At 67.8% G+C, this 54,597-nt stretch carries 55 protein-coding genes (2 of these 55 only partly in view); 20 read left to right on the top strand and 35 right to left on the bottom strand.

Annotated elements, in window-relative coordinates:
• Positions 1–554, top strand: partial view of a dATP pyrophosphohydrolase gene (locus ACSQ2B_RS04010; protein ID WP_436047548.1) — the 3' portion only. It extends 604 nt beyond the left edge of the window; 554 of the gene's 1,158 nt are visible here — the last part of the coding sequence; its start codon lies beyond the left edge, outside the window; it ends in the stop codon at positions 552–554.
• Positions 551–1,297, top strand: coding sequence for a nucleotidyltransferase family protein (locus ACSQ2B_RS04005; protein WP_436047546.1), 747 nt, complete (start codon positions 551–553; stop codon positions 1,295–1,297). The genes ACSQ2B_RS04010 and ACSQ2B_RS04005 overlap by 4 nt, the downstream gene beginning before the upstream one ends.
• Here the strand turns inward: ACSQ2B_RS04005 and ACSQ2B_RS04000 are convergent.
• Both ACSQ2B_RS04000 and lptC read right to left on the bottom strand, forming a co-directional pair.
• Positions 1,294–2,043, bottom strand: coding sequence for an NTP transferase domain-containing protein (locus ACSQ2B_RS04000; RefSeq protein ID WP_436047544.1), 750 nt, complete (start codon positions 2,041–2,043; stop codon positions 1,294–1,296). The two genes, ACSQ2B_RS04005 and ACSQ2B_RS04000, sit on opposite strands and share 4 nt — an antisense overlap.
• Positions 2,044–2,059: 16 nt before the next feature.
• On the bottom strand, positions 2,060–2,644 hold the full coding sequence (gene lptC / locus ACSQ2B_RS03995) for an LPS export ABC transporter periplasmic protein LptC (protein ID WP_436047542.1): 585 nt from the start codon (positions 2,642–2,644) through the stop codon (positions 2,060–2,062).
• Between the two features lie 199 nt (positions 2,645–2,843).
• Between lptC and ACSQ2B_RS03990 the strand changes: the two genes are divergently transcribed.
• Positions 2,844–3,128 (top strand): DUF2218 domain-containing protein, encoded by a 285-nt coding sequence (locus ACSQ2B_RS03990; protein WP_436047540.1) that lies wholly within the window; start codon positions 2,844–2,846, stop codon positions 3,126–3,128.
• A gap of 12 nt (positions 3,129–3,140) precedes the next feature.
• On the opposite strand, the gene ACSQ2B_RS03985 is transcribed toward ACSQ2B_RS03990, so the two are convergent.
• Positions 3,141–3,494, bottom strand: a complete 354-nt coding sequence (locus ACSQ2B_RS03985; protein ID WP_436047539.1) for a hypothetical protein — start codon at positions 3,492–3,494, stop codon at positions 3,141–3,143.
• A 304-nt stretch (positions 3,495–3,798) separates the two neighbouring features.
• Positions 3,799–4,440 (bottom strand): carboxymuconolactone decarboxylase family protein, encoded by a 642-nt coding sequence (locus tag ACSQ2B_RS03980; protein WP_436047538.1) that lies wholly within the window; start codon positions 4,438–4,440, stop codon positions 3,799–3,801.
• Between the two features lie 379 nt (positions 4,441–4,819).
• Here ACSQ2B_RS03980 and ACSQ2B_RS03975 point away from each other — a divergent pair, with 379 nt between their 5' ends.
• On the top strand, positions 4,820–5,554 hold the full coding sequence (locus ACSQ2B_RS03975; protein ID WP_436047537.1) for a helix-turn-helix transcriptional regulator: 735 nt from the start codon (positions 4,820–4,822) through the stop codon (positions 5,552–5,554).
• Between the two features lie 4 nt (positions 5,555–5,558).
• On the opposite strand, the gene ACSQ2B_RS03970 is transcribed toward ACSQ2B_RS03975, so the two are convergent.
• On the bottom strand, positions 5,559–6,998 hold the full coding sequence (locus ACSQ2B_RS03970) for an MFS transporter (RefSeq protein ID WP_436047535.1): 1,440 nt from the start codon (positions 6,996–6,998) through the stop codon (positions 5,559–5,561).
• 43 nt (positions 6,999–7,041) lie between these two features.
• Positions 7,042–8,478, bottom strand: a complete 1,437-nt coding sequence (locus tag ACSQ2B_RS03965) for an amidase (protein ID WP_436047533.1) — start codon at positions 8,476–8,478, stop codon at positions 7,042–7,044.
• A gap of 88 nt (positions 8,479–8,566) precedes the next feature.
• Between ACSQ2B_RS03965 and ACSQ2B_RS03960 the strand changes: the two genes are divergently transcribed.
• A complete protein-coding gene (locus tag ACSQ2B_RS03960) occupies positions 8,567–9,388 on the top strand; it encodes a helix-turn-helix transcriptional regulator (protein WP_436047531.1) in 822 nt (273 codons plus the stop codon).
• Positions 9,389–9,472: 84 nt separating this feature from the next.
• On the opposite strand, the gene ACSQ2B_RS03955 is transcribed toward ACSQ2B_RS03960, so the two are convergent.
• From ACSQ2B_RS03955 to ACSQ2B_RS03935, 5 genes are all read right to left on the bottom strand, one after another.
• Positions 9,473–11,719: a TonB-dependent receptor gene (locus ACSQ2B_RS03955; RefSeq protein ID WP_436047529.1), complete on the bottom strand. Its 2,247-nt coding sequence runs from the start codon at positions 11,717–11,719 to the stop codon at positions 9,473–9,475.
• Positions 11,720–11,945: 226 nt separating this feature from the next.
• On the bottom strand, positions 11,946–13,424 hold the full coding sequence (locus ACSQ2B_RS03950) for an amidase (RefSeq protein ID WP_436047527.1): 1,479 nt from the start codon (positions 13,422–13,424) through the stop codon (positions 11,946–11,948).
• Between the two features lie 450 nt (positions 13,425–13,874).
• On the bottom strand, positions 13,875–15,461 hold the full coding sequence (locus ACSQ2B_RS03945; protein WP_436047525.1) for a HAMP domain-containing sensor histidine kinase: 1,587 nt from the start codon (positions 15,459–15,461) through the stop codon (positions 13,875–13,877).
• On the bottom strand, positions 15,461–16,162 hold the full coding sequence (locus ACSQ2B_RS03940) for a response regulator transcription factor (RefSeq protein ID WP_436047523.1): 702 nt from the start codon (positions 16,160–16,162) through the stop codon (positions 15,461–15,463). The genes ACSQ2B_RS03945 and ACSQ2B_RS03940 overlap by 1 nt, the downstream gene beginning before the upstream one ends.
• Before the next feature lie 4 nt (positions 16,163–16,166).
• Positions 16,167–17,690, bottom strand: coding sequence for a DUF4153 domain-containing protein (locus tag ACSQ2B_RS03935; protein ID WP_436047521.1), 1,524 nt, complete (start codon positions 17,688–17,690; stop codon positions 16,167–16,169).
• A gap of 757 nt (positions 17,691–18,447) precedes the next feature.
• Here ACSQ2B_RS03935 and ACSQ2B_RS03930 point away from each other — a divergent pair.
• Positions 18,448–18,714 (top strand): hypothetical protein, encoded by a 267-nt coding sequence (locus ACSQ2B_RS03930; protein WP_436047519.1) that lies wholly within the window; start codon positions 18,448–18,450, stop codon positions 18,712–18,714.
• Between the two features lie 52 nt (positions 18,715–18,766).
• On the opposite strand, the gene ACSQ2B_RS03925 is transcribed toward ACSQ2B_RS03930, so the two are convergent.
• Both ACSQ2B_RS03925 and ACSQ2B_RS03920 read right to left on the bottom strand, forming a co-directional pair.
• The gene (locus ACSQ2B_RS03925; protein ID WP_436047517.1) at positions 18,767–20,089 is read right to left on the bottom strand and encodes a dicarboxylate/amino acid:cation symporter; all 1,323 of its coding nucleotides are present in this window, start codon (positions 20,087–20,089) and stop codon (positions 18,767–18,769) included.
• 800 nt (positions 20,090–20,889) lie between these two features.
• Complete coding sequence (locus ACSQ2B_RS03920; protein WP_436047515.1) at positions 20,890–22,107, bottom strand: RtcB family protein; 1,218 nt, start codon at positions 22,105–22,107, stop codon at positions 20,890–20,892.
• 581 nt (positions 22,108–22,688) lie between these two features.
• Between ACSQ2B_RS03920 and ACSQ2B_RS03915 the strand changes: the two genes are divergently transcribed.
• From ACSQ2B_RS03915 to ACSQ2B_RS03905, 3 genes are all read left to right on the top strand, one after another.
• Entirely contained in the window at positions 22,689–23,705 is a 1,017-nt protein-coding gene (locus tag ACSQ2B_RS03915; RefSeq protein WP_436047513.1) for an HWE histidine kinase domain-containing protein, read from the top strand.
• Between the two features lie 182 nt (positions 23,706–23,887).
• Positions 23,888–24,436 (top strand): inorganic diphosphatase, encoded by a 549-nt coding sequence (gene ppa / locus ACSQ2B_RS03910; protein WP_436047511.1) that lies wholly within the window; start codon positions 23,888–23,890, stop codon positions 24,434–24,436.
• Between the two features lie 213 nt (positions 24,437–24,649).
• Entirely contained in the window at positions 24,650–25,429 is a 780-nt protein-coding gene (locus ACSQ2B_RS03905; protein WP_436047509.1) for an alpha/beta hydrolase, read from the top strand.
• Here the strand turns inward: ACSQ2B_RS03905 and ACSQ2B_RS03900 are convergent.
• Positions 25,426–25,785 carry an STAS/SEC14 domain-containing protein gene (locus ACSQ2B_RS03900; RefSeq protein WP_436047507.1) on the bottom strand — a complete coding sequence of 120 codons (360 nt, stop codon included), beginning with the start codon at positions 25,783–25,785 and terminating at the stop codon, positions 25,426–25,428. The two genes, ACSQ2B_RS03905 and ACSQ2B_RS03900, sit on opposite strands and share 4 nt — an antisense overlap.
• 192 nt (positions 25,786–25,977) lie before the next feature.
• Here ACSQ2B_RS03900 and ACSQ2B_RS03895 point away from each other — a divergent pair, with 192 nt between their 5' ends.
• Entirely contained in the window at positions 25,978–26,256 is a 279-nt protein-coding gene (locus ACSQ2B_RS03895) for a DUF6429 family protein (protein ID WP_436047505.1), read from the top strand.
• Here the strand turns inward: ACSQ2B_RS03895 and tnpC are convergent.
• The 3 genes from tnpC to tnpA all read right to left on the bottom strand — a co-directional run bounded on the left by tnpC (position 26,211) and on the right by tnpA (position 28,721).
• Positions 26,211–27,803, bottom strand: coding sequence for an IS66 family transposase (gene tnpC / locus ACSQ2B_RS03890; protein WP_436047503.1), 1,593 nt, complete (start codon positions 27,801–27,803; stop codon positions 26,211–26,213). The two genes, ACSQ2B_RS03895 and tnpC, sit on opposite strands and share 46 nt — an antisense overlap.
• Positions 27,804–27,894: 91 nt before the next feature.
• The gene (gene tnpB / locus ACSQ2B_RS03885) at positions 27,895–28,260 is read right to left on the bottom strand and encodes an IS66 family insertion sequence element accessory protein TnpB (RefSeq protein ID WP_436047501.1); all 366 of its coding nucleotides are present in this window, start codon (positions 28,258–28,260) and stop codon (positions 27,895–27,897) included.
• Positions 28,257–28,721 (bottom strand): IS66-like element accessory protein TnpA, encoded by a 465-nt coding sequence (tnpA, locus tag ACSQ2B_RS03880; protein WP_436047500.1) that lies wholly within the window; start codon positions 28,719–28,721, stop codon positions 28,257–28,259. The genes tnpB and tnpA overlap by 4 nt, the downstream gene beginning before the upstream one ends.
• Positions 28,722–28,910: 189 nt before the next feature.
• Here tnpA and ACSQ2B_RS03875 point away from each other — a divergent pair, with 189 nt between their 5' ends.
• The gene (locus tag ACSQ2B_RS03875) at positions 28,911–29,111 is read left to right on the top strand and encodes a putative quinol monooxygenase (RefSeq protein WP_436047498.1); all 201 of its coding nucleotides are present in this window, start codon (positions 28,911–28,913) and stop codon (positions 29,109–29,111) included.
• A gap of 196 nt (positions 29,112–29,307) precedes the next feature.
• Here the strand turns inward: ACSQ2B_RS03875 and ACSQ2B_RS03870 are convergent, their stop codons facing one another.
• From ACSQ2B_RS03870 to ACSQ2B_RS03850, 5 genes are all read right to left on the bottom strand, one after another.
• Positions 29,308–30,282 (bottom strand): hypothetical protein, encoded by a 975-nt coding sequence (locus tag ACSQ2B_RS03870; protein ID WP_436047496.1) that lies wholly within the window; start codon positions 30,280–30,282, stop codon positions 29,308–29,310.
• Positions 30,275–30,853: a sigma-70 family RNA polymerase sigma factor gene (locus ACSQ2B_RS03865; RefSeq protein WP_436047494.1), complete on the bottom strand. Its 579-nt coding sequence runs from the start codon at positions 30,851–30,853 to the stop codon at positions 30,275–30,277. The genes ACSQ2B_RS03870 and ACSQ2B_RS03865 overlap by 8 nt, the downstream gene beginning before the upstream one ends.
• A gap of 41 nt (positions 30,854–30,894) precedes the next feature.
• Positions 30,895–31,854, bottom strand: coding sequence for a hypothetical protein (locus ACSQ2B_RS03860; RefSeq protein WP_436047492.1), 960 nt, complete (start codon positions 31,852–31,854; stop codon positions 30,895–30,897).
• Positions 31,855–32,077: 223 nt separating this feature from the next.
• Complete coding sequence (locus tag ACSQ2B_RS03855; protein WP_436047490.1) at positions 32,078–32,713, bottom strand: response regulator transcription factor; 636 nt, start codon at positions 32,711–32,713, stop codon at positions 32,078–32,080.
• Positions 32,706–35,810 carry a two-component regulator propeller domain-containing protein gene (locus ACSQ2B_RS03850; RefSeq protein ID WP_436047488.1) on the bottom strand — a complete coding sequence of 1,035 codons (3,105 nt, stop codon included), beginning with the start codon at positions 35,808–35,810 and terminating at the stop codon, positions 32,706–32,708. The genes ACSQ2B_RS03855 and ACSQ2B_RS03850 overlap by 8 nt, the downstream gene beginning before the upstream one ends.
• A gap of 164 nt (positions 35,811–35,974) precedes the next feature.
• On the opposite strand from ACSQ2B_RS03850, the gene ACSQ2B_RS03845 reads away from it, so the two are divergent.
• The 3 genes from ACSQ2B_RS03845 to ACSQ2B_RS03835 all read left to right on the top strand — a co-directional run bounded on the left by ACSQ2B_RS03845 (position 35,975) and on the right by ACSQ2B_RS03835 (position 38,429).
• Entirely contained in the window at positions 35,975–36,721 is a 747-nt protein-coding gene (locus ACSQ2B_RS03845; RefSeq protein WP_436047487.1) for a response regulator transcription factor, read from the top strand.
• Between the two features lie 97 nt (positions 36,722–36,818).
• Positions 36,819–37,169: a response regulator transcription factor gene (locus ACSQ2B_RS03840; protein WP_436049578.1), complete on the top strand. Its 351-nt coding sequence runs from the start codon at positions 36,819–36,821 to the stop codon at positions 37,167–37,169.
• A gap of 12 nt (positions 37,170–37,181) precedes the next feature.
• Entirely contained in the window at positions 37,182–38,429 is a 1,248-nt protein-coding gene (locus tag ACSQ2B_RS03835) for a sensor histidine kinase (protein ID WP_436047486.1), read from the top strand.
• Positions 38,430–38,527: 98 nt separating this feature from the next.
• On the opposite strand, the gene ACSQ2B_RS03830 is transcribed toward ACSQ2B_RS03835, so the two are convergent.
• Both ACSQ2B_RS03830 and ACSQ2B_RS03825 read right to left on the bottom strand, forming a co-directional pair.
• Positions 38,528–38,974, bottom strand: coding sequence for a cupin domain-containing protein (locus tag ACSQ2B_RS03830; RefSeq protein WP_436047485.1), 447 nt, complete (start codon positions 38,972–38,974; stop codon positions 38,528–38,530).
• Between the two features lie 90 nt (positions 38,975–39,064).
• A complete protein-coding gene (locus tag ACSQ2B_RS03825; protein WP_436047483.1) occupies positions 39,065–39,901 on the bottom strand; it encodes an alpha/beta fold hydrolase in 837 nt (278 codons plus the stop codon).
• Positions 39,902–40,159: 258 nt separating this feature from the next.
• Between ACSQ2B_RS03825 and ACSQ2B_RS03820 the strand changes: the two genes are divergently transcribed.
• The 5 genes from ACSQ2B_RS03820 to ACSQ2B_RS03800 all read left to right on the top strand — a co-directional run bounded on the left by ACSQ2B_RS03820 (position 40,160) and on the right by ACSQ2B_RS03800 (position 43,327).
• Positions 40,160–40,939 (top strand): SDR family oxidoreductase, encoded by a 780-nt coding sequence (locus ACSQ2B_RS03820; protein ID WP_436047481.1) that lies wholly within the window; start codon positions 40,160–40,162, stop codon positions 40,937–40,939.
• Between the two features lie 5 nt (positions 40,940–40,944).
• Complete coding sequence (locus tag ACSQ2B_RS03815; RefSeq protein WP_436047479.1) at positions 40,945–41,739, top strand: SDR family oxidoreductase; 795 nt, start codon at positions 40,945–40,947, stop codon at positions 41,737–41,739.
• A 16-nt stretch (positions 41,740–41,755) separates the two neighbouring features.
• The gene (locus ACSQ2B_RS03810; protein ID WP_436047477.1) at positions 41,756–42,361 is read left to right on the top strand and encodes a glutathione binding-like protein; all 606 of its coding nucleotides are present in this window, start codon (positions 41,756–41,758) and stop codon (positions 42,359–42,361) included.
• A gap of 143 nt (positions 42,362–42,504) precedes the next feature.
• Positions 42,505–42,867, top strand: coding sequence for an ArsR/SmtB family transcription factor (locus tag ACSQ2B_RS03805; protein WP_436049576.1), 363 nt, complete (start codon positions 42,505–42,507; stop codon positions 42,865–42,867).
• Complete coding sequence (locus tag ACSQ2B_RS03800) at positions 42,857–43,327, top strand: SRPBCC family protein (RefSeq protein ID WP_436047475.1); 471 nt, start codon at positions 42,857–42,859, stop codon at positions 43,325–43,327. Before ACSQ2B_RS03805 ends, ACSQ2B_RS03800 begins: the two co-directional genes overlap by 11 nt.
• Positions 43,328–43,360: 33 nt before the next feature.
• Here ACSQ2B_RS03800 and ACSQ2B_RS03795 read toward each other — a convergent pair whose 3' ends face one another.
• The 8 genes from ACSQ2B_RS03795 to ACSQ2B_RS03760 form a co-directional block, all read right to left on the bottom strand.
• The gene (locus ACSQ2B_RS03795; protein WP_436049574.1) at positions 43,361–45,010 is read right to left on the bottom strand and encodes an electron transfer flavoprotein-ubiquinone oxidoreductase; all 1,650 of its coding nucleotides are present in this window, start codon (positions 45,008–45,010) and stop codon (positions 43,361–43,363) included.
• A 96-nt stretch (positions 45,011–45,106) separates the two neighbouring features.
• A complete protein-coding gene (locus tag ACSQ2B_RS03790; RefSeq protein WP_436047473.1) occupies positions 45,107–45,862 on the bottom strand; it encodes a sensor histidine kinase in 756 nt (251 codons plus the stop codon).
• A gap of 201 nt (positions 45,863–46,063) precedes the next feature.
• Complete coding sequence (locus tag ACSQ2B_RS03785; protein ID WP_436047471.1) at positions 46,064–47,599, bottom strand: DHA2 family efflux MFS transporter permease subunit; 1,536 nt, start codon at positions 47,597–47,599, stop codon at positions 46,064–46,066.
• Positions 47,589–48,752 (bottom strand): HlyD family efflux transporter periplasmic adaptor subunit, encoded by a 1,164-nt coding sequence (locus ACSQ2B_RS03780; RefSeq protein WP_436047469.1) that lies wholly within the window; start codon positions 48,750–48,752, stop codon positions 47,589–47,591. Before ACSQ2B_RS03780 ends, ACSQ2B_RS03785 begins: the two co-directional genes overlap by 11 nt.
• The gene (locus ACSQ2B_RS03775) at positions 48,749–50,215 is read right to left on the bottom strand and encodes an efflux transporter outer membrane subunit (protein ID WP_436047467.1); all 1,467 of its coding nucleotides are present in this window, start codon (positions 50,213–50,215) and stop codon (positions 48,749–48,751) included. The genes ACSQ2B_RS03780 and ACSQ2B_RS03775 overlap by 4 nt, the downstream gene beginning before the upstream one ends.
• Entirely contained in the window at positions 50,109–51,191 is a 1,083-nt protein-coding gene (locus ACSQ2B_RS03770; RefSeq protein WP_436047465.1) for a TetR/AcrR family transcriptional regulator C-terminal domain-containing protein, read from the bottom strand. Before ACSQ2B_RS03770 ends, ACSQ2B_RS03775 begins: the two co-directional genes overlap by 107 nt.
• On the bottom strand, positions 51,188–51,589 hold the full coding sequence (locus ACSQ2B_RS03765) for a hypothetical protein (protein WP_436047463.1): 402 nt from the start codon (positions 51,587–51,589) through the stop codon (positions 51,188–51,190). Before ACSQ2B_RS03765 ends, ACSQ2B_RS03770 begins: the two co-directional genes overlap by 4 nt.
• Positions 51,590–51,750: 161 nt before the next feature.
• Positions 51,751–52,215 (bottom strand): carboxymuconolactone decarboxylase family protein, encoded by a 465-nt coding sequence (locus ACSQ2B_RS03760; RefSeq protein ID WP_436047462.1) that lies wholly within the window; start codon positions 52,213–52,215, stop codon positions 51,751–51,753.
• 209 nt (positions 52,216–52,424) lie between these two features.
• Here ACSQ2B_RS03760 and ACSQ2B_RS03755 point away from each other — a divergent pair, with 209 nt between their 5' ends.
• A complete protein-coding gene (locus ACSQ2B_RS03755; protein ID WP_436047460.1) occupies positions 52,425–53,180 on the top strand; it encodes an SDR family oxidoreductase in 756 nt (251 codons plus the stop codon).
• A gap of 309 nt (positions 53,181–53,489) precedes the next feature.
• Here ACSQ2B_RS03755 and ACSQ2B_RS03750 read toward each other — a convergent pair whose 3' ends face one another.
• The 3 genes from ACSQ2B_RS03750 to ACSQ2B_RS03740 all read right to left on the bottom strand — a co-directional run.
• Positions 53,490–53,918, bottom strand: coding sequence for a hypothetical protein (locus tag ACSQ2B_RS03750; protein ID WP_436047458.1), 429 nt, complete (start codon positions 53,916–53,918; stop codon positions 53,490–53,492).
• A gap of 11 nt (positions 53,919–53,929) precedes the next feature.
• Positions 53,930–54,088, bottom strand: coding sequence for a hypothetical protein (locus ACSQ2B_RS03745; RefSeq protein WP_436047457.1), 159 nt, complete (start codon positions 54,086–54,088; stop codon positions 53,930–53,932).
• A gap of 147 nt (positions 54,089–54,235) precedes the next feature.
• A protein-coding gene (locus ACSQ2B_RS03740) for an alpha/beta fold hydrolase (protein WP_436047455.1) crosses the window boundary here: on the bottom strand, positions 54,236–54,597 show its end. It continues 439 nt past the right edge of the window; 362 of the gene's 801 nt are visible here — the last part of the coding sequence; its start codon lies beyond the right edge, outside the window; it ends in the stop codon at positions 54,236–54,238.

Here is a 54,597-nt window from a genome sequence, read left to right as displayed (position 1 = left end):
CTGCGGGCGTGCGTCTGCGGATGCTGGACATGAAGCGCTACGATGAGGAGGTCCGGCTCCTGACCGACATCCTCAACGACGCCTGGTCGCACAACTGGGGCTTCACCCCCACCACCGAGGCCGAGACGGCCCAGCTCGCCAAGTCGCTGAAGATGGTCGTGGACCCCAGGCTGGCCTGGTACGCCGAGATCGACGGCGAGGTGGCCGGGTTCATCGTCATCCTGCCGAACGTCAACGAGGCGATCCGCGACCTGAAGGGCAAGCTGCTGCCGTTCGGCTGGGCCAAGCTCCTGTGGCGGCTGAAGGTCCAGCGCCTGAAGACCGCGCGGGTCCCGCTGATGGGGGTGCGCCGCAAGTTCAGCCGCATGCGGCGCGGCCAGCTGCTGCCGTTCCTGCTGATCGACGCCGCCCGGGCCCAGGCCCGGGCGCTCGGCTACCAGACCGTCGAGCTCTCCTGGATCCTCGACGACAACCTGCCCATGCGCAGCATCCTGGAGGCGGCGGGTTCCAGCATCTACAAGACCTACCGGATCTACGAGAAGACCCTGGGATGACGGTTGATCGGGCGCTCGTGCTAGCCGGCGCGCGCCCGGGGCGCGATCCGGTCGCCGACTATGCGGGCGTCTCCCACAAGGGGCTCATTCCGCTCGCCGGTCGGCCGCTGCTCGAGCGGGTGGTCGCAGCCGTGTCCGCCGCCGGGATCGGACGGATCGCCGTCTCCGCCTCGAACCTCGAGGTGGCCGCGCTGGCGGCGCGGCTGGGGGCCGAGGTCCTGCCGGCCGAGACGGGGCCGAGCCTCAGCGCCTTGCGCGGGGTGGAGGCGCTGGGAACGCCGGTCTTGCTCACCACCTCCGACCACGCTCTCCTGGAGTCCGAGTGGATCACCCGCTTCCTCGCCGATGCGCCGGCGGCCGATGTCTGCGTGCTGCTGGCCCGCCGCGGGGTGGTGGAGGCGGCCGCGCCGGGGACGAAGCGCACCTATCTGACCTTCGCCGACGGCGAATGGTCCGGCTGCAACCTGTTCCTGGTGCGCAGCGCGCGCGGCCTGGCCGCCATCCAGCTCTGGCGCAGCATCGAGGCTGACCGCAAGCGGCCCTGGCGGATCATCCGCAAGCTGGGACCCGTGACCCTGCTGCGCTATCTCGCGGGCCGGCTGACCCTGGTCGAAGCCCTGCAGCGGCTGAGCCGGCTGTGCGGCGCCGAGGTCGCTGCGGTCCCGAGCCCCTTCGGCCTGGCCGCGGTCGACGTGGACAAGCCCGCCGACCTCGACCTGGTGCGCAGGCTCGTCGAGACCTAGGCTTCTTTCGCCATCCAGCGCGCCGCCAGGGCGACGTTGAAGGCGACGTCCTCGGGGAAGTCGGTCTCGCCCCATTCGAGGCCTTCGATCGACTGCACGGCGACAGCCTGGGTCGTGTGCGCCAGGTGATCGATCACGCTCAGGTACCAACGCTTGAGCCCCTCGGGGCGGCGCATCGCCTCGTCGATGGCCTGGGCGAACCGCGCGGCGCCGGCCATCGAGAAGCGCAGGAAGCCGATCGACTCGGCGTCGTAGGTCTCGATCGACTTGCCGATGGCGCAGAGCCGCGAGCCGTCGGTCTGGACCTTCATGTCGTCGGAATCGTAGGTCGGCTTGCGATCGATCGCCAGGGTGATCTCGGCGGGCGGCGCGCCGATCAGGCGCTCGGCGACCGCTGTCTCGAACAGGGTGTCGCCGTTCAGCAGCAGCACCGGCTGGTTGAACTCGCGCCGCGCCAGCCAGCACGAGGCGAGGTTGTCGGCGAGGGCGTAGAAGGGATTGAACAGGGTGCGGACCTTCATCGGGCCCGCCGGCCGATGGGCGATTTCGGCGTCGACCAGATTGGCGCCGAAGCCGGTCACCACCACTGCCTCCTTGACGCCGGCGGCCTCCAGCCGCTGCAGTTGCCAAGCCAGCATGGTGCGGCCGGACAGGTCGATCAGGCACTTCGGCCTACGCTCGGTCAGCGGCCCCAGCCGACTTCCCTGGCCGGCGCTGAGGATGATCGCTCGTTCGGAAAGGTCCAAACAGTGGCTCCTGACGCTATTTGACGTTGAGGCGCGTGTGGACGCCGCCCTTGTAGATGACCGACTTGCCCTTGTCCTTGACGGAGACCGAGCCGGCCTGAAGCTGGTTGGCGCCGCTGGCGGCCTTCACCCCGCCGGCGCCGAGGACCTCGCCGGACTTGGCGTCATAGACCGCCGACGGCGTCGCGAAGGCGCCGCTGGGCCCCGCCAGCCGGACGTCGCCCGTGAGCTCGAGCCGCCCGGCGGTCTCGTCGTAGACGCCCTTCGCCGCGGTGACTCGCATCTCGTCGGCGCCCCCCTGGTCGCGCATCAGCACCGGACTGTTCAAGCGGATTCGGCCGCTGCCGTCCTCGCGCTCGGCGGACGTGGCGGTGATCACGAAGGGGCGCTGCTTGCTGTCCGCGCCGATCAGCCGCGGGCCGACCAGCTCGATCGGGCGCGTCGTGGAGGCGGCGCCGGCGATATTGCGCAGGCCGCTGGACGCGACCGCCACGATCACGGCCAGCAGAACGGCTCCGGCGACGGCCGGCAGCAGGATGCGCAGGATCGCGATCAGCGGCGGACGCGGACGGCGAACGGCAGGAACCTCGGAGGCGGTCATCGGACCGACTTGCTAGCGCGCCGCGCCGTCCGACGCCACCACCGCCGGACGTTTCCCCGCCGCGCCGCCCGAAGTTGAAAAGGTTCGGCGAAAAAATCGGGTGGCTCCCTTGCCTAGTTCGTTACTAGATATATCTAAATACCCTGGACGTCGCCGGTCTCATCGACCAGATGGCGAGCCATATCGAAAGGTCCTGATCATGGTCACGACACAGGCTCGCGTGCCGACGGCGTCGGGCGCCAAATATCTGCAGCAGCTCTGCAAACACTGGGCCCACAAGCTCGAGGTCGAGCTTTCCGACCACAAGGGCGTCGTCCGGTTTCCCAACGCCGTGGCGAGCATGGAGGCCGATCCCGACGGGCTGACCGTCACCGTCGAAGCTCCGGACGCCGAAACCGCCGAACGGATGCGGGGCGTGGTCGCTGCCCATCTCGACCGGTTCGCCTTCCGCGAAGCGCCGCTGCCGTTCAACTGGTCCGCGTGAGCGGTCGCGGCCTCAGAGGCGCGGGCGACAGTTGCGGGTCGCGTGCACGCCGCGCAGGAAGCCCCGCCGCGCGTAGCCGGCGTCGATGGCCGCATTCATCTTCCGATCCGCCGGCGCGGCGCCCGTCACTTCCCGCACCAGCCCGCGGAATGGGATGAAGGAGTTGACCACGGTCTTGCCGCCGGCCTGGGCGAGCTTGGCCATTCGGTTCTCGCGGTATTTGGTGTCACGCTGGAAGTCGGGGCCGAGGACCTGGTTGAGGTCCTTCATGGCGCTGGCCAGCTGCCGACAGGTCCTCAAGCCTGTGAGGCCGTAGGGATCCTGGCTGGCCTTCACCAGCGCGGGCGGTATTTCGGAGCGGCTCATCCCGACGTCGCGCGCCGGCTGGCTGACGATGCCGACTGCCTCATTCCCGAAACGGCGGGTCGCGCTCTCCGGCTGCGCGGGCTGGGCAGGCTGCGCTGGAGGCGCGGAAGGCGCTGTGGACGAGCCGGAAGAAGGCTGGGCATGGGCGATCCCCGACATCCAGAACACGCAAGTCGCCGCGAGAAGGTGAGCGCCGAATTTCAAATCAAACCTCGATTACCTGCCCGAGGTGAGCTCGAACCGAGCCGACCCACCTCAGCTCTATTGAATCGCCGCGAGGCGCATTTCGTTCCTGGCGTGTGCCTCAGCGGTGGGTGAGGCCCGGATTCTCACCGGTCAGGCGCATGCGCAGGGCGTTCTGCACCATGGCGGTGGCGACATACTGGCCGACCATGATCGAAAATTCGATCAACTGGGGTTCGTCCCAGGTCTTGGCGAGCGTGGCCCAGGTTCCGTCGGAGATCGCCTGCCTCGAGAGCAGCTCCTCGACGCCGCAGAGGATCGCCGCGTCGGCTTCGCTCCAGCCCGGCGCGCCGGCCCCCTGGACCACCCGCTCGATCTCTTCCGGCGTCAGCCCGCAGCGCTTGCCGATCAGGACGTGCTCGCCCCACTCGTAGGGGGCCTGCATCAGCCAGGCGATGCGCAGCACGGCCAGTTCACGCTCGCGCGGCGGAAGCCTGCCGGTGAAAAGGGCCAGGCCCATCTCGAGTTGACGGCGGAAGAGCTCGGGATGCTTGAGCATGGTCCGGAAGTATTCGGTGTTCTCGCGGTCGCCGGTCGTGCCGACCGAAGCGCCGAGGCGGTGAATCAGGTCCCGCGACTCCGCGCTCAGCTCCTCCGAGGCGAGAGGTTCGATCCGCTGCGGCATGCCGTTGATCTCGGCCGTCCGCGCGGCGATCGCCTCTCGGTCGCAACCGCTGCGCCTGTCGATGAGCGATCCGTCCATTCGTCTCCCCTTCCGTTGTTTTGCGACAAGGCCCGTCTCACGGCCTTTGGGTGATCATAGCCTCGCACTCGGGTCTAGGGACAGGGCGACGGCCGGGAAGGGCGGTTGATAGGGATTTCCGTCACTCGATTGGATCCCGTCAGACCCGGGCCGGGACCCGATGTGACGCGAGCCAACAGGCCGCTGCTCCTCTTGCCTTCAATTTGAGCGCAAATGGTCCGTCCGTCGGCGCGGCTTCCACGCGGCCTTGTTCGCGCTCGTGCGCCTGATAGCTTTCGCGAATGCAGCATGATCCGAGCACAGCGTAATCATCGTGCGCGGCGCCACTCTGGTTCGTTCGGCGGACGAATGGCGATTTCGAGAATCCTGCCGGACTGCGGTGAAGGATCTTCTCAGCGCGATCGGCAGCGCTGATTTCGACAAGGTCCTTCTGGAATACCTCCATCTGGTGCTGCCGTCGGACCGGATCGCAGTGGTCTCGATGTCGGCTGTTCGCGACGCGACGGTCGTGGACGCCAAGGGACACGATCCGGAATATGCGCGCCTTGCCGCGGCGCAGGCCCCGGCGGCGGCGCGCGCTGACCCAGCCTCAGGCGGCGCGCCGGAATTCGCGATCGTGCAGGCGGACGGCGCGGAACACGCGACGTCGCGCCATCTGCGCGAGGCGCGCCTGACTGAGGAGATGCGGGTGATCACCCGCTTGCAGGGTGATCGCGCCTTCATGGTCTTTCTGGGCCGGGTGTCGCACGGCGCGACCTGGGGGCCGCAGGAGCTGGAGCTCGCGAAGCGAAGCCTGTCGCTGCTTCATTCGGTGATCATCGCGCACGACCGCTGCCATGCGCGCGTCCAGAACTGGAATGAGGTCGCGCCGCCGTCGAACGAAAGCCGGCTGGCCCAGGCCTTCGAGACCAGGGGGCTGACCCGACGGGAAAGCGAGATCGCCGCGATGATCCTCTTCGGCCATTCCACCTTGGCGGTCGCCATGCGGCTCGCCATCTCCGAGAACACCGTCAAGGTGCACCGCAAGCACCTCAATCAGAAGCTGGGCGTCAAATCACAGTCGGAGCTGTTCGGCTTCGCCTTCACCGCGCTGATGCAGGGCGAGCGGCTGTAGCCGCTCAGGCGATCTTGCCCTGCCGGCTTCCGAACCGGGCGTAGATGCCGGCCGCCAGGGCGATCAAGGCCAGGAAGCCGACCATCAGGAGGGTGAACCGTGTGGGATCGAGTCCCGCAGCCTCGCCTGGACCAACGGTTTTGCTGGCGAGGGCGGCCGCGACGATTTGGGCGCCGACGCCCATGCAAAGGGCGCGCGACAGTTCGGCCAGGCCCATGGCCGAGCTCGCTCGCGCTTCGTCGACCTCCTCCTGAAGGGCGATGCGGAAGCCCGGCATCAGGGCGCCGGTGACGAAGCCGCTGATCAACACCACCATCAGCAGCGTCACGAAGGCGTGGTCGACCGCCAGCAGCAGGAAATAGGGGATCGCCGCCGTGCAAAGGCAGGCGAGGAAGACCTTGTAGTGGCCGAACCGTTGGACGGCGAAGCCGGCGAGCGGGCCCGTCAGCAATCCCAGGAAGCCCTGCGGCGCCATGATGGCGGCGACCACCGTGCTGGAGAGCCCGGCGCCATAGCCGTCATGCGCCGCCGCCTTGCCGATGAAGAGGATCACATGGCCGAAGTGCATCAGGCTGAGCGACAGCAGGGCGTAGACGACGATGATCGCGGCCAGCCCCGGTTGCTGGAGCAGCCGGACGTCGACCATGGGCGTCGGCGTGCGCAGCGAATGGAAGACCCAGCCGGCGATGAAGACCGCGCCTGCGATCAGCCATCCGACGGGCGCGAGCGCCAGGCCGCCCTGGCTCAGCTCGCCGATGCCCAGCATCAGGAAGAGCGCGGCCAGGCCGAACAGCACGCCGTTGAGGAAGGGGATGGCCCGCGGCGCCTGCGCCGGACGCGAACCGGGGACCACCGCCATCAGGAAAAGCACGGCGGGAACCAGCAGCAGGGGGCCGAACCAGAAGATGTACCGCCAGCTGTGGTAGTCCAAGACATAGCCGGACAGCATGAAGAAGAGACCGGCCGAGGCGGTGGTCGCGGTCGTCACGACGGCGATCGCCATCGGAACGCGCTTGGGCGAGACGTGCTCGCGGATCAGGCCGATGTTCAGCGTCGGCACGGCGACGCCCAGTCCCTGCACGGCATGGGCGGCCACCACCAGATTGGGGTCGGACTGCAAGCCCGCCACGACCCCGGCGACGGAGACCAGCAGCAGGACCCAGATCAAGGTGGCGCGACGACCGTAGAGGTCGCCGATGCCGCCGCACAGGCCCGCGGCGATCGCGCCGACGATGAAGTAGATCGAGCTCATCCAGCCGATGACCTTCGGGTCGGTGAAGACCGAACTCAGCATCGGCGTGGCGGCGTAGATGATGGCGCTCGACCCGGTGCCGGCGATGGCGACGAAGGCGAGGGTCGTGATGATCGCCCATTCGGAGGATTTCCATTCCGCCTCGCTCACCCTTGGCGATGCGGTTGGCTTTCCGGCGGCGGTCAGATCCATCGCGAGCGTCTCCAGCTGGGGTCGGTTTGAGGACGAAGGGCGCTCAGAGGGCGAGTTGGGGCTTGTGCTGGGCCCAGGGCTGCAGCTGTTCCAGCACCCGGGCGGCGCGCAGCAGGAGGTGCTCCTGGTCCGGGCGCGCCATGATGTGCAGGCCCACGGGCAGGCCGCGGACAACGCCGGCGGGAACGTTGATGGCGCAGTAGCCCGCCAGGTTCGCGAGCATCGTGTACTGGGTGTAGAGCCACGGCGTGATGCCGGTCTCGGTGCACAGGAAGGCTGTGCGCGACGTCGTCGGGCTCAGCAGCAGGTCGCAGGTCTCGAAGACGGATGCGAGCTTCGCCGCGGGCCGCTGGCGCACGGCCGGGGGGATCGACATGGCGTACTCGAGTTCGGTCGGCCGATCCGCGCGGTCGCGGATGTAGACGGCCAGCTTGCTCCAGTTGTCGGGCTCGTTCCGGGCCATGTTCGACAGGAACCTTGCGATGGGCTTGAAGCCCTCGACGCCGGCGTAGGCCGCCTCGGCCTTGGTGAGGGTGAACTCGGGGTCCCGGTCGAGCGCGTCGTGCGCGTCCTGCAGCTTGATGTCGGGTTCGGAATAGGCGGCCGCCTGCCTGCCCAGCAGTTGGGCGGTGCGGTGGATGGTGTCCACCACCTCGTCGTCATGCGGCTTGATGAAGCCGAAATCCCGCGACCAGGCGACGCGCAGCGATCCGACGCCGTCGTCGAGGGTTCCGAGATAGTCGGGCGGCGTCGTCTGCAGCGAGAACGGCTCGCGCGCGTCGTAGCCCGCCAATACCTGCAGGGTCAGCGCCGCGTCGCGGACGTCGCGCGTCATCGGCCCGATGCCTTCGATGACAAGATCGAACAGTCTCGGTCCGACCGGAATCCGTCCACGGCTGGGCTGCAGCCCGACCAGGCCGTTGAAGGCCGAAGGCAGGCGCGTCGAGCCTCCGCCGTCGGTGCCGATGGAGATCGCCCCCAGGCCGGCGGCCACCGCCGAGCCCGACCCGCCGCTCGACCCGCCCGAGCTGCGCTCCAGGTCCCAGGGGCACAGGGTCTCGTCCGCCACCAGGTTGATCGACCGCCGGTTGAGGCCGAACTCAGGCGTATTGGTCTTGGCGAAGACGATCGCGCCCGCCTGCTTCAGCCGCTCGCTGGGGACGGTGTCGACGTCCGGGATGAAGTTTTCGAAGAGCCGCGATCCGGCCGTCGTCCGCAGCCCCTTGGTGATCAGCAGATCCTTGATGCTGACGGGAAGGCCATGCAGCGGGCCAAGCGGCTCGCCGCGCATGACCATCTGCTCGGCGGCGCGCGCGCCGGCCAGGGCGCCCACGGCGTCGATCGTCACGAAGGGATGGATTTCCGGCTGCAGGCGATCGATGCGCGCGAGCAGGTCGGTCATCAGCTCGACCGGGGACAGTTCCTTGCGGCCGATCATCTCCCGCAGCCGCCATGCCGGCGTCCAGGCCAGTTCACCCATGTCGATACTCCCCGGGCCAAAGTTCCTGTTCCGGCGCTGCTATCCCTGTTACGTTTTCGGGACGGGCCGGATCGGGGGAGATCATAGGTTGGCGGAAACGGTGCCCTATACTCCCAGCGAGTTACTCCTTCGGAAGGACCCGATCATCGCCCGCCACCAGGAGGAGGGGCGCCAGGCCTTCGGAATCCTGCTCGAAGCCGTGGGCGGCAGTTCCTTCAGCGGCCATGTGATCGCCTATCTTCGGACCTATCTGAAGATCGACAAGGCGATCATCGCCCTGTTCTCCGGCGACCTGGGCAGCTCGGCTCCAGAGCTGCTGTTCCACAACATCTTCGATACGAAGATCTGCGAGCTCTATCTCAGCTACCTCCAGGATTTCTGCCTGCCGGGCGTCTACGCCGAGGCGCGCTATCTGGCGGAACCCGTGACGGTTTTCGACGCCGCGTCGCCGTTTGACGAGAAGAGCTTCGTCCGCGCCTTCCGACGTCACCTCGGCATTGCGTCCGAGCTGCGACTGATCATGCCGCTCGACGACGGGCGGGTGGCGTTGCTGCTGCTGAGCAAGGCGGAATGGATGGGCGACGAGACGGAGCTGGCGGTGCGTTGCGCCACCTTCCTCCGCCCTGCCGTGCTGGCGCACGACCGGTCGCTCCGCCGCCAGCCTGGGCGGCGCGAAAGCGACTGGCAGGTCGACCATGTCCGCAAGCTGATCGGCGGCGGCAAGCTCACGGCGCGTGAGGTCGATATCGCGCTGCAGATTTTGAACGGCGATTCCACGGGCGCCATCGCGGAGAAGCTGGATATCTCGGCGGCGACCGTGAAGGTTCACCGGCGGCATATCTACGACAAGCTCAACATCAGCTGCCAGGCGGAGCTGTTCGGACTGGCCTTTCGCTGCCTGGCGTCATGACGGCGTAAGCCGCCGACAGAAGAAGGGAGAAGGGCGCCTTTCCGGAGAAGGGCGCCCCTGCCGCTGGCCGCTCAGCCCTGGGGATCAGAAGCGGTAGGTGACCTCGGCGAAGATCCGGCGCGGCGGCGCGGCGGCGCGGGCGACGCCAAGGCTGAAGTCGCTCGCCGAGGAGTCGTAGTGGCGGTCGAACAGGTTCGTCCCGTAGACCGCGAGCTGCAGCCCGTTGTCCAAGGCGTAGGAAACGCGAGCGTTCACAAGGTCATAGGCCGGGAGCGTCAAGAGCTCGAGGGTGCCTGCGCGGATCGCGCTGTTGTTCGAGATCACCTTGGCGGACCGGAAATAGTCCGCCGAGATCGTCAGGTCGCCCGGTCCCACGGGCATCTTGTAGCTTGCGTTCAGTCCCATGGTGTAGTCGGGCGTGAAGGGGAAAGCTTCGCCCGAGCGGTCGACGCCCGCATCGATGAACTCCGAATATTTGGCGTCGGTCAGCCCGACGAAGGTCCCCAGCGTCAGCCCCCTGACCGGGGTGACGGCGGCTTCGAACTCGAGCCCCTTGACCGTGGCGTGGGCGTCGGACGTGACGCGCCCGTTGAGACGTCCCGTGGTGGTGTCCAGGAAGGTCACGCTGCGCTGGATCGGGCCGTAGTCGTCATAGAAGGCGGCCAGGTTGATCCGCAGCCTCCGGTCCCAGAATTCGGATTTCAGCCCGGCCTCATATTCCATCACCTTTTCGGGGGCGAAGGTGGCGAAGGACGCCGGGTTGTTGCCGGTCGCGCGCGAGTTCGTGCCGCCGCTGCGCGTGCCATTGGCGATCTTGGCGTAGAGCATGATGTCGCTCGTCGGCCGGTACTCGAGGCTCGCCAGATATAGAATGGCGTCATGGGAGGTCTTGAAGGGCGCGTAGCAGACGCTGTCGTCCGGAAGGACCGCAGGGCCGAGCGCGCAGCTCTGGTTCGGCTTGCCGAGGGCGTTCACCGGGCTCGCCGCGACGAACTTGTCGTCGACCGAGTAACGCAGGCCGGTCGTCAGCGACAGCCGGGGCGCAAATCGGAACACCGTCTGTCCGTACACGGACACCGAGTCGGTGTCGTACTTCTGATAGGCGCCGCCCGGCGCGGTCGGGGTGACGCGCGGACGCACATTGGTCGGGCCCGCCGAGATGCCGATTTCGCGGAAGTAGTAGAGCCCGCCCGTGAAATCGAGCCGGTTGTCCAGCGTCGTCCCGAACGCCTGGAGTTCACCGCTCCATTGCTTGAAATTGTAAATGGCCGTGGAGTCCATCAGCTCATAGGGCGTGTGGTCGAGATCGAGACCGAACTCGACGTCCGTCGAGCGATAGCCCGTGATCGCCCGAACGCTCACCACGTCGCCCTCGACCGTCACGCGCCCGGTGATCATCTCCACCGTCGACTTCGAGGTCGCGGGATACTCGCCATATTCCAGGAAGCGCGGGGTGTTGAGATAGTTGGTGATCTTGTCGGTCGCCGGCGCCACGAGGGGAAAGTAGCTGGTCAGCGCGGGCGACACCTCCACCAGGCGCTGCGGACCGCTCAGCTCGTCGATCTCGACGCGCTCATAGCCGAGGACCGCGTCGACGTTCTCCACCGGCCGGAACCGCAGCTTGATGCGGGCGAACCAGTTGTCGTCGGTCGCCTGGCCGACGTCCCGGGTCGGATTATATCCCCAGCCGTCGCTCTTCATGACCTTGCCGGCGGCGCGCAGCCCGATCTTGTCGGCGACCAGCGGCAGGTTGAGGACGAGCTCGCCGCTGCGAAAGTCGTCCGAACCGTAGACCGCCTGGGCGCGCCCGGAAAAGTCGCTCAGGTGGGGATCGGCGCTCGTGACGACCAGGGCGCCGCCCGGCGTATTGCGGCCGAAGAGCGTGCCCTGCGGTCCCTTCAGCACCTCGACGCGCTCGATGTCCACCATGGCGGCGTTGGCGCCGGACAGCTTCGCCACGTAGATGCCGTCGACATAGTAGCCGACCGAAGGATCGAGGTTGGCGTCGAGGTTGCCCAGCGATTGCCCGCGCATGGTCATCTGCAGCAAGGATTTCTGGGCCCCCTGCGAGACGCGCAGATTGGGACTGACGGTGTTGAGGTCGATGGCGGAGACCACGCCGCGCTGCTCCAGCATCGAGCCGGAGAGGGCGGTGACCGACAGGGGCACGTCTTGCAGCCGTTCTTCGCGCCTGCGCGCCGTGACCACGATGTCGCTGACGGCGACAGCGTCGTCAGCCGCGACGGGCTTCTGCTCCGAAACCTGGGCGTACGCGAGACCCGGAAACAGAATGGCTGCTGGCGCAACGCTAAGAAGCAGTAATTTTCGCATGTGTGACCCCCGTCAATGATTGCCGAAAAGGCGGTTGCTGTATCGGTCGGACGTCGTCGGAATTATTCTTCCGATCTTCTGTCCGCATTGGCCTCCCTTCGGCATTGCCAAATTCGCAAGCCCATCGTTTTACTTGCTTCTCAGCACTTGGGCTGAGTTGTCCTCCCTCCGCGGGCAGACGCTGAACGCCGCGACCGCGGGACGTGGTCGAGCCCCATGAGCACGGTCATTCTATCGGCGGCTCGAGGGGCGGCCGATCCTGGGACCAGGGCCGCTCGCGCTCGAGGGCGCGGGCCGCGCGGAACAGAAGCTGCTCCTCGCCGGGCCGGGCGATCAGCTGCAGGCCGATCGGCATGCCGTTGTGGAAGCCAGCCGGAACCGAGGCGGCGCAGTAGCCCGAGACGTTCGCGATGTGGGTGTAGGCGGTGTACTGCCAGGGGGTGACGCTCTCGTCGCCACAGGTGAAGGCGGTGCGTGCGATCACCGGCGCCATCAGGATGTCGACGTCTTTGAAGAGGTCGGACAGCCGTGTCTTCGGCCGGTAGCGGACCTCAGGCCGGATGCTGAGCACATATTCAAGCGCGGTCGGTCGGTCGCTGCGGTCGAGAATGTAGATGGTCAGCAGCTTCTTCTTCTCGGGCGGCAGGCTCCACGCCCAGGAGAGCAGGTCCTGGTAGTCGGGGACCAGGGATCGGAACCAGTCCGCGACCTGGAGGCGTGAGTACTCGGTATCGAGCTCCATCGAGTCGTGCGGATCCTCCAGCCGGATGTCGGGCTCGCTGTAGATGGCGCCCAGCTTGGCGAAGGTTTGCGCGACCTCGTGGCAGAGTTCCGGAATGGCCGGATCGTCCGGGGTCACGCGCCCGAGGTCCGCGGACCAGGCCATGCGCAGGCCGGTCACGCCGTCCTCGAGTTGGGCGAGATAGTCGGGCGGCGGCGTGCGCATCGTCCGCACGTCGCGCTCGTCGCAGCAGGCCATCACCTGGAACAGGGTCGCGGCATCGCGGACGTCGCGGGTCATCGGCCCGATGCCCGACGTCGGCGCATGATAGAGCCCAGCGCCGTTCGGGATGCGGCCGCGGCTGGGCAGGACGCCGAAGACGCCGTTGAACGAGGCGGGAATGCGGATCGATCCGCCGCCGTCGGTGCCGACCGCGAGCGGCCCCAGGCCGGCCGCCGCCGCGACGCCGGCCCCGCCGCTTGATCCCCCGGACGTGCGGGTGCGATCCCAGGGATTGAGCGCCTCGCGCGAGACCAGGTTGAAGCTGCGCCGGTTCAGCGCGAACTCAGGCGTGTTGTTCTTCGCGAAGATGATGGCGTTCGCCGCCTTGAGGCGTTCGGACGCCACCGCGTCGGTGTCCGGCGTCAGATCCGCGAACGCCCGCGATCCCAGCGTGGTCCGCAAGCCCTTGGTGAAGATGGTGTCCTTGATGCTGACGGGGAGGCCGTCGAGCATCCCTTGCGGCTCGCCGCGGGCGAAGCGTTCGGTCGCCGCCTTGGCCTGTTCGAGCAGCAGCTCGGGAAAGACGGTGATGAAGGCGCCGTAGTGGGCGTAGCGGTCGACGCGGACGAGCAGGAACTGCGCGAACTCCAGGGGCGAAAGCTCGCGCCTTTCGAACATCTCGCGCAGCCGCCAGGCCGGGGTCCAGGCGAGCTCCTCGTCCGCCTGTCCGGCGGCCTGTCTGGCGACGTCCGCCGCACTCATGAGCAGCACGCGTCCGGGTGGATCGTGGCCGGCCGTTCGATCATATGCGTCGCCCTCCGTGGCGTGGCGGCTGGCGTACGGCGCCAGTTCTCGCCAATCCTGAGGACGCGGGGGGCGACCCGCCATACCACCGCGGAGCTAATCCCGCCGGGCGACGGCGTGGGCCCCAGGTGCGGCGCCCGCTAGCCCCGGCGTCGCCGGGTTCGGTCGAGGCTGAGCACGACGGCCGCAGCGAACGCTGCAGTCCGGCGAGCGGTTTCGAGATCGGCTGCCAGGCCCGAGATCGGAGCCCCTCGTGATGGGTTCACCTGCCAGGCCCAACCGGCGTCCGAAGGAGCGAGGCTGACCACATAGGTTGGCGGAGCATGTTCCATGAGGCCGAGGTAGCGGAACGGCATGCAGAGGGCGGCGGCGGATTTAGGAGATGTGGTGCACAGGTCGCGCAGGCCGTCAGGGCAGGGGCAGGCGGATCTCAAACAGCGCGCCGTGGGAGGACGGCGCCAGGTCCAACCGCCCCGCGCTGGCCGCCAGCAAGGAGCGCGCGATCGGCAGGCCCAGACCCGTCCCGCCTTCGGCCCGTCGGCTGGTGAAGAATGGCTCGAAGAGGCGGTCGCGATCGCCCAGCGCGACGCCGGGACCATCGTCGCTGATCTGGATGACGATCCCGTCCTGCGCGCGGCGCGCGGCGATCAGGACCCGGCGCGCACCCGCCTGGCGGCTGTTCTGCAGCAGGACGGTGAGCACGGTCTCCAAGGTCACGGCCGGGACCGCGGCTTGGACGGGGTCCTGGGGGAGGTCGAACTCGACCGTGAAGTCTGGCCCGGCGATCGCGTCAGCGGCCTTGCGCAGCGGCTGACCGATCTCGGCCGCGGCGCCGGCTTCGGGGGCTGCGAGGTCGGCGCGGGCCAGGTCGAGCAGCCGTGTCACCAAGTGCGACAGCCGTTGGCTGTCGGCGGCGATGTTGTCCAGGAACCGGCGGCGCTCGTCGCCCGACATGGTGTCGAAGTGATCTTGCAGCAGCTCGACGGCTCCGCTTATCCCTGCCAGAGGGGTCTTGAACTCGTGACTGACGGCGGCCGCGAAATCCCGCAGGTAGCCTGATCGGCGGTCGATCCGCTCGGCCATGACGCGGAAGTCTTCGTAGAGGGCGCGGATCTCCAGCGCCCCGGTGCGCGGCGTCGGTGGAACCGAACCGGTCCCAGCCGCCACATCGCGGGAGGCGGCGCTGAGCGCCTCGATCGGCCGCGTGACGCCGCGGGACACCAATCCAGAGAGCACAATCAGCATGCCAAGGATTGCGACCACGCCGAGCGCGATCTTGCCGCGATCCTCGTAGAGCCCGCGGAACAGCGCCCGCGGCGACCGCGACAACAGGAGCGCGCCGACCACCCGCCCGCCCGCCTCGATCGGCCGGGCATGGTGCAGACGCAGGGCGGACGCGCGGCTCAGCCACTCGAAGGAATACTCCGGGTGGTAGTCGCCATTCCGACGCAGCACCGTGCGCGGCTCGCCGGAGAGCGCCGTCCGCACTTCGGGGAGGGCGGAGAGGTCGCCGCCAAGCCCCGGACCCCGAACGACCCGGCCACGCGCATCCAGCACCAGGATGGACGCCAGCGTCGTTCGACTGGTCTGCGCAATGACAGGGGCGAGGCGCGCGGCGGCCGCCGTCGCGGCGGGATCGGGCGGTTGTCGAGCCTTCGTCGCAGCCGGTCGTTCAGGCAGCACCGGGCTGCGGCTGAGATCGATGGTGGTGTTCTCCGGGCGGTAGTAGCCGGGGCTGCGGAGGTTCGGATTTGGGATTGGAGTTGGGTCAGGCGTCGCGCCAGGCCAGTTCACGCTCGCCATGGCGGCCAGCGCAGCGCCCTGCGCCACCAGTTCGGCCTCGGTCTGACGCACCAGGGTGTTCTCGTAGACCCTGAGGAAGATCGCGCTGACGCCGGGCATGGCCGCGGCGAAGAGCAGGACGCTGAAAACGATGGTGCGCAGCCGCAAGGCCGGCCAGTAGCGCTTGGCGATCTCCTTGACGCGTCGGATCACTAGGACGCGCCGCGGCAGGGTCCCAGCCGGTAGCCGACGCCGGGCCGGGTCTCCACGAGGTCGTCGCCGCCCAGCTTGGCGAACTTGCTGCGCAGGTTACGAATGTGGCTGTCGATGGTGCGATCGGTGATCGCGAAGCCGGGGCCGTGCAGACGGTCGATTATGGCGTCGCGGCTGAACACCTTCTGCGGCGCGCCCAGCAGCATGCGCAGGATCTGGAACTCGGTGACGGTGAGCTCCGCGGGCGTCTCGTCCCAGCGGGCCGTCCAGCTGTCCGGATCCAGGCTGAGCCGGCCGTGCTCCCGCGGGGAGGGGGCGCTCGGCGCCGCCGCGGTCGGACGTGCGCGCCGCAGGATCGCCGTTACACGCGCCACCACCTCCCGCGGGCTGAACGGCTTGACCACATAGTCGTCGCCGCCGAGCTCGATGCCGAGCACCCGGTCGATCTCGTCGTCGCGGGAGGAGAGGAAGAGGATCGGCATGTCGCCCTTGGCCCGCAGTCGTCGGCAGACCTCCAGCCCATCCAGCTTCGGCATGTTGATGTCGAGCACCAGGATGTCGGGCCGCGCATCGGCGACCGCGACCAGCGCCGCCTCGCCGTCGGCCGCCTCGAGGGCGGTCAGGCCCGCCTTCTCCAGGGCGAACACCAGAAGCTGGCGGATGTGGGGATCGTCGTCGACCACCAGGACGGTCTGAGGCATCGGCTCATGATCCGAGTTGCGGCGCCGGCGTCAACGGCGGAGGTTTCGGCGTCCCGTCGCATCGGCTGCGGGCGATGACAGTCGGCGGCCCCGCAAGCGCCTGCGCCCGGGCGGATCGGCGGGCGCCCCGCCAGGTCCAGCTTCGCGCGTCCCGCTGCCGGTCGATCAGGTTGAGCATGACCATGTTGCGGACGTTGGCGACCCTGGGCCGGAGCGATGGCGGCAGAGGGCCCTGCTGCAGTTCCGACAGGGGAACCAGCGCGGCGGGGCCGAGCGATCGCAGATAGCAGAGGTCCAGCTCGGCGCCGCCCGTTCCCAGTTCGCGGGCGTGCCGCACGTTCCAGGCGGCCGCCACGGCGCCCAGGTCGACCGTCGCGCAGATCCCCAGGACCAGTCCCGCAGCGGCGGCGTTGGCGTTGATCAGCCAGCTGGAGCTCTTGCCGCGCAGCAGCCGCCAGGCGATCAAGGCCAGGCCGAGCGCCACCAAGGCCATCCATGCGAGCGCGGCGATGCGTAGCCGTGTCAAGGAATAGGCGTCGATGTAGGCGAGCGTTCGCAGCGCCGTGGAGACCACCAGGAAGACGTTCTGCGCCACCCAGGCGGCCACCAGCAGGCGCGCCGCCTTCAGCTTCGCCACGCTCGAGCCCGGGGCCAGGAACACCAGCACGAAGGCGCCGGCCAGCAGGGCGGTCAGGATCAATGGATAGGCGCCGCGGTGGGCGTACTCGGCGAAGCTCGTGCCCTCGGGCAGGTCGGCGCCGCCCCAAAGATACGCAAGGTCGAGGCCGTTCTGCAGGGCGAACAGGCCGTTGAAGACCACCAGCGACAGCAGCACCGATGCGCCGGGAACGCCCTTGACCTCCTTCCCAGCTAGGCGCGGCCGCAAGACGCGCAGCGTCTTCGGCAGGCCGCGCGGCCGCAGCAGCAGCCAGAAGCCGAGCGTCAACACGACCCAGAGCACCAGCCGCGGCATGTCGGGCTCGGGCAGGCGCAGTCGGTTCACATAATGGCCGATGACCGGATTGGCGTTGGCGAACAACAGCGCAAACACCGTCCCGCCGACCAGCGGCAGGCCCAGCAGGCCGACCACCCTCAACAGTGTGACGGCTTCGCCGCCGCCGGCCCTGCGGCGGGCCTTGCGGACAAGGCGCAGGTCGCGCAAAGGCGCCGATGTGGCGCGAACGGCGGCCACAGCGACCCTCACGGTCCAGCGAAGGGCGTGATCGGCGTGGTTCGCTCTCGGGGCCAGCGCCGCCACAGCCAGGGCGGTCCAGAGAAGCAGCCATCCGAGCAAGCTCGGCCGCTCAATCGGCAGCAGGGCGAGGGCGCCGGCCAGCAGCAGGGCGGAAAGCCCAAGGCGGGAACGGACCACCGCCGGGTGCGCCGCCGTCACGCCCACAGCGGCGGCGACCGCCAATAGGCTCGAGACCGCGCCGCTCCATCGGCCGTGGACCACCAGGTCTCCCATCCCGACCAGCAGCACGAGCAGGCCGACCTTGGTCCAGACGTTGAGGCGTAGCGCTGTCATGGGAGCTCCAAACGCGAGAGGTCCCTGTGGCTAAGGCAGAGCTGTCCATCCGGTGGCGAGCCGCCGTGAGGATGCCGACCGGCTGGCGTGCAGATCCGGTGCAGCCGGCTGTGGTCGGATCAGGGCTGGGTGTGCGTCGTGCTCGGGCGCGCAGCCTGCGCGGCTGTGAAGAGAGAGTGTTGGGTCAAGGATTGGACATTGGCGATCGCCGCATACCAGCTCGCCCAGATCAGGAGGGGCAAGAGGTAGAAATCGGCCGGGCCCCACGCGCGGGGGGCTCGCCAAAAGTCCGCAGTCGTCATGTAGACGAGGCCGCCGTGTGCGCCGCGAACGCGACGCAGGCCCTGTAGCTGTCGCTCCGTCAACGTCATGTGCGCGACTTGCCGCTGTAGACGCAGGAGACCTTAGCAACCTGCTCCCTTGCGAATGTGTCGGACACTCTTGCCTCCTTGGCTTGCGCTGGCCGCCTGAAGCCGCCTCGGGGCTCGGCGAACGGCTTGGACCTGCGCGCAGTCGGAAGGTCTGAAGATGCGCCGTGTACGTCTTCTTTTATCTGCGTCCAATCGTAGCGCCTGTCCGAGGCTCAGGCCGTTGGGGGGGCGCGTGACCGTCGGCCAGCGCCCGGGCCGGGCGGAGAATTCAGGCCCAGAACAGCGAATTGTTGCCAACGGCGACGCTTTGTCGCCAAATGGATCGGCGAGCGCTTGCGCTCGTCTACCTAGAGTTTGCGCTAAGCAACAGTTGGGGAGGTGGTGCTTTGACTACGTTTCAACCCTACGCAGGTGCTTTCACCGACGACGGCGAGACCTACCGGTGGAATTGCTACGCGACGAGCCCGGTGTACGAGGTTCGAAGCTACGCACATTCGCTTCCCGACGCGCCGGAGGGTCGCAAGTGGGTTCGAAAACCGCAGAATGCTGGCGGCGGTCCGGAGCTCGTGGTCCTGGTGGACGGCGCCACCACGGACTTCTCACAGATGCTGACCCAGATCACCGCCGCCCCGGTGGCCGCCCTCGCATTTTAGCCAAGGCGCCTCGCCGCGGACCGAATACGACGGCATGGCGGCGAGGCGCTCGTCAGCGCGTGGGCTTCGGGCTCTCCTTGGATTCGAGCTCCAGGGCGGCGCGTTCGGGCCTTGAGACCATCACCGCCACGGCGAGGTCGCCCGTCACGTTCAGCGCCGTCCGGCACATGTCGAGGAAGCGATCGACGCCGAGAATGAGGCCGATCCCCTCGGGCGGCACGCCGACCATTCCAAGGATCATCGCCACGACGGGAAGCGACCCCGCCGGCACGCCGGCTGTGCCGATCCCGCCCAGGATGCAGACGAGCATCACCACGAGCTGTTGGCCGATGCTCAGCTCCACGCCGAAGAACTGAGCCAGGAACAGCACCGTCACCCCTTCGAAGAGGGCCGTGCCGTTCTGGTTCGCGGTCGCCCCGACCGTGAGCACGAAACGCGCGATCCGCGGGGGCAGATGCAGGCGGTCCTCCGCCACGCGCAGCGCCGTCGGCAGGGTGGCGTTGCTCGAGGCCGTGGCGAAGGCGACGAGGATCGCCTCCTGCGAATTGCGGAAGAAGGCGACCGGCGACATGCCGCCGAACATGGCGACCGCGACGGAATAGACCACGACCTGGTGGATCCCCAGCGCCAGCAGCACGACGCCGACATAGGCGCTCAGCCGGACCAGCAGCTCCCAGCCGAACAGGGCGGCGAGGTTGAACAGCAGGCAGGCGATCGCGATCGGCGCCAGCTGGATGACCAGGCTGATGAGGATCATCGAGACCTCGAACAGCCCCTCGATGGCCGACTTCAGCGTGGTCACCGCCGGACTGCGGTTCTGCAGCAGAACCACTCCGACGCCGAACATCAGGGCGAAGAACATCACCGGCAGGATCGCGTTGTCGGCGGCGGCGCTGAACACATTGGAGGGGACGATGCCGACGATGGCCGCCGGCCCCTCCAGAGACTTGGGCGCCCGCTCCAGGATCGCCTTCGCGCCGCCGGACGCCTCGTCGAGCAGGCGTTGCGCCAGCGCCGGATCGACGCCGTCTCCCGGGCGCAGCAGGTTGACCAGCACCAGGCCCAGGACCACGGCGACCGTCGAAAGCGCCACGGTGAACAGCAGCGTCCGCCAGCCCGTGCGGCCGAGCGCGCCAAGGTCGCCCATTTCCGAGATGCCGACGACCAGGGCCGAGAACAGCAGCGGCAGCACCAACATGAACAGCAGCCGCAGGAAGATCTGGCCGACCGGCTGGGTGACGTAGTTGGTGACGGCGACAACCCATCCGGCGTCCGGGCCGGACGTCATGTGCACGATCAGCCCGGCGCCCAGGCCGAGCAGGAAGCCTGCGAGCATCCGCAGGTGCAGCGGAACTGAGCGGAGCCTTGTGAGCACGGCAGGAGTGTCGCCCGTAAGCGGGCGTTGGGGAAGCCGCCTCGGACGCAGCGGAGGCGCCAGCTTGGCGGAAAAGCCGCGCCTGTCGCGCAGGTGAGCAAGCGGCGGATCATATTGACCGGCTGGCCGCCGCAGCGAGGGGCGGGGGCCTTGGGACCCGGTAGCCCGTTCTGTCGCTGACCTCGAAGCCGTAGAACGCTCCGTCGACGACCTCCAAGGCGCTATCCCGCAAGTGTAGGCTGCCACCGGATGCTAGCCGCCGGCGGCGGCGTCATTTACCCGCGGCCTGGCCGTTTCAACTTTGACAAGCAGACGTTGGGAACGGGAGAGAGGGGTCCTTAGCGGAACTTGCGCTCAGCACGCTGCCGTTTGCGAGCGTTCGTTACGCTCTCCGAGGCGGCGTACTCAGGTGGGAGCTTGAGCTTGTCCTCGCGGTCGAACTTGCGGTCACCTTTGATCCCGACCACTTTGAAAAGACGCCACGCTCTCCACCGACAAGCAGTAGCCAAGCTACTGCGAAGGCGCCCGCCATCCCGACGCCTATCAGCGATCTGGTTGCTAGCAACGTGACGACCGCAAGAAAGCAGATGAGGAGCGAGTACCCGCCAGCGTGGATGCCCCCCGTCTTAAGGTCCCACCGATTCATCCGCGTCGGGTGCAACGCCCGCGGAGGCGACCACTAGGTCCGCTCGGCTTTCGAAAACGCCTTCCGCCGTCGGGCTGCGTTTGCGGTTGCCTGCATATGAAGGGCACGCGCAAAGGGCCCACCCGCTGGGCGGCGGATGGGCCCCTTTCTCGCGTCAGCCCTTTACGCATACGACTTGACGCAGGGTGTGAACGATGTCCACCAGGTCGGCCTGGGCGGCCATCACCGCGTCAATGTCCTTGTAGGCCATCGGCGTTTCGTCGATCACTGCGGCGTCCTTACGGCACTCGACGCCTTCGGTCGCGCGCACGTGGTCCTCGACGGTGAATCGCCGCTTGGCCTCGTTGCGGCTCATCGCGCGGCCTGCGCCGTGGGAGCAGGTGCAGAAGGAATCGCGATTACCCTTGCCCCGCACGATGAATGAGCGCGCGCCCATGGAGCCGGGAATAATCCCCAGTTCGCCTTCGCCCGCCCGCACCGCGCCCTTGCGGGTCACGTAGACGTCCTTGCCGAAGTGCCGCTCACGCGTGACGTAGTTGTGGTGGCAGTTCACGGCCTCCTCGGTCACGATCAGGTCAGGGAAGCGGGCCTTCAGGACGCCCAGCACCGCACCCATCATCGCTTCGCGATTAGACCGCGCGTACTTCTGGGCCCAGCTCACCGCCTTGAAATAGTCCCCGAACCCTTCGGATCCCTCCGGGAAGTAGGCCAGGTCCTGGTCAGGCAGGTTGATGAACCACCGGCGCATCTCGTGCTTGGCCCGCTCGATGAAGTAGCTCCCGAACCGGTTACCTACGCCGCGTGAGCCGGAGTGAAGCATCACCCACACCGCTCCGTCTTCATCGAGACAGATCTCGATGAAGTGGTTACCCGTGCCGAGCGTACCCAAGTGGCCCAAACCGCGCGGGTGGGCGGCCTTGGGATGCTTGTCGACGACGGCGGTGTAGCCCGCTTCGAGGTCCGCCCACCGCTCAAGCGCGAACGCCGATGGCTCGCCCGCCCAGGCGCCGACGTCGTTGCGCCCGCCATTGTCGGTCCGCCCGTGCGGCACGGCCGCCTCGATCGCGCTGCGCACCGCCGCCAGCGAGTCCGGCAGGTGCTCGGCCCGGATCGAGGTCCGCGCCGCCATCATGCCGCAGCCGATGTCGACGCCAACCGCGGCGGGAATGATGGCTCCCACGGTCGGGATCACCGAGCCCACTGTCGCACCCATGCCCCAATGCACGTCGGGCATGACCGCCACGTGGCTGTGAATGAAGGGTAGGCCGGCGACATTGCGCAACTGCGCCATCGCGGCGTCCTCGATGGGCACGCCTCGCGTCCACGCCTTGATCGGTACAGTCTCGCCTTCGAATACGTCGAACCCGTTCATCGGGTGATCCTTTCCTGCCGCCCCTCCCGGCGTCGCGGCGGAAACGTCCTTCCAGAAACGAAGAACCCCTCCAGGCCAGGCCGGGAGGGGTTCTGCGTACAACCGAGTTTTCAGACCTCGGACGTCAGCCCCTCCACACGCGCGCGTTCCATTGCTCGACCTGACGGTCGAGCATGGTGGCGTCGGGCAGATGGGTTGACGTTTTGAGAGACATGGTCCTCATCCTCGAGGTCTCGCAGATAACATGGGTCGATGAGGGGCGCCAGTCGCTTTTCAACTTGGAAGCGGGACAGCCTGTTTGACGGGACGTCTCCGCCCTCATTGGCCAGCCTGCTTGAACGTCAGGTTGCTGACGTCAGACCAATTTCCGCTCATGGCGCCGCTCGGACGCAGCCGCCTGCCTGGCCCTCTGCCTGGCCGCAGATCGTCGGTAGGTGTGGCCACGGTTGGAGTTACACGTCTGCCGGACTTTAGCCGAAGTTGGATGCTTACCTCGACAGTGGGCCCGAATAAGTGGCGTTCCTGGGCGTTCGTGCAGCAACCCTCCCGGAAGGCACATGCCGCCAAATCCTGAAGAGCTGATGAGGACGCAGCTTCAGCTGTTCGAGCGGTCGCATGGCTTCATGTTCCTGCTCAATGGGCCCGAACTGCGCTTTACGTTCGCGAACGCCGCCTACCTGCGCCTGATCGGTGAGGAAGATGTCATGGGCAGGCGGTTGCTGGATGTCATGCCCGACATCGAGCCGGACTACCTGGACATCATCGAGGGAATTCGCCGAACGGGGGAAGTGTTCGTTGGGCGCAGCCTGTCACGCATGCTCCACAAGGGCGGCGTCAGCCGAACCCTATACATGGACATCGTGGGCCAGCCCATCTTCGGCGAGGAGGGCGGCGTCGAAGCCGTGTTCTGCGAGAGCTATGACGTCACAGACAAGGTGGACGCCGAAGAGCGGCTGAAGCTGCTCTTGCAGGAGGTCGACCATCGCGCCAACAACCTGCTGGCCGTCGCGCAAAGCATTGTGAACCTGACCAAGGCCAATAGCGTCGAAGAGCTGAGGCGCAATGTGCTCGGGCGCATCGGCGCCTTGGCGAGGGCGCACCAACTCCTGTCCGACTCGCGGTGGCGCGGGGCGGACCTGCAAACGCTCGTCGAGGTCGAGCTTCGCCCCTACACGCTGGGAGATGTGGCGCGCGCGTATGTGCAGGGGCCGGGCGTGTCCCTCAGTCCGCCCGAGGCCGAAGGGGTGTCGATGGCCATCCACGAGCTGGCGACCAACTCTGCGAAATATGGCGCGTTCAGCACGCCGGCCGGGCGGGTGGAGGTTGTCTGGACGCTCGACAGCCTCGGCGCCCGTCACATTCGTTGGCGGGAGGACGGCGGCCCCCCTGTCGTGACGCCAGATCGCAAGGGTTTCGGCACCCGCCTGCTGGAACGCGCACTGGCCGCATTGCCGGGCGGGCGCACCCAATTGTTCTGGCGTCCGGAAGGGCTCGTCTGCGAATTCCATCTGCCGCCGAAGGACCATCCGGACAGGCCCAGCTCCATCGAAGACAAGCTTGTGGAAGCCGGGCTGCCCCCGCTGGGCGGTCGGGATTGAGGGCCAGCGCGAACGCGTATCGGGTCAACGGAGGCGGGCAGGCGCCCCCGCTGACCACAGGTTCGACGAAACGGAACGCGGGGCCGGCTGCCCGTGAAATTGTTCATCGACCAGCGCTCGGCTCCTGCTATCGCTGAGCTTCGGGGCGCGCAGTTGCGACCCGCGGACATGGATCGAGCGAAATGAATCTGGATGCTGTGGAAATCGGCGCGAACGCCCCCCACGACGTCAATGTGATCATCGAAGTGCCCATTGGCGGAGAGCCGATCAAGTACGAGATGGACAAGAAATCCGGCGCCCTCGTGGTCGACCGCTTCCTCTACACGTCGATGAGATATCCCGGAAATTACGGATTTGTGCCCCACACGCTCTCGGGGGATGGCGACCCGTGCGACGTCATCGTCGCCAATACGCGCGCCTTGCTCCCGGGATCGATCATCAGCTGCCGCCTGGTCGGGGTTCTCAGGATGGAAGATGAGGGCGGTGAGGACGAGAAGCTGCTCGCCGTCCCCTCCGCATGGCTCACGAAGCGCTATGAAAACGTCTTCGAGTACGGCGATCTCCCCGACATCACCCTTAAACAGATCGAGCACTTCTTCGAGAAGTACAAGGATCTGGAGGCTGGCAAGTGGGTGAAGGTCCGCGGCTGGGAAGGCGCCGCCACGGCGCGCGAGTTGCTGATGGAGGGTATCCGCCGGGCGCAAAGCATTCCTGGCGCTGGTCAGACCTGATCCTCGCGGAGCGCCGGATCCCACCCAAATCGGCGGACCGTCCGAGGCGGGTGGGAGGCTGCTCGCTTGACGACCAGCCTCTCAACTCCGCCACCTTGCCTCAGGAAACTAGCTGATCGCCTGCTGCATCGCGTGTAGGTTGAGTTGACGAAGACGCCGCGTCTTTCGCGCCTCCGCCGGGTTCACAAACGTTGCGCGACAGGAGATGGCGCGATGTCGAAGACGATCCTGCTCATTCACGGCGCCTGGCTCAACTCGACGAGCTGGAGCGCCGTCAAGGCGCGCTACGAAGCGAGGGGCTTCACCGTCGTCGCGCCCGACTGGCCTTATGACGACCGGACGCCTGCCGAACTGCGCGAAATGCCCGACGAGGCGCTTGCGGGGCTGGGGCAACGCGAGATCATCGATCATTATCAACGCATATCGGCCGACCTCCCCGAGGAGCCGATCCTGATCGGACACTCGGCGGGCGGCGTGTTCGTCCAGCATCTGCTTGATCGCGGCGTCGGCGTGGCCGGAGTCGCGATCGACCCGGCGCCCACGCCGGGCGTACCGTTGGGACCGCATGCGATCGTCTCGGCCCTGCCGGTCTTCCTCGACCTGGGAAGCTGGAAGCGCGCCGAGACCATGTCGCGCAGCTTCTTCCGTCATCGCTTCGCCCAACTCGTGCCGGAAGACGAGGCTGACGCCCTCTACGACAAGTACATCGTGCCGACGCCCGGGAAGGTCTACTGGGACGGCGTCGTCAACACGATCCGGATCCGCTGGGACAATCCCGCCCGGGCTCCGTTGCTCCTGATCGGCGGCGAGCTCGACTTGATCGCCGATCCGAGCATGACGACCGCCATCTACAAGAAGCAGAAGCAGGCGGCGTCCTTGACCGAGCTCAAGATCTTCCCCGGCCGCTCGCATTGGACTCTATTGGATCCCGGCTGGGAAGAGGTCGCCGACTACGCGCTGGACTGGGCCGTGCGCAACGCGCGGCTGCTTTAATCCGCGTTGATCCACGTCCGGGCGTCGTCGAGTTCATCCGGGCGGAAGGTTTTCACCTCAGCTCGCGTCAAGAGACGACCGATGTCGGTCAACCGCCGAATCCAGGCGGCGTCGGCCACCACGGCGGCCCGCGTGATCTTTTGGGCGAGGGGCATTCCGAGCTTGATGTCGGTCCAGAGGGCCGCGGGCTCCATCCCGGAAAAATGCTCGATACGCTCGAGCACCCGTGTTTTTCCGTTCTCCTCGACGTCTGCCTGCAGGCGCTCGATCGCCCCGCGGAGGTCGGAATCGGTGAGCCTGCCTTCGAGGGTGATTTCAACCACGGGCGAACCGGGCTCGGTCGCGTATCGGATCATGGTCGTTGCTCCAAAGTGCAGCGTCTCGGAACAATAGACGTCCATCCAATCGGTTGCGGCGAGCCGGCCGAGCCGGTGAGGACACCGCGGTTGTCCGCCCTCGAGAGCGCATCAGACGTAAGCGGCGCGCCGAGACCACGGTGATCGTCGGTCTGCCCGATCGGACGTAGGGTATGGGGGGCGGAGGCCTCCATGCATCCAGAGCCAGCGATAGACTCCGATCGGATCGACGACGCCGTGCTGGCGCTGCTTTTCTTGGGGCTGTGCGAGCGAGATCGGTTTACGGGCGCGGCGCGCGCCTGGAAGACGTTTGATTGGGGCGCGATGGACCGGCTCTATGAGAAGGGGCTCATTGATAGCCCGCGGGGCAAGGCCAAGTCGGTGTGGTTCACGGACGAGGGCCTCAAGCGGGCCGAGGCGCTGTTCTACAAGCTCTTCGCGAGAGCCGAGGCGCCGGCGTCCGAGGCGTAGGCCCACGGCAGCAGCTCGTCGAGACGGCTCTGCAGATGGCCGTTGATCAGCTTGGTGATGACGTCTTCGAGATAGGCCTGAGGCTCGACGCTGATGAGCTTGCAGGTGGCGATCAGCGACGCCAGCACCGCCCAGTGTTCAGCTCCGCCTTCGCTGCCCGCGAAGAGGCTATTTTTCCGCGTCAGAGCCAGCGGTCGGATCGCGCGTTCGACGGTGTTGGTGTCCAGCTCGATGCGGCCGTCGTCGACGAAGCGGGTCAGCCCGTCCCAGTGGGTCAGGACGTAGCGGATGGCCTTGGCGAGATCGCCCTTCTGGCTGATCAGTTCGAGGCGAGCGCTCAGCCAGGTCTTCAGGTCGGCCAGGATCGGCGCGCTCTTCTCCTGACGCACGGCGCGGCGTTCTTCCGCCGATCGGCCGCGGATCTCGGCCTCGACGGCGTAGAGCTGTTGGATGCGGGCGATGGTCTCGGCGGCGATGGGCGTCTTCGCCGGGCTCTTCTCATCGAGCAGCTTGTGGAAGTAGCGGCGGGTGTGGACCCAGCAGAAGGCGAGCTCGACAGCTCCCTGCTTGGCCAGGGCCTTGTAGGCGCTGTAGCCGTCGGTCTGCAGGACGCCGCGGTAGCCAGCCAGATGTTTCGCCGGCGACGAGGTCGCCCGGTCACCGGCGTAGACGAAGGCCACGCCCGGCGGCGCGGGCCCACCCCACGGGCGGTCGTCGCGAGCGTAGGCCCACAGCTGTCCGAGTTTGGTTCGGCCACGCCCAGGGTCCAGCACCGGCGCTCGGGTCTCGTCGGCGAAGAGCTTTCCCGAGCTCTTCAGCTTTTCCAGCATCCGTGCGTGCAACGGCTTCAGCAGCTCGGCGGCGGTCCCGGTCCAGTGCGCCAGGGTCGAGCGGTCGAGCACGACGCCGCGGCGGGCGTACATCTGCGCCTGACGATACAGCGGGGTGTGGTCGGCGTACTTGGCGACGACGACGTGGGCGATAGTGGCTTCCGTCGGCAGCCCGCCCTCGATCAGACGCGTCGGCGCGGGGGCCTGCACCACCACTTCCTCGCAGCTCCGGCAGCCGTACTTGGGCCGGCGGATCACCAGGGCCCGGAAGGTCGCCGGGATCACGTCCAGCCGCTCAGCCACGTCCTCGCCGATCCGGTGCAGGGCGCCGGCGCAGCACGGACAGGTCTTGTCCTCGATGTCGATCAGTTGTTCGACGCGCGGCAGGTGAGCCGGCAGGGATCCGCGGTTGGCCCGCCGCTTGGCGGCGCTCGCCGCCTTCTCGGCCGGTGACGACAGACGCAGCTCAGCGCCGGCCAGCTCCTGCTCGAGCTCCTCCAGCGCCAGCGCGAGCTGATCGGGATCAAGCTTCTCCGAGCGAGCCCCGAAGGTGGTGCGCTGGAGGTCCCGGATGATCCGGCTCAGTCGCGCGATCAGGTCGTGGTCGGCGGCGCGGGCGTCCTCATGGGCGGCGATCTTGCGGTCACGCTCCGCGAGCTCGGCGGCGTGGCGCGCGCGCTCCGCCTGGAGCAGTTCCCAGAGGGCCTCAGCGTCCATGTCGCGCGGCGTTTCCACGAGGCCAAGCAGACCATATTCCGAGGCCGTTGAGGCGCCCCCACGTGCGCCCTGAGTCATCTCGCCGCAGTGATCAGGACACCTCCTGCGGCGCCCGTGTCCGCCGCGGCGCCATCACCCGCGTCCACTCCATTCCGGCAACGAGGGCGGACAGCTGCACCGCGCTCAGCCGCATGACGCCGTCGGTGATCTGCGGCCACCGGAAGCCGCCTTGTTCCAGGCGTTTGGCGTAGAGCACCAGGCCGGATCCGTCCCAGTAGAGCAGCTTGATCCGATCGGCCCGTTTCGCTCGGAAGACGTAGATCACGCCCGAGTACGGATCGGCCTTCAGATCCTCCTTCACGGCCCGCGCCAAGCCATCCATGCCGCGCCGGAAGTCCACCGGTCTGGTCGCCACCAGCACCTTCACGCCCGCTGGCGGCCCCGATCCCGGGATCACTGGCCGGCCTTCAGCGCCTGGATCACTGCCGCGATCGTCTTGGCCTCCGCTCCGCGGTCGATCCGCACCACCACGCCGTCGATCTCAATTTCGATGCCGCCGCCCGCCCGCGGTTTGCGGCGCTTCTTCGGGGTGGGCGCCGCCGGCGCTTCCGGCTCGACCACCACGGACACGAACGCCGGCGCCGGCGCCGGCTGGCCGGCCTTGCGCGCTTCGCGCAGCCAGCCGAACACCTGCTGGGGCCGCAGATCGTGGCGGCGCGCGACCTCCGACACCGTCGCGCCGGGCGCCAGCGCCTCCAACATGATCTCGGCCTTCGCGTCGACCGACCACTTCCGCCGCCCGCCGATGCCTGTGATCACCTCCAGCCGTCGGACCACGGTCGGCTTGGGTTCGTGCGTAAGGTCGTGCGTAGGGTCAAAACTAGACATGCGGATCTCGTCCCCGAGCGAGATCGCCATTGTCATTGCTTCGATTCAGGCCTGGAAGGTGCCCTCGGAGCGCCGCTTACCATCAGACGGAGGTTCTGCGCATTCGCGCAAGATCCCGATAGTCCGAGCAAGAGCCCGAGCGCCGGAGCTGCCAGGGACTGACTAAATCGCTCCATCGCCGCGGCGGACCTCTTCGCTCCGGCCAGGATGGAGACCTCCATGTCGAACCTCAGCGTCGCCGCGTTCTGCCGGGCGCGGGCCGACACCCGCGAAACCCTGGGCCATGCCCTGCTCTTGCTCGTGGACCCGACCCGGCAGGAAGCGGGCTCGATTCGCCACGATGTCCTGCAGGCCGTCGGCGCGCCCGAGCACGTCGACCTGGCCGAGATCTTCATCATGCCGACCCAACAGCCTTGGTGACGGTGCGAGCGGGGAGGCGGCGCGTCCGCCCCCCCGTTTCCGTTGTGTTGTGGCCGGGAACCGTAGATGGGCGACGGCGTCGGCGCGAGAGGCGTGGCGCTCCGCCCGATGAGCTCGGTTGCGGCCCGTGAACATCTAGAACACCGTCAGCTCAGGTCGCTCGGTCGGCCGCTGCAGGGCGCGCCGCCGCCGTGACTCAGTGGGGCAGGCCGAGGGCCTCGTTGAGCCTGGCGTCGCCCTTCGCAGCCGCCATGTCTCTCGCGCTCTCACCCGCCCGGTTCTCGCGGTCCAGACTGGCGCCGCGCGCGCGCAGGAGGGCGGCGACGGCGGGTTGGCCGACCCGGATGCTTTTCATCAGGGCGGTCTCGCCGTCGGCGTCCGCCGCGTCGACGGGGATCCCCTGGGCCAGCAGAGCTTTCACCTCGCCAATCCGGCCGGCGGCGGCGGCGCCTCGGAGGCGCGCAGCCTGATCGGCGGGCGATCCGCCGGTCGACTTTTCGGCGAGGCTTGAGTCGTTTGTGTCAGGCTCGGCGGCCGGGAAAGCCCGCGGCGCGACGGCTGACGGCGCGAGCGCACGGCTCGCGCCAGCGTCCTGCGGAGGCGGCTGAGGAGCAGCCGGCTCCTCGATGGGGTGCGCCACTGGCGGGACCGGGAGCGGCGGAATGGTCGGAACGTTGTGCGACGCGATCGGCGCCCGTGGCGCGACGCCGAAAGCTGGCGTTGACCGACGATCGGCCCGAATCACGGCATCGGAACCGCCAGGTTCTGATTGATCGCGCGTGGCTGGCCCGGTCCGCGGCGCAAGCGCGGCAGGGGAGGGCGTTGTTGGCGGTGCGGCCGCAATCGGAGGAGCCGCGGATTTTGGAGTCACGCCGTGGGCGGCCTCTTCCGGCGCCGGTGCGGGCTCAAGCTGTACTGGAGCCGGCTGGCGGAGGTGCATCGCCAGCAATACGCTCAGACCGCCGACGATCGCCGCCGCCGCCACGCCGCCACGCCGCCAGACGGACCGCCACGTGGGGGGAGCCGCCGCCGGCGCTGCTTCCGGCTGGCGCGTAACGGCGGCGAGCACCCGTGCGCGCCGGGCCACGCGCGCTTCTTCGTCGCCCAGAAGCGTCTCAGCCTGGACATAGGCCTTGTCGATCGGATCGGGCGCGGCGTCGTGATCAGACATGATCCGACCTTTCGCTCGCGAGGGCCTGTCTCAGCCGGAGGCGCGCATAGCGCAGCCGGCTCTTCGCCGTCTCCACCGCGACGCCGGTCACGAGCGCGATCTCCGCCAGCGGCAGTTCGGCGTAGGTGAACAGAAGAAAGGCGCCGCGCTGTTCCAAAGGCAGGGCCTCGATCGCGGACACCAGCTTCTGCGCCAGCTCGTGGGACTCCACGCGCTCCAAGGGCGTCGGACCGGGATCAGGCGCCATCATCGCCCCGTCGTCGTTGGCAGACGCCAGAACGGCCACCTTCTGCCGGCGAAAATAATCCCAGACCTTGCGGCGTGCGATGGTGAACAGCCAAGTTGGGAAGCTCGCCCTGCGCGGGTCGAACTTGGCCGCGTTGTTCGCAATCGATATCCAGGTCTCCTGGTGCAAATCCTCGGCGGTGTCGGCGTGCGCGGAGCCGAGCATTCTGCGGATGAACTGAAAGCAAGGGCGATCGTAGCGGTCATACAGCCGCGCGAACGCCTGCGGATCTCCGGCGCCATGGGCTCGCAACAGCTGGGCGTCGTCCGCGGGGTCCGGCTCCATCACCAAAAGTCTAGCTGCGATACGCTTCAACAGGCAAAGGCTCAGAACTCCGGCGGCGGGTCAGGGACGTACCCTTGCCGACCGGACTTGGAAGGAAACGGCCGGGGCCGACGATCCGCGTAGGGTGAGGCGGGGATTACGCCGCTGGCGGCCAAATTGGCGTAGGTGTCGTATTCGATCTGCCGAATGCTCTGCGGGTAGCGCGTCGCCCGCTCGAACCTGACGACGGTGGCCACGGACCATTCCCGCGCACCGTGCGCGGTGCCCAGCTTCTCGTCCGGTCGCCTTGCGACGACCCCGCCCTCCGGCTGGCTCGGGGCGAGGGAGTCCCGCGGCGAGCGCATCGTCCGTCCGGCCACGACGGGCTCCTCGATGCGGTGCGCCACTGGCGGGACCGGGAGCGGCGGAATCGTCGGAACGTTGTGCGACGCCTTTGGAGGGCCGTACGGCGCACGCCGCGCTTCATCGCGCTGAACGGGTTCAGGCGGGGGCGAAACGTCGGCGGGGACCGGAAGGACGAACTTTTCCTTGAAGACGGCCATGCCGATGACGCCGACGTCGTTCGGGCGACCGGTGCGAGCGGCGTAGGACTGCGGGAGCGGGGCAAACGAGAATGCGGCGACCTCAGTGTTGGACTTGCGCCACCCGTTGATGTCGTACGACCGATGAGCGGTGAACACATAGCCTCTCTGGTCGTAGCTCGCGGTCTCGCCCGTCAGGATGTTGACGCCATCGACCGACAGGACCACGAGTACCCGGCCGTCGGTGTGGTTGGTCACGCGCAGGCCGTAACGCTTGCCCGGTTCGCCCGCGATGAACAGACGCCCATGGTGACGCCAGACCCGTAGCGGCTGACCCGTGTCGCGGTCGATCACCTGCAGATCCACCGGATCCTGATCGGCCAAGGCGCTCGTCGCGCCGAGGAGTGCGATCGTCGCGATCGCGGCCGCGAAAGCCGTCCTCCGCCGAAAGCACGTTTGAACTCCACCAGCCGACGTCATGCGCGCCTCCCAGATCCAACATGACGTTCTACGCAGCCGGTCGACCAACGGGGTTAGGACGCGACCGCCTTTTCGAATAGTTGTGCTGGCGCCAGGGGCTGCCACGAGAGGGATGCTAGTCCGCGCCGCTTCGCGGTCGATTGTCCCGAGGGGGAGGGCATAACCCGGTATAGGGGCGCGATCGCCAGGGGCCGCTGAAGCCGGCTAGCCACTCGCTCGCCCGTCAGAGGTCAATGATCCCGCGGCGGGCGGCCACCGTCACCGCGTGGGTGCGGTCTGCGACGTCCAGTTTCGTGAAGATCGCCTTCAGGTGAGCTTTCACCGTCTCCTCGGACACCCCAAGCTCCCAGGCGACCTGCTTGTTCGCCCTGCCGACGGCGACGAGCTGCAGCACCGCCACCTCGCGCTCGCTGAGGGGGTCGTCGACCACATGCAGGGCGATCTCGTCTGCGATGTGACGGTGCAGGTAGCGGCGGCCATCATGGACCTCGCGGATCGCGTCCAGCATCTCGGTGCGCAGGCTGCTCTTGAGGAGATAGCCCATGGCGCCCGCCTTCAGGGCGCGGACGGCCTGGACGTCGCCGTCATAGGTCGTGAGCACGACGATGCGGGCGTTGGGACGCTCGGCCCGGATCGCCTTGATCGCCTCGAGACCGCTCATGCCCGGCATCTGGAGGTCCATGAGGGTGATGTCCGGCTGCAGCTCGCGGAAGCGCACGATCGCCTCCACGCCGTCGCGCGCTTCCCCGACGACGACCATGTCGCTGCGGTCCTCCAGGATCAGCGCGACGCCCTCGCGCAGGATTGGGTGGTCGTCGACAACGAGGATGCGGATCGGACGCGTACTGGACTCAGGCACCGGCGGCTCCCTTTCGGAGGCGGAAGAGCGAGGACAGGCGCCGACCTGTCCTCCTGCGCATAAAGGCGAGCCGCGCGGGAACCGTGAGCTTGACGGCGGTCCCCGAGCCCGACGCGCTCTCGACGCAGAGGGTCCCGCCGATCCGCTCGGCGCGCTCGCGCATGCCGACGAGCCCAAAGTGCCCCGGTTTCTGGCCCGCGGCGAGCACGTCGGGCGCGATGCCGACGCCGTCGTCGCGAATGCGCAACGTCAGCTGATGCTCGCCAAAGCTTGCGGCGATCTCGACCGACTGCGCCTTCGCGTGGAGGGCGATGTTGAAGAGCGCCTCGCCGGTGATGCGCCCAATTTCCGTCAGGACCATGGGGTGGATCGCCCGAGGAGCCCCCTCGACGGAGATGCGGACGGGGATCGACGGATCGAACCCCGCGGCGTCGACTGCCGCCTTCAGGACGTAGGCCAAGTCGCCGCGGTCGTCGGCGACCCGGAGATCTCTGACCCGATTGCGGCCGTCCACGATGACGTCGTCGGCGCGCATAAGGGCCGTCTCGAGCAGTTCCTTCGACCGGTCGCCGGGCGGCATCTTGTTGGCGACGGACTGGAACCGCAGGGTGAGGCCCTGGACGCTTTGCAGAAGGGTGTCGTGCAGTTCGCGCGCGATCCGCTCGCGCTCCTGCAGCCGCGCCTCGAGCTCCGTGCGGATGCGGTCGGCGACCTGGGTCACACGGAACCGATAGAAGCCCCAGAACAGCAGCAACCCCAACCCGACGCAGAGCGCCAGGAAGCCGCGGGACTGCAGGAAGGTGGGCGGGATCTCGAAGTCGACGACGGCGCCGGCGCGGTTCCAGACGCCTTCTGCGTTCGCGGCGATCACCCGGAAGCGGTACTTGCCGGGCGGAAGGTTCGTGTAGAAGGCTTGCCGCCGCGCGCCGGGGTCCAGCCAGGCTTCGTCGAAGCCTTCGAGCTTGTAGCGGACCCGCGCGCGCCGCGGGTCGGCGAAGCTCAGCACGGCGTAGTCGATCTCGACGTTGGAGGTCGCCGCGCGCAGCTCGAGGGCCGCGGGATCGCGGTAGAAGCGGCGGTCCGCCGTCAGGGATCGGATCGCCACGCTCGGCGGCAGGTTGTCCCGCACGATCCGCGCCGGATCCATCCAGACCGTGCCGGTCTCTGTGGCGATCCACAGCCGGCCATCGCCGCCGCGCACGATGGACCGCTGGGTGTGCGAATGCGTCCGGCTCGTCAGTCCGTCGCCGAAGCCGAGGGACACGGTGGGCGGCGGAAGGACGCCGTTCGCAAACGCACGGTCCAGATCCTGCGATCGGAACCGTTCCAGCGTCGTTGGAAAGGCGATCCAGATGTCGCCTTCTGCTGTCTGCACCATGCCGCTGATGCGCCGGTTGCGGGGCCGCCGATCGGGCCAGACCGTCTCAAAGCGACCCGCGCGAAAGCGCGAGAGGCCGAAGGCTCCGGCGACGAACACATCGCCCTTGCCGGGTGCGTAGACGGTGAGCGGCTGCGGACCGCCTTCCCCAAAGTCCACGGGCGCGGAAACGCGCTGTGGGGCGGTTCCGAAATTCAGTGGGATCACGGTCCGTGCAGGATAGTCGATCCACGCGAGATCGCGGCGTCCCCATTGGACGATCAAGCGTCGTTGCGGGTCGTCAACCAAGGTCATCGGATAGAAGTCGTTGACGTCGGTCGGCCCGAACATCGCCGTCCACCGCCCGGCCTTGTACTGGTACAGGCCCTCACCGCCCGCGGCGTACCAATAGTCTCCGCGCGCATCGAAGGCGCAGTCGTAGATGATGCCGTGCAGGCTTCCGGTATTGGGCCGTTCTATCGACTGGCGGATTCGGCCGCCCTTCCAGACGACAATGCGCCTCGAGTAGGCGATCCAGACGCTGCCGTCAGGCGACTCGCAGATGCTCTGCGGCTCCCGGACATTGCGCAGGATCGGGGTCGGCTCGCCGCCGGGCGCGACGCGGTAGATGGTCCTCGCCTCGCCGATATAGACGCTTCCATCCGAGGCTTGCATGAGCTTGTCGCCGAAAGCGGCGGGGGCGGTGAGCTCCGGTTCGGCCCTCAGCGTGGCGGGCCGGAACTTGTCCAGGCCCCGCTCGGTGCCGATCCACACATTGCCTTCACGGTCTTCGAAGACCTGGTTTGTCACGTCGGACGAGAGCCCATCGCGTTTGCGGAAGGACTCGACGTCGGCATCGGCCGTCGACCCCGGTCCCGTGGGCTTCGCCGAGGCTAGATGCTGCACGCCGTCATAGCGCCGCGCGATCCAGAGGTTGCCGGCGCGATCGAACATGGGAGCGCCGCGGATCTGCGAGTCGTCGGTGCGGTACGGGGCGCGGAGGCGGGGCGGCGGTCCGCGCCCCCCGGAACCCGTGAGGGGATAGCTGCCGCGCGCCTCGGAAAGCCAGATGCGGCCCGCGGGGTCCTGCGAAAGCTTTCCGTTCGCGCCAGGGGTCTTCCGCACCGTTTCAAAGCGCTCTGCGCCCGCGGGCGCCCGCATGACGGAGTTGCCGAACGAGATCCAGACCGCGCCGTCGGCGGCCACCAACATGCTGAAGGCGTCGTCCAGGGGCAGGCCCTGCCTTGCATCGAACAGGCGCCACCTTCCACCGTGGTATCGGAGCACTTCGCCGTCGTACCTGGCGGTCAAGGCCCAGATCGCGCCGTCCAGGCCTTCGGCAAAGGCGATAATCCGGTTCTGAACAGCCGGCGCCTTGACGAGCCGCAACGCGCCGGCCCGGTAGATTGCGAACCGACCCGAAGCGTCGAAATTGGTCCAGACGTCGCCGTTGCGGGCGACCAGGAGCGCGCTGGTCGAGCCTTGCGCCTCCTCGCCGTCCGCGGCGTCGATCCGCTCGAAGTTGATCCCGTCGAACCGGAACAGCCCTTCGCCGGTGGCGAGCCAGAGGTAGCCGTCTCGACCTTGCGCGATTCCGAGCACCGGGCCGGGCGATTCGCTGCCTTCGGTCCAGCGCTGGTGGGTGTAGTGGGCAAGACGGCGCGGCGGTTCGGCGGCGAGGGCCCAGATGGGCTGCGCCAGCAGCATCGCCGCGATGAGAACCGCCCTGTTCAGTTGCATTCCGCGCCCTGCCGTTCCGGCGACCCGCAGCTCCGGCCTCAACACTTTGTCGTTTGGAACGCCCATGACCGTTATCCCCAAAACCGGGGATCGGGACACTCCCCTATCCAGGGGGTGCGGCTTCCCCTATCCGGGGGCGCCACTCGCGGGCGGATCGTGGCGGTATGGCGCGTCTCCGCTGGACCGACGGCGAGGTGGTGCAAATCATGAATCAGCAGCTGTTGCGCGAATTCCCGGCACGAGGCGGGACCGATAGGCAGAACGGGGCGGTAGACGACGGCGACGCCGAAGGCCCACTCGTCGTGATCGTGGACGACGACCTGGAGGTCCGCACGGCCCTGGCCGAGTTGCTCTATTCGGTGGGGCTCGACGCGGAGGCTTTCGCATCAAGCCGGGCCTGGCTGGAATCCGACCTGACGGACCGCCCGGGGTGCCTGATCCTCGACGTGCGGATGCCTGGCTCCAGCGGCCTGGACCTGCAGCATCACCTGGCCCGGACCGGCGACGTCAAGCCGATCATTTTCCTGACCGGGCACGGCGACATCCCCATGTCGGTGCAGGCGATGAAGGCGGGCGCGGTCGACTTCCTCACCAAGCCGGTGCGAGACCAGACGCTGCTGGACGCGGTCACCGTTGCGATCGAGCGCGACCTGGCGCATCGGACAGACGCTGAAGCCGTTCGCCACCACCTCGACCGTTTGGCCACGCTCACGCCCCGTGAGCGGGAAGTGCTGCGCGAGGTGGCGCGCGGGCGGCTCAACAAACAGATCGCCTTCGACCTCGGCATAAGCCAGATCACCGTGAAGCTGCATCGCAGCAACGTCATGCGGAAGATGCAGGCGCGCTCCCTGGGAGACCTGATCCGCGCCTGGGAGATGCTGCCGGCTGGCGCCCGTGAAGAGCAACCCTAGACCATGGTATGGTACCCGTCGCGTTCAGATTGCGCGACAGCTTGGCGTGGCCCCAGGGGCCACCGCGTAGAGGTACAGGCTGTTGGCGCTTTCCCCTGTGATCGCGATCGTGGACGACGACAGCGAGATGCGCGCCGCCCTCTGCGATCTTCTTCTGGTCGAAGGCCTTGCCTGCCGCGCCTTCGCGAGCGCCGAGGCGTTCCTCGCGGCCCACGCGCCGGGGGCGTTCGTATCTGTCGTCACCGACCTGCGGATGCCAGGGATGACCGGGCTGGAGCTCCTCGCCCGCATCAAGCGATCCGAGCCGGATCTGCCGGTGATCGTGGTGACGTCGGCCATCGACGCACAGACGCGTCAGAGGGCGATGGACGGCGGCGCGCGCGCCTTTCTGGTCAAGCCGATCCGGGATGCGGACCTCCTGAGCCATCTGGCGTCTATCCTCGGCTGAGGTCGGCGGCACATGGATGACTTGACTGATCGCCAGATTGCTGAGGATCCGCAGGCCGGCGAGGACCGCTTCCGGATCCTGATCCACCACACGCCCACGCCGCTCTGGTACGTGGACGCCCGCGCCGTCGGCGACATTTTCATGCGCCTTCGGGAAGAGGGCTTGAGCGACGTCGCGAGCTACCTCGACGACCATCCGGACCTGGTGGAGCTCGCCAAGGACATCGTTGTCGTCACCGAGGTCAACCGAGCGGCCGTCTCCCTGTTCCGGGCCGCCGACTCCTCCGAATTGATCCGGCCGGTCCGGTACCTCTTCGCGGCGACGCCGGACATGGCCAAACGAGTCATGACCGCCCACTTCGAAGGCCGGCGCAACTATGTCGAGCAGGCAAAGATGGCCACCCTCGACGGCGAGGTGCGGGACGTCATCTTTTCGGTGACATTTCCGACGCCGCCGGAAGACCTCGACACCACCTTCATCACGATCGAGTGCATCACCGAGCGCCTGCAGACGGAGGCGCAGCTTCGCCGCCTGCAGGCGGACTTCGCGCATGCCGCGCGGGTCTCGATGCTGGGCGAACTCGCGGCCTCCATCGCCCATGAGGTGAAGCAGCCGCTCGCCGCGATCGTCACCAACGCCGAGACCAGCCTGCGGTGGCTGGCCCGCGAGGAGCCGAACCTCGCGAAGGTGGGCGAGCTGACCACGCGCATCGCGGCGAGCGCGCAGCGGGCGAACGACATCATCCAGCGTGTGCGCAGCATGATGGCGAAGCACGAGCCGCAGCACCTGGCCCTCGACTTGGCCGAGGTGATCGACGAAGCCCTGCATTTCGTCCGCCACGACCTTGAGGCCCAACGGATCACCCTGTTGCGGGCGGACGCCGGCGTCCTGCCGGCGGTCGTGGGCGATCGGGTTCAGTTGCAGCAGGTGGTCGTCAACCTGCTGGTCAACAGCATCCAGGCCATCGGCAATGCAGATGCTCCGGAGCGCCGCATCGAGCTCCGGGTCGATGCCGACGGAGGCGATGCCGTGACGCTGTCCGTCCGCGACTCGGGGCCCGGCATCGCGGAGGAGAACTTGCACCAAGTGTTCGACGGGTTCTTCACCACGAAAGACACTGGGATGGGGATCGGCCTGGCGATCTGCCAGTCGATCGTCGCCGAGCACGGCGGCCAGATCCTCGCTGCGAACCACCCCGACGGGGGCGCCATGTTCCGGGTCGCCCTTCCGGTGGCCGGGCAGCCGCAGTCCGGCGACTGACGGGGCTCTCCACACCCGGAACCCTTCTGGCCCCGCGCGTCATCGTCATTCAGGTTTGGCCGCGGGCGTCGGGTCGCGGTTCTCTCCGCCGAGGTTCCTCACTTCCTATCCGGTATCGTCAGCATCTGGTCCTTGTCGTCGACGATGAAGACCGCGAGGATCTTTGCGGGCTTTGTCTGGCTCGCGTTTGCGCTGACCTGGTGGTGGTCTCCGGGCAGTTCCGTCCAGTTTTCGCCCGAGCGGTAGGTCTTCTCCGGCCCGCCGTTGACCTTCATGCGGACTTCGCCCTCGATAACGGTTGCGTAGATGAGCGCTGACTTCGCGTGCCTATGTGAGGGCGAATAGCCGCCGGGACCATATTCGACCAAGACGCCCTTCACGCTCTTGCCTGGAACACCGGGAATGGCGTGCTGGTAGACTTGCGTCACCTTCGCTTCCTTGGAGCCAGCCAATTTCGTCGCGTGGTCGGGTCCGCCGTCCTGGGCGTAGGCGTGGGTCGCCGTCAGCACCGCCAATGCAGCCAATGCGCAAATCGTCGCCTTCATGACTTTCTCCCTTGGTCGCCGGTACGAGAGCGCGAGCGTGCGTAGCCCCTTCGCGTCGAGCAACTGCGCACGCCGTTGCGGTCTGAATTTTCAGCCCTTGATGAAGGCCAGCAGGTCGGGGTTCACGACCTCGGCGTGGGTCGTGCACATGCCGTGCGGGAAGGTCTCGTAGATCTTCAGCGTGCTGTTCTTGAGCAGCTTGGCCGAAAGGGGCGCGGAGTCGGCGATCGGCACGATCTGGTCGTCGTCGCCGTGCATCACCAGCGTCGGGACGGTGATGACCTTCAGGTCCTCGGTGAAATCCGTCTCCGAGAAAGCCTTGACGCCATCGTAGTGCGCCTTCGCCGCGCCCATCATCCCTTGGCGCCACCAGTTCCAGATGATCGGCTGCGACGGCGTCGCGCCGGGCCGGTTGAAGCTGTAGAAGGGGCCGCTCGCCAGATCGATATAGAACTGCGACCGGTTGGCGGCGAGCTGCTGGCGCAGGCCATCGAACACCTCGATCGGCAGGCCGCCGGGATTGGCGGCGGACTTCACCATGACCGGGGGCACGGCGCCGATCAGCACCAGCTTGCCGACGCGATCCTGCGGCTGACCGTGACGGGCGACATAGCGCGTGGCCTGCCCGCCGCCGGTCGAATGGCCGACGTGCACGGAATTCCTGAGGTCGAGATGCTCGACGACCGCGGAGGTGTCCGCCGCATAGTGGTCCATGTCGTGACCGTCGCTGACCTGCGTCGAGCGGCCGTGCCCGCGGCGGTCATGCGCGATGACGCGAAAGCCCTTGGACAGGAAATAGAGCATCTGGGCGTCCCAATCGTCGGCGCTCAGCGGCCATCCGTGATGGAAGACGATGGGCTGTGCGGCTTTCGGCCCCCAGTCCTTGTAGAAGATTTCGACGCCGTCATGCGTGGTTACGGTGGACATCGTTCTTGCTCCCTTCGGGCGAGCAGGGCCGCCACGAGAGCTCAGCCTCTCATCCGAACTGAGGCGGCCTCAATGGCGCCTTCGGGTAGGGCGCGGCCGGCGTGAGGACGCCGGAGGCGGCGCCTGATCCGCCAGCCGGCGGGGCGGGCCTATGCCTTGGTATGGGACGGCCTCACCCTTCGCCCCAATCGACCCACGCCCGGCCGCCGCCCTAGCCTTCAGACGCTGGCAGTCCCGCCAAGCATCGAGGCGACGGACATGAAGATCGTGGTCATCGGCGGCAGCGGTCGCATCGGCGAGAAGCTCGTCTACAATCTCCGGCAGACCGATTGCATGGTCCTTGAAGCCTCACCCACCTACGGCGTCAACACCATCACGGGCGAGGGGCTGGACGATGCGCTGGCCGGCGCGGACGGCGTCGTCGACGTGTCGAACTCGCCGTCGCTGGACGGGGCGGCCGCGCTTCACTTCTTCGAGCTCTCGGGGCGCAGGCTGCTGGCGGCAGGGAAGGCCGCCGGGGTGCAGCATCACATCGCCCTGTCGATCGTCGGGACCGACGGCCTGCAGGCGAGCGGCTACTTCCGCGCCAAGAAGCTCCAGGAAGACCTGATCAAGGCCTCCGGAATTCCCTACAGCATCCTGCGCTCGACCCAGTTCTTCGAGTTCATCGCCGGCGTGGTCCAGGACGGCGGCGACAATGATGTGGTGATCTCGCCGGCGCTGGCGCAGCCGATCTCGGGCATCGATGTCGCCGAGGCGCTCGCCGACCTCGCGACCCGCGAGCCGTTGAACCGGACGGTCGAGGTGGCCGGCCCCGAGCGGTTCCGCCTGTCCGACCTCGCGACCGAGGTGATGACCGCCTACGAAGACCCGCGCCGGATCATCGCGGACCCGCACGCGCTCTACTTCGGCGCTGAACTGACCGACCAGTCGCTGCTGCCCGGCCGCGAGGCCCGCATCGGCCTGCTCCGGTTCGAGGACTGGCTGCGCCAGTCCCTGCAGCCGCGCGCGCCCTCTCATCTCCAAAAGATCGGGTGATCAACATGAAGATCGTCGTCATGGGCGGAACCGGGCTCGTCGGCGCGAATGTCCTCGAGCGCCTGGCCAAACAGGGCCACGAGGTGATCGCCGCGTCCCGGCGCACGGGCGTGGACGTCGTCACCGGCGAGGGTCTGCGAGAGACGCTGACCGGCGCCGAGGTGGTGATCGACGTGACCAATTCCCCCTCGTTCGACGACGAGGTCGCCCTGAACTTCTTCGAAACCTCCACGAGCCGCCTCCTGGCCACGGAGGCCGAGCTCGGCGCGCGTCACCACATCGCCCTGTCGATCGTCGGCGCCGAGCGCCTGCACGCCAACGGCTATTTCCGCGCCAAGCTGGCCCAGGAGCAGCAGGTCGCGGCGGCGGGCACGCCCTATACCCTCCTGCGCGCCACGCAGTTCTTCGAGTTCCTCGGCGCGATCGTGCGATCCAGCGTCGACGGCGACGAGGTCCGCCTGGCGCCGGCCCGGGTCCAGATGATCGCGGCGGACGACGTCGCGTCGACTCTGGCGGCTTTGGCCGCCCTGCAGCCGGTCGATGCGACCGTCGAGATCGCCGGGCCGGATTCCCATCGCCTCGACCAGATTGTGCGGACCTTCATGTCGGCCACCGGCGACGGCCGTCAGGTCGTCACCGACCCGCAGGCGCTCTACTTCGGCGCCACGCTGACGGACGAGACGCTGATGGCAGGCAGCATCCCGCGGTTCGGCCACACCGAGTTCGACGGCTGGCTGCGGAAGTGGGCGCGCGACCGCGCGACTGCCCGACAGGCGGCTTCGTCGCCCGCCAATCCCTGAATTCGAAAGGACCAAGATGAAACTCTACTATTCCCCGCTGGCCTGCAGCCTGGCCGACCACATCGCCCTCGAGGAGGCCGGCGTCGCCTACGATCGCGAACGCGTCGACCTCAGGACCAAGCGCACGGCGTCAGGCCGCGATTTCCGCGAGATCACGCCTAAGAACTATGTGCCGGCCCTGGTCCTCGAAACCGGCGAGATCCTTACGGAGAACGTCGCCGTCCTGGACTGGATCGCCTCGCAGTTTCCCCAGCTTGCCGTCGACGGGCCGCTTGGCCGGACGCGGATGCTCGAAGCGCTGACCTATGTCACGACCGAGCTGCATCACGGCTTCAAGCCGATGTGGCATCCGAGCACGGACGAGGAGAAGGCGAAGGCGCGCCTGACGCTCGCCGCCAAGCTGCGGTACGTCGCAGGGACGCTCGCCGGGGACTACCTGTTCGGGGACGAACCGTGCGTGGCCGACTTCTACCTGTTCGTCATGCTTCGGTGGGCGGTCCGCTTCGGGGTCGAGGTCCCGGCCGCCCTCGAGGCTCTTCTGGCTCGCATGGAAGATCGTCCCGCGATCCAGCGCGTCCTGCGCGAGGAGGGCCTTCCTCTTCTGGCCGCCCGCGCAGCTTAGGAACGCCTGCCCACCTGCGTGGTTGTCGGCGGCGCGACCTCTGTCGCGCCGCGAAATGAGCGGGTCGGCGTCGGCCTGATCGGCGGCCGTCGCCCCGGATCCTCTCCAGGCGATTTAGTTTGCCAAACGGAACACTTTCATTGATGGTTCTCCATATGGAGAACCATCAATCGCCTCTCGATGCGGCCTTCCACGCTCTCGCCGATCCCACCAGACGGGCTGTCGTCAGCCGCCTTACGAAGGGTCCCGCACCGGTCAAGGAACTGGCGAAGCCCTTCGACATGGGGCTGCCGTCCTTCATGAAACACCTTCGGGTCCTAGAGAGGGACGGCCTGATCAGTTCCGAGAAGATCGGCCGCGTCCGCACCTGCCGGGTGAATACCGAGAGGCTGGCGGCCGCCGAGTCCTGGCTCTCCGAGCAACGTGCGCTTTGGCAGGCCAGAACGGATCGGCTTGCCGACTATGTCGAAACCCAAATGTCCAGGAGCGTTGAAGATGCCGGCTGAAGACTCTGAACTCGCCATTGGGCGTTTCATCAACGCGCCGCCAGCCGTCGTCTGGAAGGCCTGGAGCACGCCCGAGCACCTGGCGAAATGGTGGATACCCGCGCCCATCGAATGCAAGGTGGTCAAGCTGGACCTGCGCCCGGGCGGCGGCTTCGAGACGCGAATGCGTGAGGGCGGCGGCGAATTCCAACCCCATGTCGAAGCCTGCTTCCTGGAGATCGTTCCTGAAGCCCGCCTGACGTTTACGACGGCCTTGGTCGAAGGCTGGCGTCCGGCCGAGCCCTGGTTGGCCTTGACCGCGATCATGACGATCGAGCCGGAGGGAAGCGGCGCCCGATACTCGGCCCGCGTCCTGCACAAGAATGCTGCGGACTCCCGAAAGCATGAAGACATGGGGTTCCACGACGGCTGGGGGACCGCGATCGACCAACTCGCGGCGCTTGCCGAGCGATTGGCGTGAACCGGCGACCGGGCCGCGGCGCGGCCGCCCGATCTACATGTTCGGATAATTCGGACCGCCGCCGCCTTCGGGCGGCGCCCAGACGATGTTCTGGGACGGATCCTTGATGTCGCAGGTTTTGCAGTGGACGCAGTTCTGCGCATTGATCTGGAAGCGGGGATGGCCTCCCTCGGCGTCGTAGAGCACCTCGTAGACGCCGGCGGGGCAGTAGAGCCGGGCGGGCTCGCCGTAGGTCGGAAGGTTCACCGAGATCGGGGTGGACGGGTCCAGCAGCCTCAGGTGAGAGGGCTGGTTCTCGGCGTGGTTCGTGTTCGAGACGAACACCGAGGAGGGCTTGTCGAACGACAGCTTTCCGTCCGGCTTGGGATAGGCGAGGGGCCGATGCTTGGCCGCCGGCTCGGTGGCGGCGGCGTCGCTCTTACGGTGGCGCAGGGTTCCGAACAGCGAAGAGCCGCCGAACAGGGTCTGGAACCACATGTCGAACAGGCCGAGCGTCCCGCCCAGGATGGCGCCGAACCTGAGCAGCGGCTTGGCGTTGCGCACCCTCTTCAGCTCCGCATGCACCCAGCTTCGCTCGTAGGCGTCCTGGTAGGCCGCGAGCGTGTCGCCCGCCCGGCCCGCCGCGACGGCGTCATAGGCCGCGTCCGCAGCCAGCATGCCGGTCTTCATCGCGGTGTGGCTGCCCTTGATGCGCGGCACATTCACGAAGCCCGCCGAGCATCCGATCAGGGCGCCGCCGGGAAACGCCAGCCTGGGAACCGACTGCAGCCCGCCCTCGGTGATGGCCCGGGCGCCATAGGAGATGTGGGTCCCGCCCTCCAGGTGAGCGGCTGCGGCCGGATGGTGCTTGAACCGCTGGAATTCGTCGAACGGCGAGAGGAAGGGGTTCTTGTAGTTGAGGTGCACCACGTAGCCGACCGACACGAACCGGTCGCCGAAGTGGTAGAGGAAGCTGCCGCCGCCGGTGAACGCGTCGAGCGGCCATCCCACCGTGTGCTCGACGAATCCCGGCCGATGACGCTCAGCCGGGACCTGCCAGAGCTCCTTGATCCCCAGGCCGAAGATCTGGGGATCGGCGTCGCGGCCGAGGTCGTGCCGCGCCATGATCGTCTTGGCGAGCGCGCCGCGGGCGCCCTCGGCGATGAGCACATATTTGCCGTGCAGCTCGGCACCGGGATGGAACGCAGGCGTCCGGGCGCCGTCGCGGCCGACGCCGAAGATGCCGGCGACGACGCCTTTCACACGGCCGGAGGGCTCGTCCCACACCACCTGGCTGCCCGCCATGCCCGGATAGACCTCGACCCCGAGCGCCTCGGCCTCCCGCCCCAGCCAGCGCGTCACGTCGGCGAGGGAGGCCACGTAGCACCCGTGGTTATGCATGAGGGGCGGCAGGGCGAACATCGGCAGGGGCAGACGCCTCCGCGGACCCAGGAGGAGCAGGAAGCTGTCCCGCGTCACCGGGGTTTCGAGGGGCGCGCCCCGCGCCTTCCAATCAGGAAAGAGCTCGCCCAGGGCGCGCGGATCGATCACCGCGCCGGCGATGATGTGGCCGCCGATTTCCGCCGCCTTTTCCAGGACCGCCACCGAGATCTCGCGGCCGTCCGCCTGAGCGCACTGCTTCAGCCGTATCGCGGCGGCGAGGCCGGCCGGGCCTGCGCCGACGATGACCACGTCGTAGGCCATGACCTCGCGCTCGACGCCCTTGAGCGCCTCGATCGTGGGCAGCCGGTCGAGAACAGCGGCCTTCCAGGCGTCCGGCGGGCTGGGCGCGGTCATTGATCAAGCCTCCGCGCCAGGCAGGCCAGCCGGCGGCAGGCGCAGGGTGACCGTCGTGCCTTCGCCAGGAGCGCTCACGATATCCACGCGACCGCCGGCCTCATGGGCGAAACGCCGGACGATCGCCAGGCCGAGGCCCGTGCCGCGGCCATCGGCCTTGGTCGTGAAGTAGGGGTTGAACGCCTGCGCCAAGGTCTCGCGCGACATGCCGGCGCCGTCGTCGACGACGCTGAGCTCCATGACGCCCGCGAACGCCCCCTCCGCCACGCGGCGGGCGACGATCCCGATCGAACCGCCGTCCGGCGTCGCATCGCGGGCGTTGATCACGAAGTTAAGCACCGCATTCTGCAGTTCGAGGCGGTTGCAGCGGACCAGCGGGAGGTCCGGCCCGAGCTCGATCGCCAGGGTGACGCCCGGCTCACAGATCCAGGCGAGCAGCGCCCGGATCTCGTCCAGACAGGCCGGAATGCTTTGCAGGTCCGGCGCCGCCCGGACCTCGAAACTCGGCTCAACGGTCCGGCGCCTCGTCTGATGGACCAGGGCGCCTGCGCGCTCCAGCGCGGTCCGTGCGCGGGCGAGGATCGGCTCGAGCCCGGGGTCCTGGGCTGCGCGCGGACTGCGGCTGACGACGTTCACCGCCGAGGCGGCGATCTGGATCAGATTACCGAGATCGTGGACGACGCCGGCCGCGCCGGGAAATCCCTCCGGGGCCGAGCGCGGATCGCCATCGAGGCCAGCGACAGTTACTTCACAGGGCATCGCGCCTCTCCCGTCGTTCGCCCGGCGATCCGCTGGGCTCAAGCCGCGGGGAAAACGCTAGGGCGGCGCCGCTTGGCCGTCGATTGTCCAGAAGGGTGGAGGAGGGGCATACCCCGGTATAGGGGTTCGCCCATCAAACCTCAGGCTGCGCACGCCTGAGGACGCCTTCAGGGGGAGGGCGCTCGCCGGCCCGGTGGGTCGTTAGTGGCTGACCTGCTTCAGCGGACCCGTGGGACGCTTCGCCAGCCAGATCACGCCGGCGAAGACCAGGATCAGGATGGTGGCCATGGCGTAGAAGTCGTTGGTGGCCAGCATCACCGCCTGCGCGTCCACGAGCCTTGAGAAGGCTGGAAGGCCCGCCTCGGGCGGCAGCCCTGGCGGGGGCGTCGAGCCGACCATCGGGTCGATCACCGACACCAGGTTGGCGCGGTTCGCCTTGATCATGTGGTCCCAATAGGTCGAAGTCAGCGAGGCGCCGACCGCCATGGCCATGATGCGGATGAAGTTCTGCAGACCCGAGCCGCCGGCCACCCGTTCCGGCGGAAGGTCGGCCACGCCCAGCGAGGTGAGGGTCACCAGGCACGCGGGCACCCCGGCTCCGAGCACGAACATGGCCATGGCGACGTGGAGATAATCGGCCTGGGCCGTGAGGTGCGCGCGCATGAAGAAGGAGATGGCGAGCACCCCCATGCCAAAGGTGACGATCAGGCGCGGATCGACCTTGGCGAGCAGGCGCCCGACGATCGGCGCGCTCAGCACCGCCAATATGCCCATCGGCGCCGTGGCGAAGCCTGCCCAAGTGGCTGTGTAGCCCATCATCTGCTGCAGCCAGAGCGGCGTCAGGACGATGTTGCCGAAGAACAGGCCAAACATCAGCGCGAGCGTGATTGTGGAGACCAGCCAGTTGCGCGACCTGAACAGCGTCAGATCCAGGACCGGAAGCTCGTCGGTGAGTTCCCAGATGATCAGCAGGCCCAGCGCGATGGCCGCCGTGATCGCCGCGCCGACAATGAAGCCGGACGAGAACCAGTCCAGCTCGCGCCCCTTGTCGATCATCACCTGGAAGGCGGTGACGAAGACGACCAGCAGCCCAAGGCCAACGATATCGATCCGGCTGCGCTGGATCGGCGTCTCCCGGTTGCGCAGCAGGATCCAGACGGTCGCCCCGACGAACGCGCTGAAGAAGATGTTGATGTAGAAGATCCATCCCCAGTGGGAGTTGTCCGAGATATAGCCGCCGATGATCGGTCCGAAGATCGGCGCGACGACGGTCATCAGGCCCCAGATCGATAGCGCCACATTGGCTTTGGCCTTGGGGAAGACAGAGATCAGCAGGGTCGACGACAGCGGGATCAGGGGCCCGCCCGCGAACCCCTGGAGGATCCGGAAGAGCACGAGAAAGCCCAGCGATCCCGAGAGCCCGCACGCCACCGAGAAGATGACGAAGGCGATCGTGCAGGCGATGAACACCTGGACCTGGCCGAACCGCCGCGCGAGCCACCCGGTCAGCGGCACGGTGATCGCCTCTGCGACGGCGTAGGCGGTGATGATCCACGTGCCCTCGGTCGTGGAGACTCCGACATCGCCGGAGATCGTCGGCATGGCGACGTTGGCGATGGTGGTGTCGAGCACCACCATGAAGTTGCCCAGCGACAAGGCGATCGCCGCCAGCACCAGCGACGCGCCGGTCAGAGGCGGATAGCCCTCGTCGGCGGCTGGCGGGCGATCATCGGTCATGGCGATCGTCGCCCGACAGGTCGATCTCGGCGTGCATCGACAGGCCGACCCGCAGGGGATGCTCGCGAAGTTCCTTCGGATCGAGCCGGATCCTGACCGGGAGGCGCTGGACGACCTTGATCCAGTTGCCGGTGGCGTTTTGCGCGGGAATGGCGGCGAAGGCCGATCCCGAGCCGCCGGCGAAGCCTTCGACGCGGCCGTGGTACACCACCTTGGACCCGTAGAGGTCGGAGGTGAGCGTCGCCGGTTGACCCGGGCGGACCTCGCGCAACTGGCCTTCCTTGAAGTTGGCGTCGACATAGAGGCTCTGCACGGGAACCACGACCATCACCGGCGCCCCCGGCTGAACGCGTTGGCCGACCGCGACCCTGCGCTGGTCGACAACGCCGTCGATCGGCGCCCGGATGACGGTGCGCGCCAGATCGATCCTGGCCTGTTCGAGCCTGGCCTTCGCCGCGAGCACGTCTGGATGGGTCTCGACCGTCGCGTCTTCGAACAGGACTTCGTTGGCGCGGCGGGCGCCGGCGGCGGCGCGTTTCGCGGCCTGGGCGGCGACGACGTGCGCCTGGGCCTGGGTGACGCCGGCCCGCGCCTGGCGGGTCAGGGTCTGGGCGTCGCTATACTCCTGGGCCGAGATCGCGCCGGGTCCGGCCAAGGCGGCGCGGCGCTGCTCATCGAGCGCCGCCTTGTCGAAATCGGCCTGGGCCCGCAGGAGATCGGCCTGGGCGCTGGCGACGTCGGCCGAACGCGCCCCGACCTGGCCGGCCAGGTTGGCGTCGTTGGCGAGCACCTGCCGGACCTGGCGTCGGGCACGGCCCAAGGCCGCCTCGGCCTGCGCCACCGCCAGCTGGAGGTCGGTGTCGTCGATTTCCACCAGCACCTGGCCGGCGCGCACCGCCTGGGTGTTGGTCACGGCGACGCGCTTGACCGGTCCTCCGACCAGCGGCGTCACCTGGGCGAGTTCGACGTTGGTGTAGGCGTTCTCCGTGGATTGGCTGTGGCTCGCGAAGAAGGTCGACCAGATCCACCACAACAGCACGATCAGGATGATCGCTCCGACGAAGATCAGCAGCAGCCTGTTGCGCTTGCTGCTCTTGGCGGGACGCCCTGACGCTCGGTCATCGGGCTGAACTTGAGATATCGCGACGTTCATCGGGTCGCCCCATCTGCTGGCGTTGGGCTGGTGAAAGGTGTCTGACCGCGGAAGCCGCCTCCGAGGGCGCAGGCGAGAGCGACGTCGAGGACGTAGCCGCGCAGTCTCAGCGCCGCGGCCTGGTCGCGGGCCTCGAGCAGGGCGTTCTCGGCGATCAGCACCGATTGGTAGTTGGAAAGGCCGCCCTCGTAGCGCATCCGGCTCAGGCGGTAGGCGGTCTCGTGGCGGGCCGCCGCGGCGTCAGCGCTCCGCTGCCGCGTATCCAGGCTGTGCAGCGAGGCCGCTGCGTCCGCGGCGTCGTGCAGCGCCTTGAGCAAGGTCTCGTCGTAGCGTGCGACCGCGAGATCGTAGTTTCCCCTGGCGCCGCGATAGTTGGCCTGCAGCCGTCCGCGGTCGAAAAGGGGCAGGCTGATCGCCGGTCCCGCCGAGCCAATGACGGACGCGTCCTCGAACAGGTTCGACAGACCAAAAGACGCGACGCCGATCAGCCCGGCCAGGCTGACATTGGGATAGAACCCGGCCCGCGCGACGCCGATACGCTGAGCGGCGGCCTCGACCCGCCAGCGGGCTGCGACCACATCCGGGCGCCGTCCGACGAGGCCGATCGCGATGTCGGCCGGCACGCCCGGCGACCTGCGCGACAGCAGCGTCGGCCGCTGGATGTCCAATCCCCGGTCGGGGCCCGCGCCCAGCAGCGCGGCGATGGCGTTGCGATTGAGCGCAATCGCCTCGTCGATCGCGGCCAGCGTCCCGGCGGCGGTGTCGGCGCCCGCCTCGGACTGTTCCAGGGAGGTCCTGGTATCGAGCCCGGCGTTGAAGCGCCGGCTGACCAGATCCAGAGTCGCCCGCCGCAAACGCAATGCGTCGGCCGCGACGTCGCGCCGGAGATGCAGTTGCGCCAGGTCGGCGTAGGCCGATGCCACCGCAACCGCGATCGCCAGCCGGGCGGCCGCCTCATCCGCTTCGATCGCCTGGCGATCCGAGACGGCCGCGCGCAGCGCCGACCGGTTCTTGCCCCAAAGGTCGATGTCGTAGCTGGCGCTCAACAGTCCCGCGCCCAGCAGATGCCACTCGCCGTCGGTCGGCAGGCCGATGCTCTGGGTGATGCGCGAATACCTTGCGGTCGCCAGAAGCCCCGCCTTGGGGAGCAAGGCCGCGCGCGCGAGATCGACCTGCGCCGTGGCGACCTGAATCCGCGCGGCGGCCTGTTCGATCGTCGGAGAGCCGGCCAGGGCCTCAGCGACGAGGCCGTCGAGCTGCGCGTCGCCGAAGGCGCTCCACCATTGCTCTTTGGGCCATTCGGCCCGTTCGCCGCTGAAGCTGCGCGCGGACGCATGATCGCCCGGCTGCGCGGGCCTAGCCCGCTCGCCCAAGTCGGGGATGGTCGCGCAACCCGTCATAAGAAGCATCACCAGCCCGGTCAGGACCTTGGGCGTCGTCCTCGTCCGATTGCCCTCGAGCATGGGATTGCCTCTCGTTTTGAGCGAACGGTTCGGTGTCGTTTGCGTGAGTTGGGGCCGCCGCGGGGGGACGGATCCCGTCCAGGAACAGGTCGACCGTCGAGGTCACCGCCGCCTCGATCTCGCGATCCGTCGGCGGGATGCCCAGTCCGATCACGGCCTGGGTGAAGGGACTGGCCCGCAACATGCTCAGGAAGCGGTTCGCGGCGACCTGGCAGTCGTCGACGAGGAGTTCGCCGCGGTCGCGAGCCGCGCCCAGGTGCTCGGCCAGGGCCACGCACACGTCCTGCTGGCCCTGCTCGTAACGGCTGCTGGCCAGGGCCAGGAACTGGGACGCCTCGGAGACTGCGGTACGGTGGGAGCCGACCAGCCTGGGCGTCGTCGGGGCCCCGAACGCCGCCCGGCCCAGATCGACCATGGCGCTGCGCAGATCCGCCAGCGCATGCGGCGTCGCAAGGTCGCGGCGTTCGCGGGCCTGGCGCTCGGATTGGGCGGCGGAGTAGCGAGCGACGAACTCGGCGACGCCGATCTTCTGGGTGCGATCCTCCGACAGCAGGCGCTTGAACAACGCATGGGGTGACCACACGCAATAGGACCGGCCGAGCGCAAAGACGGCGAGGCTGACGCAGTTGGCCCAGCCGCGGAACTGGCTGCCGCGACCGGGCACGTCCTCCTCGACCAGGAGCACGTCGCCCATGGCGGCCCATCGCAGGAATCGCACCGCCTGGGCCGGGCTGATCGTGCGCACCAGCAGCCGCGTCCACCAAGGCTCGAACAGCGTCCAGGTCCCGTCCGGGTTGGGCTTGAGCATCAGGACGTGCTTGTGGGTCTTGTGCACGAAGCGGTGCCAGAACTGGCCCCGCAGGCCGGGAACGAAACAGACCAGCCAGCGTGACGGTTCGAATGTCACGGGCGCGCCGTTCTCGTCCACGTCGAGGTGCTGGCTCGACTCCAGGACGCTCGCGATCGGCGGGCTCATGCGCGGCGGTCCTCGCGGAAGGCCCATAGCGCCAGCAGCCAGGTGAGAATGGCGGGCAGGGTCACCCCGGCGAAGTCACGTGCGAGCGCCGAGGGCCCGCAGATCCCGACGGCGACTTCCCAGAAATGGAACAGGGCGTGGCCGGAGAGCCAGACCGCCGTAGCGGTCCAGAGCAGGGCGCGCACGTGCGGCCTGGCCGCCCCGCCCAGGAGACCTGCGCCAAGGAGCAGATGGATCAGGCCAATGTCGCGGATGAAGTGCTGGTTGAACGGCCCGGTCGTCGTGACGCCCGGCACAGCAAGGTACCAGCTGTCAGGCGAGACCAGCATGAAGAGGCCGTTGGCTGCGGCGGCGACGCCCAGCACCACGGCAAGGCCGATACAGGTGGTCCTCAGCAACGGAGGATCTCCTCTAAGCTTGGGCGGGATCGGACCATGGCGGTCGCGTCCGAAGACGCCTCTCTCCCGGGTGGGGGAGGGGGAGAGAGGACGTCCTCGCCGGTCTCGACCCGGCGCGGGGTCGTCGACCGGTGGGGGGCCGATCAATGCGGAACGGATCCTCAGGCGGCGGCGCTCTTGGCCGCTTCAACGGGATGGACGGCGCGGGCCGCGATCTGCAGGCGGTTCCAGGCGTTCATCTGGCCGATCAGAATGGAGAGGGCGACGATCTCGCTCTCGCTGAACTGGCTCTTCACCAGCTCATAGTCGGCGTCCGGCGCATGGGTCTTGGCGATCCGGGTCAGGGCCTCGGTCCAGGCCAGGGCGGCGCGCTCGCGGTCAGTGAACAGCGGGGACTCCCGCCAGCCGTTCAGCATGATGATGCGCAGGTCCGTCTCGCCGTGCGAACGCGCGTCGGCTGCGTGCATGTGGATGCAGAAGGCGCAGCCGTTGATCTGAGAGGCGCGGAGGCGCACCAGCTCCGCCAGGCTGTGCTCGAGGCCGCTCTCGGCGAGGGCGGCCTCGACGCCCATCAGGGCCTTGGTCAGGTCGGGCGAGACTTTGAACGCGTTAAAGCGGGGGGTCATGGTCGGGTCCTGTCGGGGGTTGATGACCATCCGAGGGTGCCGGTCCGGGCCGGATGGCGGCCATCGTGCCCAGCGGCTCACCGATCTAATGCTTTCGTATAGGAGGCGCCCGTGCCGGCGGCAGGAGGCCCGCTAGACCAGCGGCTGATTTTGCGCGTGGCGCATCGGCCCTAGCTTCCTCGGACCTGATCAGCCGAGGAGAGGCGAAAATGAAGATCGTTGTGATTGGCGGCACCGGACTCATCGGGTCCAGGCTCGTGGCGCGCCTTCAGAGCCATGGGCATGAGGCGATCCCCGCGGCCCCCAATACGGGCGTCAACACCATCACCGGCGAAGGCCTGGCCGAGGTGCTCGTCGGCGCTCAGGTCGTCGTCGACGTGGCCAATTCACCGTCGTTCGAGGACGCGGCGGCCATGGACTTCTTCCAGACCGCTGGGCGCAACCTGCTCGCCGCCGAGCAGGTCGCCGGCGTCGGGCATCACGTCGCCTTGTCGGTCGTCGGGACGGAGCGCCTGCAGGCGAGCGGCTACTTCCGCGCCAAGCTGGTGCAGGAGGAGCTGATCAAGGCCTCCCCGACGCCCTACACGATCCTGCGCTCGACCCAGTTCTTCCCCTTCATCGACGGCATCATCAAGTCGGGCGCGATCGACGGCCAGATCCACCTGCCGGCCGCACTGGTGCAACCCATCCATGCCGACGACGTCGTCGCTGTCCTCGCCGAAATCGCCGTGGGCGCGCCAGTGAACGGCACGATCGAGATCGCGGGGCCGGAGACCATCGCCATTGACCGTTTCGCCGAAGAGTACCTCAGCGCCAAGGGGGACCCGCGACGCATCGTGGCCGACCCGAAGACGCCCTACTTCGGAGCGGTCCTGGAGGAGCGTTCGCTAACCCCCGGCCCCAACCCCCGCGTCGGGACGATCAGCCTGGAGAACTGGCTGCACGAGTTCATTCCGGCGGACTGATCCGACCTCTGCGGCCGTGTTAATCGGACGCGACGGGGATGGCGAACGCAGGATTTTTTCCGATTTCATCCTGCGGCCAACGAAACGGCAGGCGAGCGCCCGACCCGTCCGGCCCAAGAGTCGAGGGGGCAGCGGATGCTCGTGGCGTCCGCTGCCTTCGGCCAGGCTGAGCAAAGTGGGCGGGGCCGGTAGCGGGTGTGGGTTCCAGGCGAAGTGCAACGGGGCAGGGGGACTGGACGGGACGGGCGCGGAGCCTTCACGACGCGCAGAGCCCGACCGCCGGCCGACACCCGAGGCACTTAGGAATGATTAGCCGAGCTGCACCAATCTGATGAACTTGAGTTCGGCCAGATCGACCCCTTCGAGCGGAGAGTCTGAATAGGTAAAGCCCTCGATCAGATTGAGGTAACCGTCCTCCTCCCAGAGGACGACTCCCATTCCGTGCTCAATCCCTTCGACCTCGAAGTGGCCGCCCTTGGCGCGCATGTTCAACGGCTGGCACTTGGAGCGATCTACGATCACCCTCGCGTAGAAGCCCACAATCGTGTTGATGCGATCGACTACGCGCGCAGCCGCAATCTGCCTGCGAAAAACGTCTTCATCGGCATCGAATAGAGCCGCAATAGAGTCGAGCGCTCGCTGTTCGAAATCCGTAAATTCTGGGAACGGCGGGCACGGCGGAAGCTCGGCCAACGCGCCAGTTACCCAGCCGTCACGATTGGGAATATCCAGCTCCATAGAGCGGGAGCCTAACGACGTGATTGGCGCTCGCGCAAGTCGAGGTACAGATTATCCCACACCGACCCATCAAACGCCGCGACGTCATCGGCCCACGTGCGGCCATCCGCCAATTCGATCAGAACCAGCAGCCGAGAGAGCTCCTCGCGGATCATCGTGATCACCGTCATCCGCCGCAACCTTGAGCGCCGCAGCCAAAAGGGACGGTTGTGCCATCTCAATCGGTGAGGCCGGTGACACCCAGCCCGATGGGAATGGCGCGAGTATCGTCCCGCGGCAGGTGGTCCGAAATGCTTTGAAATTCCCGCCTGGCACAATCAAGTAACCTGCGCGAGCCGGAGCAGGGTCGAGGCCAGGAGTTCCGGCGCGGTGACGTGCGGATTGTGGCTGGTGTCGATCTCGACGTAGGGCCAGCCGTTCGCCTTCGCCTTCAGCGCTGAGGATTTCTGCGGATCGTCCGGGGGGAGCCGCGTGCACCGGATATAGGCCCGCGGCGGCAGTTCCTTCCCGGACAGGTGCAACGGTGTGGTGAAGCTGGCGAGCGGCTGCGGCGAGCGATGGGCGTTGAGCCAACGCGCATCGGCTTCCGACGTGTCGGGCGGAATGGGTCGCGGTGGCACCAGCCAGGGCGTGTCCGGTCCTGTCTTTCGGCTGATCAGATCGAACTGGCTCCGGCCGT

Origin of the sequence: Phenylobacterium sp. LjRoot225 (genome assembly GCF_964252855.1) — a bacterium.
Taxonomy (GTDB): Bacteria; Pseudomonadota; Alphaproteobacteria; order Caulobacterales; family Caulobacteraceae; genus Phenylobacterium.
The sequence above is the reverse complement of the archived record's forward strand: the minus strand, read 5'-3'. Positions and strand labels throughout refer to the sequence as shown.

Excerpts from the sequence above, each read along its gene's own strand:
- ACSQ2B_RS04005 (WP_436047546.1), top strand. The coding sequence starts at position 551 with ATGACGGTTGATCGGGCGCTCGTGCTAGCCGGCGCGCGCCCGGGGCGC.
- lptC (WP_436047542.1), bottom strand. The coding sequence starts at position 2,644 with ATGACCGCCTCCGAGGTTCCTGCCGTTCGCCGTCCGCGTCCGCCGCTG.
- ACSQ2B_RS03990 (WP_436047540.1), top strand. The coding sequence starts at position 2,844 with ATGGTCACGACACAGGCTCGCGTGCCGACGGCGTCGGGCGCCAAATAT.
- ACSQ2B_RS03985 (WP_436047539.1), bottom strand. The coding sequence starts at position 3,494 with ATGAGCCGCTCCGAAATACCGCCCGCGCTGGTGAAGGCCAGCCAGGAT.
- ACSQ2B_RS03980 (WP_436047538.1), bottom strand. The coding sequence starts at position 4,440 with ATGGACGGATCGCTCATCGACAGGCGCAGCGGTTGCGACCGAGAGGCG.
- ACSQ2B_RS03970 (WP_436047535.1), bottom strand. The coding sequence starts at position 6,998 with ATGGATCTGACCGCCGCCGGAAAGCCAACCGCATCGCCAAGGGTGAGC.
- ACSQ2B_RS03965 (WP_436047533.1), bottom strand. The coding sequence starts at position 8,478 with ATGGGTGAACTGGCCTGGACGCCGGCATGGCGGCTGCGGGAGATGATC.
- ACSQ2B_RS03955 (WP_436047529.1), bottom strand. The coding sequence starts at position 11,719 with ATGCGAAAATTACTGCTTCTTAGCGTTGCGCCAGCAGCCATTCTGTTT.
- ACSQ2B_RS03950 (WP_436047527.1), bottom strand. The coding sequence starts at position 13,424 with ATGAGTGCGGCGGACGTCGCCAGACAGGCCGCCGGACAGGCGGACGAG.
- ACSQ2B_RS03940 (WP_436047523.1), bottom strand. The coding sequence starts at position 16,162 with ATGCCTCAGACCGTCCTGGTGGTCGACGACGATCCCCACATCCGCCAG.
- ACSQ2B_RS03935 (WP_436047521.1), bottom strand. The coding sequence starts at position 17,690 with ATGACAGCGCTACGCCTCAACGTCTGGACCAAGGTCGGCCTGCTCGTG.
- ACSQ2B_RS03920 (WP_436047515.1), bottom strand. The coding sequence starts at position 22,107 with ATGAACGGGTTCGACGTATTCGAAGGCGAGACTGTACCGATCAAGGCG.
- ACSQ2B_RS03915 (WP_436047513.1), top strand. The coding sequence starts at position 22,689 with ATGAGGACGCAGCTTCAGCTGTTCGAGCGGTCGCATGGCTTCATGTTC.
- ppa (WP_436047511.1), top strand. The coding sequence starts at position 23,888 with ATGAATCTGGATGCTGTGGAAATCGGCGCGAACGCCCCCCACGACGTC.
- ACSQ2B_RS03905 (WP_436047509.1), top strand. The coding sequence starts at position 24,650 with ATGTCGAAGACGATCCTGCTCATTCACGGCGCCTGGCTCAACTCGACG.
- ACSQ2B_RS03900 (WP_436047507.1), bottom strand. The coding sequence starts at position 25,785 with ATGATCCGATACGCGACCGAGCCCGGTTCGCCCGTGGTTGAAATCACC.
- ACSQ2B_RS03895 (WP_436047505.1), top strand. The coding sequence starts at position 25,978 with ATGCATCCAGAGCCAGCGATAGACTCCGATCGGATCGACGACGCCGTG.
- tnpC (WP_436047503.1), bottom strand. The coding sequence starts at position 27,803 with ATGGACGCTGAGGCCCTCTGGGAACTGCTCCAGGCGGAGCGCGCGCGC.
- tnpA (WP_436047500.1), bottom strand. The coding sequence starts at position 28,721 with ATGGCGATCTCGCTCGGGGACGAGATCCGCATGTCTAGTTTTGACCCT.
- ACSQ2B_RS03875 (WP_436047498.1), top strand. The coding sequence starts at position 28,911 with ATGTCGAACCTCAGCGTCGCCGCGTTCTGCCGGGCGCGGGCCGACACC.
- ACSQ2B_RS03870 (WP_436047496.1), bottom strand. The coding sequence starts at position 30,282 with ATGTCTGATCACGACGCCGCGCCCGATCCGATCGACAAGGCCTATGTC.
- ACSQ2B_RS03865 (WP_436047494.1), bottom strand. The coding sequence starts at position 30,853 with ATGGAGCCGGACCCCGCGGACGACGCCCAGCTGTTGCGAGCCCATGGC.
- ACSQ2B_RS03860 (WP_436047492.1), bottom strand. The coding sequence starts at position 31,854 with ATGACGTCGGCTGGTGGAGTTCAAACGTGCTTTCGGCGGAGGACGGCT.
- ACSQ2B_RS03850 (WP_436047488.1), bottom strand. The coding sequence starts at position 35,810 with ATGCAACTGAACAGGGCGGTTCTCATCGCGGCGATGCTGCTGGCGCAG.
- ACSQ2B_RS03845 (WP_436047487.1), top strand. The coding sequence starts at position 35,975 with ATGGCGCGTCTCCGCTGGACCGACGGCGAGGTGGTGCAAATCATGAAT.
- ACSQ2B_RS03835 (WP_436047486.1), top strand. The coding sequence starts at position 37,182 with ATGGATGACTTGACTGATCGCCAGATTGCTGAGGATCCGCAGGCCGGC.
- ACSQ2B_RS03830 (WP_436047485.1), bottom strand. The coding sequence starts at position 38,974 with ATGAAGGCGACGATTTGCGCATTGGCTGCATTGGCGGTGCTGACGGCG.
- ACSQ2B_RS03825 (WP_436047483.1), bottom strand. The coding sequence starts at position 39,901 with ATGTCCACCGTAACCACGCATGACGGCGTCGAAATCTTCTACAAGGAC.
- ACSQ2B_RS03820 (WP_436047481.1), top strand. The coding sequence starts at position 40,160 with ATGAAGATCGTGGTCATCGGCGGCAGCGGTCGCATCGGCGAGAAGCTC.
- ACSQ2B_RS03815 (WP_436047479.1), top strand. The coding sequence starts at position 40,945 with ATGAAGATCGTCGTCATGGGCGGAACCGGGCTCGTCGGCGCGAATGTC.
- ACSQ2B_RS03810 (WP_436047477.1), top strand. The coding sequence starts at position 41,756 with ATGAAACTCTACTATTCCCCGCTGGCCTGCAGCCTGGCCGACCACATC.
- ACSQ2B_RS03805 (WP_436049576.1), top strand. The coding sequence starts at position 42,505 with ATGGTTCTCCATATGGAGAACCATCAATCGCCTCTCGATGCGGCCTTC.
- ACSQ2B_RS03800 (WP_436047475.1), top strand. The coding sequence starts at position 42,857 with ATGCCGGCTGAAGACTCTGAACTCGCCATTGGGCGTTTCATCAACGCG.
- ACSQ2B_RS03795 (WP_436049574.1), bottom strand. The coding sequence starts at position 45,010 with ATGGCCTACGACGTGGTCATCGTCGGCGCAGGCCCGGCCGGCCTCGCC.
- ACSQ2B_RS03790 (WP_436047473.1), bottom strand. The coding sequence starts at position 45,862 with ATGCCCTGTGAAGTAACTGTCGCTGGCCTCGATGGCGATCCGCGCTCG.
- ACSQ2B_RS03785 (WP_436047471.1), bottom strand. The coding sequence starts at position 47,599 with ATGACCGATGATCGCCCGCCAGCCGCCGACGAGGGCTATCCGCCTCTG.
- ACSQ2B_RS03780 (WP_436047469.1), bottom strand. The coding sequence starts at position 48,752 with ATGAACGTCGCGATATCTCAAGTTCAGCCCGATGACCGAGCGTCAGGG.
- ACSQ2B_RS03775 (WP_436047467.1), bottom strand. The coding sequence starts at position 50,215 with ATGCTCGAGGGCAATCGGACGAGGACGACGCCCAAGGTCCTGACCGGG.
- ACSQ2B_RS03770 (WP_436047465.1), bottom strand. The coding sequence starts at position 51,191 with ATGAGCCCGCCGATCGCGAGCGTCCTGGAGTCGAGCCAGCACCTCGAC.
- ACSQ2B_RS03760 (WP_436047462.1), bottom strand. The coding sequence starts at position 52,215 with ATGACCCCCCGCTTTAACGCGTTCAAAGTCTCGCCCGACCTGACCAAG.
- ACSQ2B_RS03755 (WP_436047460.1), top strand. The coding sequence starts at position 52,425 with ATGAAGATCGTTGTGATTGGCGGCACCGGACTCATCGGGTCCAGGCTC.
- ACSQ2B_RS03750 (WP_436047458.1), bottom strand. The coding sequence starts at position 53,918 with ATGGAGCTGGATATTCCCAATCGTGACGGCTGGGTAACTGGCGCGTTG.
- ACSQ2B_RS03745 (WP_436047457.1), bottom strand. The coding sequence starts at position 54,088 with ATGACGGTGATCACGATGATCCGCGAGGAGCTCTCTCGGCTGCTGGTT.